The sequence below is a fragment of the Bittarella massiliensis (ex Durand et al. 2017) genome (assembly GCF_017566145.1).
GTDB lineage: Bacteria > Bacillota > Clostridia > Oscillospirales > Ruminococcaceae > Bittarella > Bittarella massiliensis_A.
In genome coordinates this window covers 112,897-168,556 of sequence record NZ_JABFCL010000003.1, presented here as the reverse complement: position 1 = coordinate 168,556, position 55,660 = coordinate 112,897, and the positions used below count along the sequence as shown (strand labels likewise).

The 55,660-nt window shown below is 64.5% G+C and carries 57 protein-coding genes (2 of these 57 running past the window's edge); 31 read left to right on the top strand and 26 right to left on the bottom strand.

Annotated elements, in window-relative coordinates; genetic code table 11:
• From HJY11_RS05155 to HJY11_RS05120, 8 genes are all read left to right on the top strand, one after another.
• A protein-coding gene (locus HJY11_RS05155) for a M20 metallopeptidase family protein (RefSeq protein ID WP_208074926.1) crosses the window boundary here: on the top strand, positions 1-144 show its 3' end. It extends 1,026 nt beyond the left edge of the window; only the last 144 of its 1,170 coding nucleotides appear in the window; its start codon lies off the left edge, out of view; the stop codon is at positions 142-144.
• A 191-nt stretch (positions 145-335) separates the two neighbouring features.
• Positions 336-1,475, top strand: a complete 1,140-nt coding sequence (gene ytvI / locus HJY11_RS05150; protein WP_208074925.1) for a sporulation integral membrane protein YtvI — start codon at positions 336-338, stop codon at positions 1,473-1,475.
• 323 nt (positions 1,476-1,798) lie between these two features.
• A complete protein-coding gene (gene aroF, locus HJY11_RS05145) occupies positions 1,799-2,815 on the top strand; it encodes a 3-deoxy-7-phosphoheptulonate synthase (RefSeq protein ID WP_208074924.1) in 1,017 nt (338 codons plus the stop codon).
• Entirely contained in the window at positions 2,812-3,675 is an 864-nt protein-coding gene (locus HJY11_RS05140; RefSeq protein ID WP_208074923.1) for a prephenate dehydrogenase, read from the top strand. The genes aroF and HJY11_RS05140 overlap by 4 nt, the downstream gene beginning before the upstream one ends.
• Positions 3,638-4,696 carry a 3-dehydroquinate synthase gene (gene aroB / locus HJY11_RS05135; RefSeq protein ID WP_208074922.1) on the top strand — a complete coding sequence of 353 codons (1,059 nt, stop codon included), beginning with the start codon at positions 3,638-3,640 and terminating at the stop codon, positions 4,694-4,696. The genes HJY11_RS05140 and aroB overlap by 38 nt, the downstream gene beginning before the upstream one ends.
• Positions 4,693-5,970 carry a 3-phosphoshikimate 1-carboxyvinyltransferase gene (aroA, locus tag HJY11_RS05130; protein ID WP_208074921.1) on the top strand — a complete coding sequence of 426 codons (1,278 nt, stop codon included), beginning with the start codon at positions 4,693-4,695 and terminating at the stop codon, positions 5,968-5,970. The genes aroB and aroA overlap by 4 nt, the downstream gene beginning before the upstream one ends.
• Positions 5,960-7,030, top strand: a complete 1,071-nt coding sequence (gene aroC, locus HJY11_RS05125) for a chorismate synthase (protein WP_208074920.1) — start codon at positions 5,960-5,962, stop codon at positions 7,028-7,030. The genes aroA and aroC overlap by 11 nt, the downstream gene beginning before the upstream one ends.
• A 28-nt stretch (positions 7,031-7,058) precedes the next feature.
• A complete protein-coding gene (locus tag HJY11_RS05120) occupies positions 7,059-7,325 on the top strand; it encodes a chorismate mutase (protein WP_208074919.1) in 267 nt (88 codons plus the stop codon).
• 146 nt (positions 7,326-7,471) lie between these two features.
• On the opposite strand, the gene HJY11_RS05115 is transcribed toward HJY11_RS05120, so the two are convergent.
• On the bottom strand, positions 7,472-7,726 hold the full coding sequence (locus tag HJY11_RS05115; protein WP_243764246.1) for a helix-turn-helix domain-containing protein: 255 nt from the start codon (positions 7,724-7,726) through the stop codon (positions 7,472-7,474).
• 130 nt (positions 7,727-7,856) lie between these two features.
• Here HJY11_RS05115 and HJY11_RS05110 point away from each other — a divergent pair, with 130 nt between their 5' ends.
• Both HJY11_RS05110 and HJY11_RS15445 read left to right on the top strand, forming a co-directional pair.
• Positions 7,857-8,222, top strand: a complete 366-nt coding sequence (locus HJY11_RS05110) for a hypothetical protein (RefSeq protein WP_208074917.1) — start codon at positions 7,857-7,859, stop codon at positions 8,220-8,222.
• Positions 8,223-8,610: 388 nt separating this feature from the next.
• Positions 8,611-8,961, top strand: a complete 351-nt coding sequence (locus tag HJY11_RS15445) for a helix-turn-helix domain-containing protein (protein WP_208074916.1) — start codon at positions 8,611-8,613, stop codon at positions 8,959-8,961.
• An 80-nt stretch (positions 8,962-9,041) separates the two neighbouring features.
• Here the strand turns inward: HJY11_RS15445 and sfsA are convergent, their stop codons facing one another.
• A complete protein-coding gene (sfsA, locus tag HJY11_RS05100) occupies positions 9,042-9,740 on the bottom strand; it encodes a DNA/RNA nuclease SfsA (RefSeq protein ID WP_208074915.1) in 699 nt (232 codons plus the stop codon).
• Positions 9,741-10,019: 279 nt separating this feature from the next.
• Between sfsA and HJY11_RS05095 the strand changes: the two genes are divergently transcribed.
• The 4 genes from HJY11_RS05095 to HJY11_RS05080 all read left to right on the top strand — a co-directional run bounded on the left by HJY11_RS05095 (position 10,020) and on the right by HJY11_RS05080 (position 15,725).
• Positions 10,020-10,718, top strand: coding sequence for a response regulator transcription factor (locus HJY11_RS05095; RefSeq protein WP_208075110.1), 699 nt, complete (start codon positions 10,020-10,022; stop codon positions 10,716-10,718).
• Entirely contained in the window at positions 10,693-12,879 is a 2,187-nt protein-coding gene (locus HJY11_RS05090) for a sensor histidine kinase (RefSeq protein ID WP_208074914.1), read from the top strand. Before HJY11_RS05095 ends, HJY11_RS05090 begins: the two co-directional genes overlap by 26 nt.
• Before the next feature lie 221 nt (positions 12,880-13,100).
• The gene (locus tag HJY11_RS05085; RefSeq protein ID WP_208074913.1) at positions 13,101-14,834 is read left to right on the top strand and encodes a proline--tRNA ligase; all 1,734 of its coding nucleotides are present in this window, start codon (positions 13,101-13,103) and stop codon (positions 14,832-14,834) included.
• A 141-nt stretch (positions 14,835-14,975) separates the two neighbouring features.
• Entirely contained in the window at positions 14,976-15,725 is a 750-nt protein-coding gene (locus tag HJY11_RS05080) for a BtpA/SgcQ family protein (protein WP_208074912.1), read from the top strand.
• Positions 15,726-15,821: 96 nt separating this feature from the next.
• Here the strand turns inward: HJY11_RS05080 and HJY11_RS05075 are convergent, their stop codons facing one another.
• The 5 genes from HJY11_RS05075 to HJY11_RS05055 form a co-directional block, all read right to left on the bottom strand.
• Entirely contained in the window at positions 15,822-16,244 is a 423-nt protein-coding gene (locus HJY11_RS05075) for a DUF2871 domain-containing protein (protein WP_208074911.1), read from the bottom strand.
• A gap of 143 nt (positions 16,245-16,387) precedes the next feature.
• Positions 16,388-17,371 (bottom strand): ornithine cyclodeaminase family protein, encoded by a 984-nt coding sequence (locus HJY11_RS05070; protein ID WP_208074910.1) that lies wholly within the window; start codon positions 17,369-17,371, stop codon positions 16,388-16,390.
• A gap of 13 nt (positions 17,372-17,384) precedes the next feature.
• Complete coding sequence (locus tag HJY11_RS05065; RefSeq protein ID WP_208074909.1) at positions 17,385-18,350, bottom strand: nucleoside hydrolase; 966 nt, start codon at positions 18,348-18,350, stop codon at positions 17,385-17,387.
• 260 nt (positions 18,351-18,610) lie between these two features.
• Positions 18,611-19,324, bottom strand: coding sequence for a M24 family metallopeptidase (locus HJY11_RS05060; RefSeq protein WP_208074908.1), 714 nt, complete (start codon positions 19,322-19,324; stop codon positions 18,611-18,613).
• Complete coding sequence (locus HJY11_RS05055) at positions 19,324-20,037, bottom strand: M24 family metallopeptidase (RefSeq protein WP_208074907.1); 714 nt, start codon at positions 20,035-20,037, stop codon at positions 19,324-19,326. Before HJY11_RS05055 ends, HJY11_RS05060 begins: the two co-directional genes overlap by 1 nt.
• Before the next feature lie 213 nt (positions 20,038-20,250).
• On the opposite strand from HJY11_RS05055, the gene HJY11_RS05050 reads away from it, so the two are divergent.
• The 3 genes from HJY11_RS05050 to HJY11_RS05040 all read left to right on the top strand — a co-directional run bounded on the left by HJY11_RS05050 (position 20,251) and on the right by HJY11_RS05040 (position 23,820).
• Positions 20,251-21,063, top strand: a complete 813-nt coding sequence (locus HJY11_RS05050; protein ID WP_208074906.1) for a BtpA/SgcQ family protein — start codon at positions 20,251-20,253, stop codon at positions 21,061-21,063.
• 115 nt (positions 21,064-21,178) lie between these two features.
• Positions 21,179-22,537 carry an MATE family efflux transporter gene (locus tag HJY11_RS05045; protein ID WP_208074905.1) on the top strand — a complete coding sequence of 453 codons (1,359 nt, stop codon included), beginning with the start codon at positions 21,179-21,181 and terminating at the stop codon, positions 22,535-22,537.
• 92 nt (positions 22,538-22,629) lie between these two features.
• Positions 22,630-23,820, top strand: a complete 1,191-nt coding sequence (locus HJY11_RS05040) for a hypothetical protein (protein ID WP_208074904.1) — start codon at positions 22,630-22,632, stop codon at positions 23,818-23,820.
• A gap of 484 nt (positions 23,821-24,304) precedes the next feature.
• Here HJY11_RS05040 and recQ read toward each other — a convergent pair whose 3' ends face one another.
• From recQ to HJY11_RS05025, 3 genes are all read right to left on the bottom strand, one after another.
• The gene (gene recQ / locus HJY11_RS05035; protein WP_208074903.1) at positions 24,305-26,116 is read right to left on the bottom strand and encodes a DNA helicase RecQ; all 1,812 of its coding nucleotides are present in this window, start codon (positions 26,114-26,116) and stop codon (positions 24,305-24,307) included.
• A gap of 157 nt (positions 26,117-26,273) precedes the next feature.
• Positions 26,274-27,731: a polysaccharide deacetylase family protein gene (locus HJY11_RS05030; protein WP_208074902.1), complete on the bottom strand. Its 1,458-nt coding sequence runs from the start codon at positions 27,729-27,731 to the stop codon at positions 26,274-26,276.
• A gap of 219 nt (positions 27,732-27,950) precedes the next feature.
• Positions 27,951-29,411, bottom strand: a complete 1,461-nt coding sequence (locus HJY11_RS05025; RefSeq protein ID WP_243764204.1) for an amidohydrolase — start codon at positions 29,409-29,411, stop codon at positions 27,951-27,953.
• Between the two features lie 149 nt (positions 29,412-29,560).
• On the opposite strand from HJY11_RS05025, the gene HJY11_RS05020 reads away from it, so the two are divergent.
• On the top strand, positions 29,561-30,481 hold the full coding sequence (locus tag HJY11_RS05020) for a LysR family transcriptional regulator (RefSeq protein ID WP_208074900.1): 921 nt from the start codon (positions 29,561-29,563) through the stop codon (positions 30,479-30,481).
• 54 nt (positions 30,482-30,535) lie between these two features.
• Here HJY11_RS05020 and HJY11_RS05015 read toward each other — a convergent pair whose 3' ends face one another.
• Both HJY11_RS05015 and HJY11_RS05010 read right to left on the bottom strand, forming a co-directional pair.
• Positions 30,536-30,742, bottom strand: a complete 207-nt coding sequence (locus tag HJY11_RS05015; RefSeq protein WP_208074899.1) for a DUF896 domain-containing protein — start codon at positions 30,740-30,742, stop codon at positions 30,536-30,538.
• Positions 30,743-30,813: 71 nt separating this feature from the next.
• Positions 30,814-32,046 (bottom strand): MFS transporter, encoded by a 1,233-nt coding sequence (locus HJY11_RS05010; protein WP_208074898.1) that lies wholly within the window; start codon positions 32,044-32,046, stop codon positions 30,814-30,816.
• Between the two features lie 129 nt (positions 32,047-32,175).
• Here HJY11_RS05010 and HJY11_RS05005 point away from each other — a divergent pair, with 129 nt between their 5' ends.
• Positions 32,176-32,913 (top strand): M48 family metallopeptidase, encoded by a 738-nt coding sequence (locus HJY11_RS05005; RefSeq protein WP_208074897.1) that lies wholly within the window; start codon positions 32,176-32,178, stop codon positions 32,911-32,913.
• A 269-nt stretch (positions 32,914-33,182) separates the two neighbouring features.
• Complete coding sequence (locus tag HJY11_RS05000; protein WP_243764203.1) at positions 33,183-34,196, top strand: hypothetical protein; 1,014 nt, start codon at positions 33,183-33,185, stop codon at positions 34,194-34,196.
• A 56-nt stretch (positions 34,197-34,252) separates the two neighbouring features.
• Here HJY11_RS05000 and HJY11_RS15640 read toward each other — a convergent pair whose 3' ends face one another.
• Entirely contained in the window at positions 34,253-35,206 is a 954-nt protein-coding gene (locus HJY11_RS15640; protein ID WP_208074896.1) for a CPBP family intramembrane glutamic endopeptidase, read from the bottom strand.
• Between the two features lie 311 nt (positions 35,207-35,517).
• Between HJY11_RS15640 and HJY11_RS04990 the strand changes: the two genes are divergently transcribed.
• Together HJY11_RS04990 and HJY11_RS04985 are read left to right on the top strand one after the other, a co-directional pair.
• A complete protein-coding gene (locus tag HJY11_RS04990) occupies positions 35,518-36,936 on the top strand; it encodes an MATE family efflux transporter (RefSeq protein ID WP_208074895.1) in 1,419 nt (472 codons plus the stop codon).
• 169 nt (positions 36,937-37,105) lie between these two features.
• Complete coding sequence (locus tag HJY11_RS04985; protein WP_208074894.1) at positions 37,106-37,906, top strand: nucleoside phosphorylase; 801 nt, start codon at positions 37,106-37,108, stop codon at positions 37,904-37,906.
• 150 nt (positions 37,907-38,056) lie between these two features.
• On the opposite strand, the gene HJY11_RS04980 is transcribed toward HJY11_RS04985, so the two are convergent.
• Both HJY11_RS04980 and HJY11_RS04975 read right to left on the bottom strand, forming a co-directional pair.
• Complete coding sequence (locus HJY11_RS04980; RefSeq protein ID WP_208074893.1) at positions 38,057-39,004, bottom strand: nucleoside hydrolase; 948 nt, start codon at positions 39,002-39,004, stop codon at positions 38,057-38,059.
• A gap of 54 nt (positions 39,005-39,058) precedes the next feature.
• Positions 39,059-39,985, bottom strand: a complete 927-nt coding sequence (locus HJY11_RS04975) for a nucleoside hydrolase (protein WP_208074892.1) — start codon at positions 39,983-39,985, stop codon at positions 39,059-39,061.
• A 107-nt stretch (positions 39,986-40,092) separates the two neighbouring features.
• Between HJY11_RS04975 and HJY11_RS04970 the strand changes: the two genes are divergently transcribed.
• On the top strand, positions 40,093-40,914 hold the full coding sequence (locus tag HJY11_RS04970; protein ID WP_208074891.1) for a MerR family transcriptional regulator: 822 nt from the start codon (positions 40,093-40,095) through the stop codon (positions 40,912-40,914).
• 84 nt (positions 40,915-40,998) lie between these two features.
• Here the strand turns inward: HJY11_RS04970 and HJY11_RS04965 are convergent, their stop codons facing one another.
• The 10 genes from HJY11_RS04965 to HJY11_RS04920 all read right to left on the bottom strand — a co-directional run bounded on the left by HJY11_RS04965 (position 40,999) and on the right by HJY11_RS04920 (position 48,887).
• Positions 40,999-41,658, bottom strand: a complete 660-nt coding sequence (locus HJY11_RS04965) for an HAD family hydrolase (protein ID WP_208074890.1) — start codon at positions 41,656-41,658, stop codon at positions 40,999-41,001.
• A 45-nt stretch (positions 41,659-41,703) separates the two neighbouring features.
• Positions 41,704-43,134 carry a glycoside hydrolase family 1 protein gene (locus HJY11_RS04960; RefSeq protein ID WP_208074889.1) on the bottom strand — a complete coding sequence of 477 codons (1,431 nt, stop codon included), beginning with the start codon at positions 43,132-43,134 and terminating at the stop codon, positions 41,704-41,706.
• Positions 43,135-43,164: 30 nt separating this feature from the next.
• A complete protein-coding gene (locus tag HJY11_RS04955) occupies positions 43,165-43,761 on the bottom strand; it encodes an AAA family ATPase (protein WP_208074888.1) in 597 nt (198 codons plus the stop codon).
• Positions 43,762-44,026: 265 nt separating this feature from the next.
• Complete coding sequence (locus HJY11_RS04950) at positions 44,027-45,469, bottom strand: alanine/glycine:cation symporter family protein (protein ID WP_208074887.1); 1,443 nt, start codon at positions 45,467-45,469, stop codon at positions 44,027-44,029.
• 34 nt (positions 45,470-45,503) lie between these two features.
• Positions 45,504-46,001, bottom strand: coding sequence for a GNAT family N-acetyltransferase (locus tag HJY11_RS04945; RefSeq protein ID WP_208074886.1), 498 nt, complete (start codon positions 45,999-46,001; stop codon positions 45,504-45,506).
• A gap of 181 nt (positions 46,002-46,182) precedes the next feature.
• Positions 46,183-46,689, bottom strand: coding sequence for a CD225/dispanin family protein (locus HJY11_RS04940; RefSeq protein WP_208074885.1), 507 nt, complete (start codon positions 46,687-46,689; stop codon positions 46,183-46,185).
• A 63-nt stretch (positions 46,690-46,752) separates the two neighbouring features.
• Positions 46,753-47,184: a zinc-ribbon domain-containing protein gene (locus HJY11_RS04935; protein WP_208074884.1), complete on the bottom strand. Its 432-nt coding sequence runs from the start codon at positions 47,182-47,184 to the stop codon at positions 46,753-46,755.
• A gap of 158 nt (positions 47,185-47,342) precedes the next feature.
• Entirely contained in the window at positions 47,343-47,930 is a 588-nt protein-coding gene (locus HJY11_RS04930; RefSeq protein WP_208074883.1) for a hypothetical protein, read from the bottom strand.
• Positions 47,923-48,132: a YwbE family protein gene (locus HJY11_RS04925; RefSeq protein WP_208074882.1), complete on the bottom strand. Its 210-nt coding sequence runs from the start codon at positions 48,130-48,132 to the stop codon at positions 47,923-47,925. The genes HJY11_RS04930 and HJY11_RS04925 overlap by 8 nt, the downstream gene beginning before the upstream one ends.
• A complete protein-coding gene (locus HJY11_RS04920; protein ID WP_208074881.1) occupies positions 48,129-48,887 on the bottom strand; it encodes an NAD-dependent protein deacylase in 759 nt (252 codons plus the stop codon). Before HJY11_RS04920 ends, HJY11_RS04925 begins: the two co-directional genes overlap by 4 nt.
• A gap of 155 nt (positions 48,888-49,042) precedes the next feature.
• Between HJY11_RS04920 and HJY11_RS04915 the strand changes: the two genes are divergently transcribed.
• Complete coding sequence (locus HJY11_RS04915; RefSeq protein WP_208074880.1) at positions 49,043-49,540, top strand: DNA-deoxyinosine glycosylase; 498 nt, start codon at positions 49,043-49,045, stop codon at positions 49,538-49,540.
• 87 nt (positions 49,541-49,627) lie between these two features.
• Here HJY11_RS04915 and HJY11_RS15105 read toward each other — a convergent pair whose 3' ends face one another.
• Positions 49,628-49,807 carry a hypothetical protein gene (locus HJY11_RS15105; protein ID WP_185915451.1) on the bottom strand — a complete coding sequence of 60 codons (180 nt, stop codon included), beginning with the start codon at positions 49,805-49,807 and terminating at the stop codon, positions 49,628-49,630.
• Between the two features lie 180 nt (positions 49,808-49,987).
• Here HJY11_RS15105 and HJY11_RS04910 point away from each other — a divergent pair, with 180 nt between their 5' ends.
• The 7 genes from HJY11_RS04910 to gpmI form a co-directional block, all read left to right on the top strand.
• The gene (locus HJY11_RS04910; protein WP_368041543.1) at positions 49,988-50,854 is read left to right on the top strand and encodes a pyridoxamine kinase; all 867 of its coding nucleotides are present in this window, start codon (positions 49,988-49,990) and stop codon (positions 50,852-50,854) included.
• Positions 50,855-50,909: 55 nt separating this feature from the next.
• A complete protein-coding gene (locus tag HJY11_RS04905) occupies positions 50,910-51,473 on the top strand; it encodes an ECF transporter S component (protein WP_208074878.1) in 564 nt (187 codons plus the stop codon).
• A 27-nt stretch (positions 51,474-51,500) separates the two neighbouring features.
• Positions 51,501-52,007 (top strand): tRNA (cytidine(34)-2'-O)-methyltransferase, encoded by a 507-nt coding sequence (locus HJY11_RS04900; protein WP_208074877.1) that lies wholly within the window; start codon positions 51,501-51,503, stop codon positions 52,005-52,007.
• Between the two features lie 40 nt (positions 52,008-52,047).
• Positions 52,048-52,917, top strand: coding sequence for a DegV family protein (locus tag HJY11_RS04895; protein WP_208074876.1), 870 nt, complete (start codon positions 52,048-52,050; stop codon positions 52,915-52,917).
• Positions 52,918-53,095: 178 nt separating this feature from the next.
• Positions 53,096-54,286, top strand: a complete 1,191-nt coding sequence (locus tag HJY11_RS04890; RefSeq protein ID WP_279571030.1) for a phosphoglycerate kinase — start codon at positions 53,096-53,098, stop codon at positions 54,284-54,286.
• A gap of 139 nt (positions 54,287-54,425) precedes the next feature.
• Positions 54,426-55,193 (top strand): triose-phosphate isomerase, encoded by a 768-nt coding sequence (gene tpiA, locus HJY11_RS04885; protein ID WP_208074875.1) that lies wholly within the window; start codon positions 54,426-54,428, stop codon positions 55,191-55,193.
• A gap of 83 nt (positions 55,194-55,276) precedes the next feature.
• Positions 55,277-55,660 carry the 5' portion of a 2,3-bisphosphoglycerate-independent phosphoglycerate mutase gene (gpmI, locus tag HJY11_RS04880; protein WP_208074874.1) on the top strand. It continues 1,131 nt past the right edge of the window, so the window shows 384 of its 1,515 coding nt (coding positions 1-384); the start codon lies at positions 55,277-55,279; its stop codon lies beyond the right edge, outside the window.

Sequence of the window (55,660 nt, the reverse complement as noted above, 5' to 3'; positions counted from 1 at the left end):
TTCTACTGTGTGGTGGGCGCCAAGAGCGACCTGCCCGGCACCTCCGGCAACCACCACAACGCCAACTTCGCCATCGACGAGGCCAGCTTGAAGGTGGGCGCCACCTTTATGGGCCAGTACGCCTACAACTTCCTGACCAAATAAGATTCCCTCCGTCGGGCTTTTTGGGCGCACTCCGTGTGCGTACATAGCTTTTGAAATCCCCGCGCGGTCTTCGGCCGCGCGGGGATTCTGTTTGCCCGCGCCGCCGCATATTCTGCCAGGGGGCCGGGCCTGCATATCCCACCAAAAACTGCCCATCCTCTTGAAAATGAGCGAAAAAAGGGGGGACAGCGGTGGAAAAGCGGCGCGCTTTTTTGGAAAACACCCTCTTTTTTGCCCTGGTGCTGGCCCTTGGCCTGCTGGGGGTGCGCTGGCTGCTGCCCCTGCTCTCCCCCCTGCTGGCGGGCTTTTTTGTGGCCTTTGTCGCCGCCCGGCCCGCCCGCTGGCTGCACCGCCGCTGGCGCCTGCCCCAGCGGGGCTGCCAGGGCGCCCTCACCGCCCTGCTCTACCTGGGGCTGGGGGCGGCCGTCTGGTATTTCGGGGCGCGGCTGGTGGTCTCGCTGGGGAGCATCTTCTCCGCCCTGCCGGGGTTTTACGCCCAGGAGATCGCCCCCCTGCTGACCCGGTTTCAGGAGTGGCTGCTGGGCTTTGTCGGGGGCTTCTCCCCCGGCGCGCCGGTCTATTGGGAGGACTTTTTTGCCCTGGCGGGGGGCTCCATCGACGCCTGCCTGCAAAAGCTCTCCGCCTGGGCCATGGGGGCGGTGACCCGGCTGGCCACGGCCCTGCCCGCGGTCTTTCTCTGGTGTTCGGTGGCGGTGATCTCGGGGCTCTTCTTCGCCGCCGACTACCGGGGCATCACCCGCTTTTTCGCCCGCTGCATCCCGCCCCAGCTGGCGCAGGTGCTCTACCTGGTGAAGGACTGCGTCCAGCGCTCGGCCCTGCAGATGGCCAAGAGCTATCTGATCTTGATGGCCGTGACCTTTGCCGAACTGGCGGCCGGGTTCTGGCTGCTGGGCATCGCCCACCCGGTCTCCATGGCGCTGCTGGTGGCCTTTGTCGACCTGCTCCCCATCCTGGGCACCGGGGCGGTGCTGGTGCCCTGGGCGGCCTTCCTGCTCCTCTCGGGGAACACCGGGCTGGGGCTGCAGATGGCCCTTCTCTACGCGGTCATCTCGATGGTGCGCAGCCTGCTGGAGCCCAAGGTGCTGGGCAACCAGGTGGGGCTGCACCCGCTGGTGGCCCTGTCCAGCGCCTACCTGGGCGGGGCGGTGCTGGGGTTTTGGGGCATCTTCCTGGGGCCGCTGGGGGCCATTGTCGCCCAGGACCTGATCGCCCACGGGGTGATCCGCCTGCCCGGCCGGGTGCGGGAGGCGCGCCGCCGCGGCCGGGCCGACCGGAAAGGCCGCGGGGAAAAACCGGCAAAAGGCGGTTGACAAATCCCCGCCGGCGGCGTATATTGGGTACAAAGGCGATACAGTCGCCCTTTAAAGGAGTAAAGTAACATGAACAATGCGGTCTCCCTCTCTTCGGTCTCCTATTACGGCTACCGCTACCTGGGCTATTTTTATGGCGCGGGCGTTTTGTCGTATGGAAAAGTGAAGAGGGGCCGCGGGTAGAGCGGGTAAAAGAAAACCACAGAGCGATTTTTTTGCCGGTACCTGGGCTTCGCACCCCAGGCGCCGGCTTTTTTTGCGCCCTTGCCGCAAAGAGGGCCGCCGCACAGGGGCGGGCTCGGCCGAGAATGGAGGAAAACAGGATGATCGTCATCTGCAAAAAGGGAACCACTCAGGAACAAATCGACCAGTTCACCCACTGGCTGCACGACCAGGGGATGGAGGTGCACCTCTCCCGGGGGACCCAGACCACCCTGCTGGGGCTGGTGGGGGACACCTCGTCCCTCGACGCCGAGCAGCTGGCCTCCCTCCCCTTTGTGGAGCGGGTGCAGCGCATCTCAGAACCCTACAAAAAGGCCAACCGAAAATTCCACCCCGAGGACACGGTGGTGGACATCAGCGGGCGCAAGCTGGGGGGCGGACACTTCTGCATGATCGCCGGCCCCTGTTCGGTGGAGAGCGCCGAGCAGATCACCGAGGTGGCCCGGGCGGTGAAGGGCGCCGGGGCCTGCGTGCTGCGGGGCGGGGCCTTCAAGCCCCGCACCTCCCCCTACGCCTTTCAGGGGCTGGGGCCGGTGGGGCTGGACCTGCTGCGCATCGCCCGCCAGAAGACCGGGATGCCCATCGTCAGCGAGGTGATGGACCGGGAGCAGCTGCCCCACTTTGCCGACGTGGACATCATCCAGGTGGGGGCCCGCAACATGCAAAACTTCACCCTGCTGCGGGCCGTGGGGGAGATGGGCAAGCCGGTGCTGCTCAAGCGGGGGCTCTCCTCCACCATCGAGGAGTTTTTGATGAGCGCCGAGTACGTGATGGCCGGCGGCTGCGAGCAGGTGATCCTCTGCGAGCGGGGCATCCGCACCTTTGAGACGGCCACCCGCAACACCCTGGACCTCTCGGCCATCCCCCTGCTCAAGCGGCTCTCCCACCTGCCGGTGGTGGTGGACCCCAGCCACGCCACCGGCATCCCCTGGATGATCGAGCCCATGTCCCGGGCAGCGGTGGCCGCCGGGGCCGACGGCCTGATCATCGAGGTGCACAACGCGCCGGAAAAGGCCCTCTGCGACGGGGCCCAGTCCCTGCGCCCGCAGGCGTTTGCCGATCTGGTGGAGGGGCTGCGGCCCTTCGTAAAGCTCTGCGGGAAGGAGTGGGCCAGATGACGGTGGGGATCGTGGGGCTGGGCCTCATCGGCGGCAGCCTGGCCAAGTGCTTTTCCCAGCATGGCCACCGGGTCCTCGCCTGCGACCGGGACGCCGAGACCATGGCCGCCGCCCTGGGCGACGGGGCGGTACAGGAAGAGTTGACCCCCGCCCACTTTGACGGGTGCGAGCTGATTTTGGTTTGCCTTTGGCCGCAAAAAACGGTAGACTATATAGAGGAAAACCGGGCCGCCTTCCCCAAGGGGGGGCTGGTGGTGGACTGCTGCGGGGTCAAGGGGGAGATCTGCCGGCAGGTCTGGCCCATCGCCCGGGAGGAGGGGTTCACCTTTGTGGGTGGCCACCCCATGGCCGGGCGGGAGCTCTCGGGCTACCGGGCCAGCCAGGCCGACCTCTTCCACCGGGCCAGCATGATCCTGACCCCCGCGCCCGGGTGCGACGGGGCGGTGGTCGAGGGGCTGCGGACCCTCTTTCTGTCCCTGCACTTTCGGCAGGTGGTCCTCTCCACCCCCGAGGAGCACGACCGCATCATCGCCCTGACCTCGCAGCTGTGCCACATCGTCAGCAACTGCTTTGTCAAAAGCCCCACCGCCGGGGACTTCGGCGGCTTTTCGGCGGGCAGCTTTAAGGATCTGACCCGGGTGGCCAAACTCAACGAGGCCATGTGGACCGACCTGTTCTCCCAAAACCGGGCGGCCCTGCTGGCCGAACTGGACATCTTCAGCGACAACCTCGCCCGGTACCGGGCGGCCCTTGCCCAGGGGGACGACAGCGCCCTGGAGCGGCTGCTGCGGGAGGGGCGCGAAATAAAGGAGGGCCTGACCCTTGGAAATCATACCAGTCAAAACCGGGAGAGCCTATGAGGTGACGGTGGGGCGCGGCTGTGCCGGCGCCTTTTACGACCAGCTGGCCGCAAGCCACCGGGGCAGGCGGGCCGCCATCGTCACCGACGAGAGGGTGGACGGCCTCTACGGCGAATCGGTGCGCCGGGCGCTGGAGGGGCGGGGCATCCCCTGCTGCAAGTTCGCCTTCCCCGGGGGGGAGGCCCACAAGCGGATGGAGACCGCCCTGGAAATCTGCGAATTTCTCCACCGGGAGGGGATCACCCGCAGCGACTTTCTGGTGGCGTTGGGGGGCGGCATCCCCGGGGACGTGACCGGCTTCTGCGCCGCCGTCTACCTGCGGGGGGTGGAGTACGTGCAGATCCCCACCACCCTGCTGGCCCAGATCGACTCCTCGGTGGGGGGAAAAACCGCCGTCAACATCGACGGGGGGAAAAACCTGGTGGGCTGTTTCTGGCAGCCCTCGGCGGTGCTCTGCGACACCGCCTTTCTCGACACCCTGCCGGAGGAGACCTTTGCCGACGGGGTGGGGGAGGCCATCAAGTACGGCGCCATCCGCGACGCGCAGCTCTTCGAGCAGATGCGGGGGGACTTTCGCCGCAACCTGCTGCCCATCGTCGCCCGCTGCATCGCCATCAAGGCGGCGGTGGTGGAGGCCGACGAGCGGGACACCGGGGAGCGGATGGTCCTCAACTTCGGCCACACCCTGGGCCACGCCATCGAAAAGCACTCGGGCTTTGCCGTCACCCACGGCAAGGCGGTGGCCATCGGGATGCAGATGATGGCCGACGCCTGCGCCCAAAACGGCCTCTGCGCCCCCGGCGTGCCGGCCGCCCTCCGCGACTGTTTGGAGCGAAACGGCCTGGCCTGGCGCTATGACGCCCCCCTGGAGGAGCTGCTGGCCATCGCCGCTGGGGACAAAAAGCGGGACGGGGGGAGCATCTCCCCGGTGCTCATCCGCGCCGTCGGCCGCTGTGAGCCGGTGTCGATGGAGTGGGGCGCTTTCGCCCAGTTCATGGCCGCCGGGGGGAGCCGGGCGTGAGGGCGGGGGTCGCCGCCCGGGCCCTGCGGGGGACCATCGCCGCGCCCCCCTCCAAGTCGATGGCCCACCGGCTGCTCCTCTGCGCGGCCCTGGCCGAGGGGGAGACGGTGCTGCGAAACGTCCCCTCCTCCAAAGACGTGCAGGCCACCCTGCGGGGGATCTCTGCCCTGGGGGCCCGTGTGCGGCGGATGGACGGGGGGGCCTACTCCATCCTGGGCATCCCCACCGGGACGCGGCCCCGGCAGGCCGCCATTGACTGCGGGGAGAGCGGGTCCACCCTCCGCTTTTTGGTGCCGATGGCCGCCGCCCTGGGGGTGGAGACCACCTTTTCGGGGGCCGGACAGCTGCCCCGCCGCCCCCTCTCCCCCATCCTCCCCTGCCTTGCGGCGGGCGGGGCCGCCTTCCACTACGAAAACACCCTCCCCTTCACCCTGGGCGGGCAGCTGAAGCCGGGCCGGTACGAGATCGCCGGGGACGTGTCCAGCCAGTTTGTCACCGGGCTGCTCTTCGCCCTGGCCGCCCTGGGGGGGGACAGCGAGATCCTCCTCACCACCCCGCTGCACTCCGGCCCCTATGTGGAGATGACCCTGCAGGCCATGGCCGCCTTCGGGGTGAGGGCCCGGCGCACCCCCCTGGGCTGGTTCATCCCCGGGGGACAGCGGTTTGTCCCCTGCGACACCGCGGTGGAGGGGGACTATTCGGGCGCGGCCTTCTTCCTCTGCGCCGGGGCCATTGCCGGCGACGTGACGGTGGAGGGACTCTCCCCCCTCTCGCTGCAGGGGGACCGGGCGGTCTGCGACGTGTTGGAGCGCTGGGGCGCGGCCGTGACCCGGGGCAGGGATTTTGTGCGGGTGCAGTCGGCCCCCCTCACCGGCGGCCCGGTGGCGGGGGAGGACATCCCCGACATCCTGCCCATCCTGGCGGTGACCGCCGCCGCCGCCCAGGGGGAGACCGCCTTTACCGGCGCTGCCCGCCTGACCATTAAAGAGTGCGACCGCCTTGCCGCCACCGCCGAACTCATCGGCGGCCTGGGGGGGCGCTGCCGGGGCGAGGGGGACCTGCTCACGGTGCAGGGCCAACCCCTGGCCGAGGGGCGGCGGCCCGGCGGGGCGGCGGCCACCCATCGCGACCACCGCATGGCCATGAGCGCGGCGATCGCCGCCCTCTGGTGCGAGGGGCCGGTGGAGTTGGACTGCGCCGAGTGCGTGGAGAAGTCGTACCCTGACTTCTTCCGCGATTACGAGATGTTGGGGGGAAGGGTTCATGTCTTCTAGTTTTGGCAGCCGGTTCCGGGTGACCCTCTTTGGGGAGAGCCATGGCCCGGCCATCGGCGCGGTGATCGAGGGGGTGACCCCCGGGTTGCGGCTGGAGGAGGAGTACATCCGCGCCTACTGCGCCCGGCGGCTGGCGCGGGGGGCCTACTCCACCGCCCGCCATGAACCCGACCTGCCCCGCGTCGTCAGCGGGGCGGTGGACGGGGTGGCCTGCGGCACCCCCCTGACGGTGGTGATCGAAAACACCTCCACCCGATCGGGCGACTACGGCCCCCAGTCGCGCATTGCCCGGCCGGGGCACGCCGACTACACCGGCCACCTGCGCTACGACGGCTTTAACGACGTGCGGGGGGGCGGCCACTTTTCGGGGCGGCTGACGGCCCCCCTGGTCTACGCCGGGGCGGTGGCCAGCCTGATGCTGCGCCGGCAGGGCGTCGCCATCGGCGCCCACGCGGCGGAGATCGCCGGGGTAACGGACACCCCCTTTGACCCGGTGTCGGTGGGGCCCCGGGAATTTGACGCCCTGCACGGCCGCGACTTCCCGGTGCTCGACCCCGCCGCCGGCGAGGGGATGCAGGCGGCCATCGCCGCCGCCCGGGCCGACTGCGACTCGGTGGGCGGGGTGGTGGAGTGCGCCGTCACCGGGCTGCCCGCCGGGGTGGGCGACCCCTTCTTTGACACCCTGGAGAGCCGGTTGGCCTACCTGCTCTTCGCCATCCCCGCGGTGAAAGGGGTGGAGTTTGGGGCCGGGTTCTCCGCCGCCCGCATGCGGGGGAGCGAGAGCAACGACCCCTTTGTCAGCGAGGGGGGGCGAATTCGCACCAGCCGCAACGCCGCCGGGGGGATTCAGGGGGGCATCTCCAACGGGATGCCGATTCTCTTTCGGGCGGCCTTCAAGCCCACCCCCTCCATCGCCAAGCCGCAGCAGACGGTCAACTTTGTCACCGGGGAAGCCCTCACCGCCGAGATCCGCGGGCGGCACGACCCCTGCATCGTCCCCCGGGCCGCCGTCTGTGTGGAGGCGGCCGCCGCTATCGCCCTGGCAGATCTGCTGGGCTAAACCGAGACCAATCAGGGAGGAACACGCCGTGGAACTGGACAACCTGCGGGAGGAAATCGACCAAATCGACCGGGAGCTGCTCTCCCTCTTCTGCCGCCGGATGGCGGTGGTGGCCCGGGTGGGGCAGTACAAAAAGGAGCGGGGGCTGCCGGTGCTCAACCAGGGGCGGGAGGACGACATCCTCGCCCGCGCCCGGGCCCAGGTGCCGCCGGAGATGGGGGACGCGGCCTGCGAACTGCTGTCCACCGCCATCCGCTTGAGCCGGGCCTACCAGGAGGAGATCTTGCGGGGCTAGCCCTTCACCGCCCGTCCAGCAGTTGGCCGGGCGGGATGTGCAGGGTGTCCGCCATTTTGTAGAGTACTCTGCCTATCCGTTTTTCCACCCCCATTTAACCAACAAAACAAGCGCGCTGAAGTCTATTTGAATTCAGCGCGCTTATTTCACTCTATTTCGCCTTCTTCTCCTGGCCCTATCCCTGCGAAAAACTCATCAAATCCGACGCAGTAAATCTTTTGCAGGGCGACTAAATCTGTCACCTTGATATTTCTTTCGCCCAACTCTATTTTCGAATAAGCGCTTCTGTCCAGACGGCTCCCCAACAGGTTCATCCTCCCCACCAACTTTTCTTGGGATAAATTTGCCTGTTTGCGCAATCTCTTCAGATTGTCAGACAAACTAACATTCTGAATGATCATATTTTTCAAGCTTTTCCCCTCTCACCTATTGTGACTAATCAGTCGCAAACTTTTTCTTGATGATATAGGGGATTCAATGGTATAATTGAGACTCATAAGTCGCAATCCGAAAATTTAGGGGGGATTTTTAATGAATCGAGCAGAGGATGCTAGAAGGATTCTTGATTTTTTAGAAAACAGCGCTTACGAACTAGAAAAATTGGATAATTTTTTGCGATTGGGAGATGGGGAGACCTTTCGAGAAGTTCGGTATTTTCGAGAGACCCTTAGTGACAGCGAACTGCTTCTCCCCCTCTTGCTGATGTTCTCCCGCGACATTGTTGTTAGGCGGACGGCAAACAGAATATTTCTACAACTCTTTATGAAGGAATTGGACAGAGAGGATTGTCAAGTGCTGGAGGAACAAATTTTACTCACCGTGTTTCAGGAACAGGAGAGCTGGAAAAACTTCCAATATTATTTTGAGACAGCCCGAGAGAAAGACCTTATTTTATAGACAGGGATACTTCCATTGTGCGCATTGGAACGCCTCCTCGCCGCCCTGTGGAGACGCCGCGCCCCGCTCTCGCTGCGGCGGAATATTCCAAACGCCGACGGTGCATCTGTCGCTGTCTTTCCCCCCGGCCTTTACACCGGCGCTCCCCTGTGCTATGGTGCCTATTGTAAAGAGGGGACAACATGGCGACCAAACGAACCCCGCTACGTGATCTCGGTGGACGAAGAGGCGTTTCGAGAAATAGAGGCCTTTCGCTTTGAGCGGAGCTTTCCACCCGCTTGCAGGCCACGGCGGGGTTGATTCGCCTGGGGCTGGAGGTCGTCAAGGAAGTAAAGGCGGCCCAAACGGCCCCCAAGTCGGGCAAAAGAGCAGTAGAGGAGAAAACGCTGTGAACGATCGCATTCGCCAGTTGCGCAGGACCCTGGGGATGAACCAGGAGAAATTTGCCGCGGCCATCGGCTTGCGGCAGGGCACCGTTAGCCATCTGGAGAAAAAGGGGACGACGGTCACCGAGCAGAACGTCAAGGCCATCTGCGCGCAGTTTGGCGCCAGTGAGGGCTGGTTGCGCACGGGGCACGGCGAGATGTTTTTGCCGGGCCAGCGGCAGGAAAGGGAACTCCTTGCCGCGTTTGGGCAACTCGCCCCCCCGCTGCAAAACTATCTCGTCCAATCCGCCAGAGAGCTGCTAAAGGCACAGCTTGAGATGGCCGGCGATGGGGCGGAGACCCCCATCAAATGATCTTTTTAGGGATTTAAAAAAGGAGCGCCGGCGGCCACATTGGGCCGCCGGCGCTCCGATTCTCTTTGCCCTCTAGGCTCTCACAGCCGCACCTCCACCGGGCGGCCCAGCGCAAGGCTGTCCTCCGCCACCCGGCAATCGTAGCAGAGGGGGATGACCCCGGCCGCCGCGGCCCGGCGGAGGGCCTGGCCGAACTGGGGGTGGGTGCGGTCGTTGGGGGAGAGGAAGCGGGCCGGGGAGAGCTGGGCCACAAAGAGGAGAAAGGCGTCCCACCCCTGGGCGCGGGCCCGCTCCAACTCCTCGATGTGCTTGACCCCCCGCTGGGTGGGCGCGTCGGGGAAGTAGAGGCCGCCCCCCTCCTCGAGGGTGACCCCCTTGACCTCCACCAGGGCGCGGCGGCCGCCCTTTTGCAGGTAGAAGTCGATGCGGGAGGCGCCAAAGGGGTATTCGGCCCGCACCAGGTCGGGGGACTGGTAGCCGGGCAGGGCTAAGGCCCCCGAGAGGAGGGCCTCCTTCACCACGGCGTTGGGGGCCTGGGAGTCGATGTTGACAAGCATCTCCCCCTTGTAGACCGCGACCAGGGAGAACTGGGTCTTCTGCCCTTCGGCCCGGCCCCGCCGGTCCTGCAAGACGACCCGGGCCCCGGGCAGCAGCAACTCCCCACAGCGGCCGGTGTTCTTCACGTGGCAGCGCACCCGCTCCCCCGCCAGGTCGCACCAGGCCACAAAGCGGTTGGGCCGCTCCAAAAAGACGGCGCGGCAGACGCTCTCATAGCGCATTTTTCCATCCCCTCTTTCCTGCATTTTCCGCCGGGTGGCAGACTGTGTCTATTGTAGCACAAACAGCGGCGGGCCGCCGGGCCAAAGGGGGAAAAAGCGAAAGAAAATCGTCACTTTTTTGGCGGGGCTCCGGTAAGAAACAGGGTTTACACTACTCCTAAACGCAGGGGGTGTGGTATACTAGTAAAGGCGACTGCGCCGCAAAATCCGCCGCGGTCGTCCCCAAACTGAGAAACACGCCCCCGGGCGGAGGAGGACAATATGGCAGCGGCAAACAGCATGCAGAATCTGAATGTTCTGGTGGTGGACGACGACCGGGAGATCGTCAACGTCATCGAAATTTACCTGAAAAACGAGGGGCTGAAGGTCCTCAAGGCCTACGATGGCATTCAGGCCATTCAGCAGTTGCGGGAAAACGAGATCCACCTGATTTTGATGGACATCATGATGCCCAAACTGGACGGCATTCAGACCACCCTCAAAATCAGGGAGCAAAACCAGATCCCCATCATCCTGGTTTCGGCCAAGGGGGAGGACACCGACAAGATCATCGGCCTGAACCTGGGGGCCGACGACTACATCGTCAAGCCCTTCAACCCCCTGGAACTGGTGGCCCGGGTCAAGAGCCAGCTGCGGCGGTACGTGACCTTCTCGGGCTCGTTTGGCGAGCGGGACGACGTGCTCCAGTGCGACGGGCTGGTCATCAACAACACCACCAAAGAGGTGCTGGTGGACGGCGAGCCGGTGCGGCTGACCCCCATCGAGTACAAGATCCTTCACCTGTTGATGCAAAACCAGGGGCGGGTCTTCTCCATCGACGAAATCTACGAGAAGGTGTGGAACGAGCCCAGCTTCAACGCCGAAAACACGGTGGCAGTGCACATCCGCCGCATCCGCGAGAAAATTGAGTTCGACCCGAAAAAACCCAAGTATTTAAAGGTGGTGTGGGGACTTGGATACAAGATCGAAAAACTCTGACGCGCGGGGCCGCAGCCTGGCCCTAGCCGCCTTTTTGCTGTTCTTCGCCGCGGTCATCAGCCTGACGCTGGCGGGCTTTTCCCTGCTGCAGTACGCCCACTACCACACCGGGGACGGAAGCGACAACTTCTACCAAACCAGGGATTTCACCTACTCCATCAACAGCGTCATCAACCTCTGCAACGAGGGGCTGGGCAGCACCTCCCCCGCCGCAGCGACAGAGGGGCTGGTGGAGGAGCCCTCCAGCCAGATCACCTTCGGCAGCAGTTCCAACTACCTGGATTCCCTCGCCTACGGGATGCAAGTCTACGCCCAAAACGTCAAGAATGAGGCGGTTTACACCAACACCTCCTACCCCGACCGGGACGCCTTTCTCGCCTCCTGCCAGCAAAACCAGTACGACTTCTGGCTCATCTACGACCAGGGGACCACCACCGCCTACTACCGCCCCGAGGGGGAGACCGGGAACCAGCCGCCCCAGCAGGTGGAGTACGCCGGCTACTACGGCGAGAGCTATCCCTTTTACTACAACCCCGCCACCGACGGGGACGGGGTCGTCCTCATCGCCATTCCCGACATCCGCACCTATTCCAACTCGGGTCTCTTGGCCGCGGTGGACTACACCAACTGGCACGACAGCTTGACCCTCTTTCGGGCCATGCCCCTGTGGATCAGCCTCTCCCTCATCGGCCTGGGGCTCTCGCTGGTGCTCCACCGCTCCCTGCGCCGCTTCGGCGAGGGGGTGGCCCGCCGCCTCCGCCGCATCCCCTATGAGTTCAAGTACGTGCTGGGCATCCTCCTGGCCGTTGCTGCCGCCGGCAGCCTGCTGGACGGCTACACCGTCTCCTACTCCTCCATCCTCACCGACGGCACCCCCTGGGTCATGTCCATCCTCTTTTGGCTGTCGGTGCTGGCGCTCTACTGGGATCTCAAGTACACCGGTTTTAAGACCTTCCGGGTCAACATCCCCTCGGTCATCTTCTCCCTGGTGCGGCGCTACAACCTGCAATTCCCCTTTCAGCAAAAAATCCGCCGCCAGTTTTTGACCAGCCTGCTGGTGGCCATCTTCCTGGGGATTCTGGCCTTCCTCTCGGCGGCACTGGCGCTGATGAGTTCGTCCGGCTTCTTCGTCCTGGTGGGGATGGGGTTGGCGGTGCTGGCCGTGGCCCTGGTGGGCAAACTGATCTTCGACTACTTCAAGATCATCCGCCAGCTGGGCCAGGTCATCGACTACGTGGGCGCCATCTCCCGGGGAGAGCTGGACCAGACCATCTCCCTGGACCCGGAGGACGACCTCTACCCCCTCTTTCACGCGGTGCGGGACATGCAGGAGAACGTGAAGGGGGCCATTGAGACCCGCATCCACAGCGAGAAGATGAAGGTTGACCTGATCACCAACGTCTCCCACGACCTCAAGACCCCCCTCACCTCCATCATCAGCTACACCCAGCTGCTGCGCCAGCAGGCCCTCTCCCCGCCCGAGGCGAACGACTACGTGGCCATCATCGACCAGAAGTCCCAGCGGCTCAAGAGCCTGGTACAGGACATCTTCGACCTCTCCAAGGCCACCAGCGGCAACCTGGAACTGCAGCTGGCCCCCCTGGACATCTGCCAGCTGCTGGAACAGGCGGTGGGCGAACTGGAAGAGGTGGTGGAGCGCAGCGGGATCGAGCTGATCCCCGGGCGCAGCGAGCGGCCCCTCTACGTGCTCACCGACGGGGTCAAGCTCTACCGGGTCTTTGAAAACCTGATCGTCAACATCACCAAGTACTCCCTTCCCGGCTCCCGGGCCTACATCGACATTGTGGACAGCGAACGGACGGTGTCGGTCATCTTCAAAAACATCTCCAGCTACCAGATGAACTTTGCCGGGGAACAGATGAAGGAGCGGTTTGTGCGGGGAGACCTCTCCCGCACCACCGAGGGCAGCGGCCTGGGACTGGCCATTGCCGACACCTTTGTCGACCGGCTGGGGGGCAAGCTCACCATCCTGGTGGACGGCGACCTCTTCAAGGCCATTGTCACCTTCCCCCAGATCCCCGCCCCCAAAACCGAGCGGGAGCTGGCCGAACAGATGGAGGCCGCCGAAAAGGCCCCCGAACCGCCCGCCGTCCCCGATTCCGGCGCGGGGGGACCCGCCCCCGAACCGGCAGATTCCTGACAGCTGCAAAAGGCCGCCCCGCCGCGGAGAAGGCGAGGCGGCCTTTTCTTTGGGCGCCGGGCGCAAAAGCCGCCCCCAAAGGGCTTGGCGGCGGCATTTTAGGGTTTGACAGGGGCCTTGGGAAGATGCTACACTTACTGTATCTGTGAGACTGAAAAAGGGCGGCCCGGCCGCCCCCTCTTTGGCCGGGCCGGAGAGGGCTAGAAAGGATCGTGCGAAAAATGAAAATGAGTGCACTCATCGGCGAGCGCTACAAGGAGTGGCCCTCGGAGGCGCAGCTCAAGAGCCACGGGCTGCTGATCCGGGGCGGCTACATCCGCCAGGTCGGCGCGGGCATCTACTCCCTGCTGACCCCCGCCAAGCGGGTGGCCGCCAAAATTGAGAAGATCATCCGCCAGGAGATGGACCGCATCGACGGGCAGGAGGTCCTCTTCCCGGTGGTGCTGCCCCGGGAGCTGTGGGACGAGTCGGGCCGCTACGAGAGCGTGGGCAAAGAGCTTTTGCGCTTTACCGACCGCACCGGCCACGGGATGCTCTTGGGCATGACCCACGAGGAGGCGGCTGTCCACCTGGCCCGCACCGAGGGGAAGAGCTACCTGAAATACCCCTTCATGATCTACCAGATACAGACCAAGTTCCGCGACGAGGCCCGGCCCCGGGGCGGGTTGATCCGGGTGCGGGAGTTCACCATGAAGGACGCCTACTCCTTCCACACCAGCTGGGAGGATTTGGAGAAGTACTACTACCGCTGCCACGAGGCCTATGAGCGCATCTACAAGCGGGCCGGGCTGGGGCATGTGGTCTCGGTCAAGTCCGACAGCGGGATGATGGGCGGCGCCATCGCCCACGAGTTCATGTTCCTCTGCGACGACGGCGAGGACACCATTGCCATCTGCCCCGAGTGCGGCTACCGCGCCAACATGGAGGTGGCCACCGGGGTGTTGGCCCCGGTGGAGGACCTGGGCGAGTGCCGGGAGCCCGAGCGGGTTCCCACCCCCGGCACCAAGGACATCGAGAGCCTGTGCGACTTTTTGGGCATCCCCCAAAACCGGCTGGTGAAGGCGGTGGTCTTCACCCGGGAGGACACCGGCAAGGCGGTGGTGGTCTTTGTGCGGGGCGACTTAGAGGTCAACGAGGCCAAGGTCCGCCGGCTGCTGGGCACCAACATCGCCCCCCGGGTGGACGAGGACGGCAGCGATCCCATCACCTACGGCTACATCGGGCCCCAGGGGCTTGACGAGGGGATCGAGGTCTGGTTCGACCTCTCCCTCAAGGGGATGTACAACGTGGTCTGCGGCGGCAACGAGGTGGACGTCCACGTGAAAAACTGCGACCTGCGCGTCTACCCCGACGAGCGGTTTGCCGACTTGAGCAAGGTCACCGAGGAGATGGTCTGCCCCCAGTGCGGCAAGGCCCACATCACCCTCAAAAACGGCATTGAGGTGGGCAACATCTTCCAGCTGGGCGACAAGTACACCAAGTCCATGGGGATGACCTATGCCGACAAAGACGGCCAGCTCAAGACCCCCATCATGGGCTGCTACGGCATCGGCGTGGGGCGGTTGCTGGCCAGCGTCATCGAGGACGGGGCCGACGACTACGGCCCGGTCTGGCCCATCTCCATCGCCCCCTGGCAGGTGCACATCAACGCCATCAAGCGGGCCGACGAGGCGGTGAAGGGGCAGGCCGACGCCCTCTACGGCCAGCTGTGCGACGCCGGGTTCGAGGTGCTCTACGACGACCGCGACCTCTCGGCCGGGGTGCAGTTTGCCGACGCCGACTTGCTGGGGGTGCCCATCCGGGTGGTGGTGAGCCCCCGCAACCTGAAGCAGGGGGTGGTGGAGCTCAAGACCCGGGACAAGTCGATCGCCGAGACGGTGCCGGTGGCCGAGGCCGCCGGCCGGGTCAAGGAGATCGCCGCCATGCTGCAAAAGCGGTTGGACGACCAGCTGTAAGGGCCGCCCGACAAAACCCATACAATAGCAGTCCCCCCGCCCGGCGCGCCGGGGCAGGGGGACGGATGCGCGGAAAAGCGGCGGCCGGGGAGATTGCCCCGCCGCCGCTTCTCTGCCCAACGGACAGAGGAGGCAGTCGCCATGCCAAAAAACAGCCGATTTCTCTCCCTCTTCGCGGCGGAAAAGCCGATCTTGGGGATGCTTCACCTCAAGGGGGACACCCCGGAAGAGACAGTGGAGCGGGCCATGGGGGAGCTGGACACCCTGCTGGAAAACGGGGTGGACGGGGTGATTGTGGAGGACTACTACGGCACCGCCGACGAGGTGGAGCAGGTCCTCGCCCGCATTGCCGCCGAGCGCCCCCGGACCGTGCGGGGGGTCAACGTCCTCCACGACCTGGACCGGGCCTTTGCCCTCGCCGGGGCGTACGGGGCCCAGTTCATCCAGTGGGACTCGGTGGCCGGACACCTTGCCCCCCAGGACGAACCCGCTTTCGCCCAGCACCTGGCCGCCCTGCGGGCGGACAGCAGCGCCTGCCTGCTGGGTGGGGTGCGCTTTAAGTACCAGCCCTATCTCTCCGGCCGGCCGCTGGAGGAGGACATGGAGCTGGCCCTGAAGCGCTGCGACGCCATTGTAGTGACCGGGGCGGGCACCGGACTGGACACCGGGCTGGAAAAAATCCGGACGTTCGGGCGGCTGATCGCCGGGCGGGCACCCCTGATCGTGGGGGCCGGGCTGACCGCCGAGACCGCCGCCACACAGCTGGCCCTGGCCGACGGGGCAATTGTGGGCAGCTATTTCAAAGAGGGCCACAATGCAGAAAATGAGCTCTGCCCCGCCCATGTGGCCGACTTTATGGCGGCTGTTCGGCAGGCGCGAGTCACCCGATAATATACCAAAAGTATAATACCGCAAAAAAATAACAGAGCAGGTGCGAGTTGGGCGTTTTTCCCATTCGCACCTGTTCTGTTTTTCTGTCAAATTCTCCTAGCAGTGGCGCTGGGCAGCCGCCCGGCGGAGGAGGAGAAAGAGGAGGACGAGGGAGACGCCGGTGAGGATGTGCCCGAGGCCGGCAATCCCCGAAAGGGCGGCGTCGGCCCCGCGGGAGAGGGAGAGGGCCAGCACCTGAACGGTGCCGCGGACGGCCATCATCACGGCGGTGAGGGCAACCCCCGCGTTATAGAGAATGTAAAACCGCCCGAAGCCGGGCGCGCGGGTGAGGGAGAGGGGCGCATCCAGGGCCGAAAGTAACAGGAAGATCACCATTCCCAGCAAAAACAGGTGGGTGTGGAGTTTGCCCAGGGCGGTGACGCCGGTGAACTGGTTGAACTTGGTAAACTCGCGAAAGTAAACCCCGCCCGCCAGGGCGGCCACCGCGTAGAAAAAGGCGGTATTGATACATTTTTTCACAAATATTCCCCCTTGCAAAGGCTGCCAGGCCGGCGGCGCGGCAAAAAAATAGTCCTGCACAGACAGGCTGTCTCTGTACAGGACTATTCTAAACTCATTTTATCCAGTTTGTCAAATGCGGCCCCTTTTCAGGGGCAAAGGGGTCACCAGCGGGCGAGGGTGCCCAAATTCTGCTCCTCGGCCAGGCGGTAGACCAGGGCGGCTGCCGCCAGGTCCTCGACGGCGATCCCCACCGACTCAAAGAGGGTGATTTCCCCCTCGGCCCGGCGGCCGGGGAGCTCGCCGGAGAGGACGCGGCCGATCTCACCCGCCGCGTCCTCCGGGCTCCAGGCCCCCTCTTTCATGGGGATGGCCAGGTCGCCGGTGTCCCGCAGGGCGGCCTCGGTCCAGTCCAAAAAGACCCGGGAGCGGCAGACGGCAGCGGTGTCCACCTCGCGGACATGGGGGGCGCAGGCGCCGACGGCGTTGATGTGAGCGCCCGGCTTCAGCCACTCCCCCAGAAGAACCGGCTGGGCCGACTGGGTGACGGTGCAGACAATGTCGGCGGGGATCACCGCCTCCTTTGCCGTCCGGCAGGGGACAGCCTTGACGCCGAAGGCCTTTTCGGCCCAGGCGCAGCAGCTCTCGGTGGCGGCGGGGACAATGTCCCAGACATAAACTGTCTGAATGGGGCGAACGCTGCAGACGGCCTCGATGTGCAGCCGCCCCAGCCGCCCGGCCCCGAGGATGGCCAGGGCGGACGCATCGGCGCGGGCCAGGGCCTTGGTGGCGGCGGCGCTGGTGGCGGCGGTGCGCACCCCGGTGACCCCCTCGCCGTCGACAACGGCCAAAAGGGCGCCGGTGTTCCCATCAAAGAGGGGGATGATCCCCTGGCTGGTGCCGTTCTCCTTGGCCTTTTGCCCGGGAAATACGATGACCTTGCTCCCCACCAGGGACTGGGCGGTGAGGGCCGAGCCCATGATGGCGAACAGGTTGCCCTCGGGCTGGGGGATCATCTGCCGCTGCAGGTTGACCGACTGGCCGGCGGAGACCTCCATCAAGGTGCGCTCCATCTCGGCGATGCAGTCTTTCATCCCCAGCAGCCGGGCGACCGTCTCCCGGTCGATGAGGCGGGTGTTGGCGCTCATCACGACCCCTCCCCTAGCGGCTCTTGCTCTGCTCGAGGCAGTCCTTGAGCCAGTCCATAAAGCAGTTCATATCCACCTCTTCGGCGACCCAGCAGTTGGGGGCGCTGCGGGTCAGGCGGTGATCCTTTTGCACATAGGTGTGGCCAAAGGTGTACTCGCCGGCGCACTCCACGTCCACGTAGTAGTCGTGGCCGGAGACCACCCCGGGCAGGACGGCGGCGGCCAGGGCCAGGGCGTCGTGCATCAGGGTGTCCTCGCCGCCAAACTCGTCCCGGCGCATCCGCATAAAGTCGAGGATGTCGGCCACCAAAACGGCGTCTTTGGTGCCCATCTGGCGGATGATCTCGCAATCCTCGTCGGGGACGGCGGCCTTTTCGGTCACGTCGAGGCCGACCATCACCAGGGGGATGCCGGAGCGCAGGACGATGCGGGCCGCCTCGGGGTCGCAGAGGATGTTGAACTCCGCCACGGCAGTGGTGTTGCCGCCGTAGGCCGCGCCGCCCATGAAGGAGATCTTCTTGATGAGCCCCTCCTTGAGCTGGGGGTAGACCATCAGGGCGTGGGCGATGTTGGTCAGGGGGCCGATGGCCACGATCTCCAGCTCGCCGCCACAGGCCTGGGCCTCCTCCCAGATGGTCTCGACGGCGTTTTTCTCGTAAAAGGGCTCGCCGCACGCGGGCAACACCACGTCGCCCATGCCGGTCTGTCCGTGGGTGGGCAGGCCGCCGGCCTCGTCGGCGTCCATCAGGCGGATTTTCTTCAGGTCCCGCAGGATGGGCTGGGGGGCGCCCTTGGCCACCTTTACCGGGAAGCCCAACATCCGCGCCAGGTTGAGGGAGTTGGGGGCGGTGTAGCAGAGGTCCACGTTGCCGGAGACGGTGGTGATGGCCCGCAGGTCGATGTCCGGGCTGTTGAGGGCGGCCACCAGGGCGATGGCGTCGTCGGTTCCGGTGTCGCAGTCGATGATGATCTTGTGCATGGGATGTCCTCCTAATTATACAAATTGTTTATTTGATTAAAATACTTCAAATTGTTTATTCCGTGTGCGCGCTTTTCCCCGCTGCCGTGGATTCAAACCCGCCAACGGCGGGGTTGACAACTTCACGGGATGGGGACCCGCCCCGTTTTCCCCGTTCGGACAATAGGCGTTTGGGACACGCGGTTTTTCCTCGCTGCCGTAGACGCAAACCCGCCAACAGCGGGTTTGACAACTTCATGGGATGGGGACCCATGAAGTTGTTACATCTCCCGCAGCCGCCCATCGACAAAGTAGTAGATGTTCTCCCGCTTGACCCCGAAGGAACCGCCTTCTTTGCAGATGTGGGGCTCAAAGGTGAAACACTCGCATCCTGCATCCTTAAGGGGGGTGGTATTCCCCTTTTCGATGTAGATGCGCTCCTGCTGGAGGATGTTGATGGAGTGTCCCAGGTTGCCCGAGTAGTCGAGGTTTTTGCACCCCAGCCCGTCGATGAGGGCATTGGCCGAGAAGTAGAGCTCCTCAAAGGTCATGTCGGGGCGGGCCACCTCCAGCAAAAAGCTGTGGAGCTTGAACTCCGCCTCGATGGCCGCTTTGTAGGCGGGGGTCTGCAACTCGCCAAGCTCCCTGACCACCCGCCCATCTTCCAGGAAGATGGTGCGAGCAAAGTCCCCCCAGCAGACACCCAGGGTGGGGGCTAGGTCAACGGTGATCACGTCGGTCTCCTGCACCCGGGTGTCGCCGGAGCGGTACTCCCGCCCCCCCTGGGAGATCAGGGTGCGCGCACCCACGTGCACCAGCGCCCCCACCCCGTGGTACCAGAAGGAGGTGGAGCCGTTTTGGATGAGGAGGATCTCAGCCTGGCGCTTGATCTGATCCTCGGTCATGCCGGGAGCGACATACTGCTCCAGATCCTCCATGGTGCGGCGGGCGATGTTCTGCGCCTCGGTGTAGCACTTGAGCTGTTGGATATTCATTAAAGCACCTCCAATTTTCCGCCTTTGCCAAAGGCGTACATATCCTCTCGCTTAAAGCCGTAGCGGCCGGTGGGCCGCCGGATGTGGGGCTCAAAGGTAAAGGCCTCACAGGCGGAGAGGGGTTGATGGCAGTTCTCGTCGATGAAACGGCGATTCTTGGCGTCCAGCTCCACCGAGTGGCCCAGGTTGCGGGAGAAGTCGAGGTTTTCAAAGCCCAGACCCCGCAGCTCCTCGCTCATGCGCCAATAGAGCTCGGCAAAGGTCATGTCGGGGCGGGCGATGCGGCGCAGGGCCCGGTGCAGGGCGATCTCAGCCTCCAGCCCCTCGCGAAAGGCGGGGATGGTCAGCTCCCCCGGCTCGGTGATGGGACGCCCCTCCTCCAAAAAGACGGTGCGGGCATAGTCCCCCCAGTAAAAGCTGCGGGAAGGGGCCAGGTCCATCACCACGCAGTCGTTGGGCTGCACCGCCAGGTCGGTGACCCGGTAGGTGCGGGTGCTGCCCGAGAGGGTGGTGCGGGGACCCACGTGGACGGTGGCGCCGATGCCGTAGCGCCAAAACGAGTCCGAACCGTACTGGATGAGAAGCATCTCGACCCGGCGCTTGATCTCCCGCTCGGTCATGCCGGGGCAAATCTGACGGGCGACCCCGGCAAAGGCCCTTTTGGCGATCTGCTGTGCCTCCCGGTTACAGCGCAGGCGATCCACTGTGGACATAGAAAGACCCCTTTCACAATGTTCCTTTTCCCCGCCCTTGGCGGAGCGCCGAACTCTTCGGCAGGCAACGACTTCTGCCCTTATAGTAGTACATTTTACCCCCTCGCCGCAATAGCGGGAAATGGGCATTGCGGCAAATCTCCAAAAATGCTAGAATGAAGGCAGCTTTCTTGGCAATATTTCTCGACCGATCGAGATAAAGGGGTGTTTGGTTTGACAAAAACGGAATTCGCCCAGATGATGGGCTGTGAAAAAACGGTGATCGGAATGGTGCACCTGCTGCCCCTGCCCGGCTCGCCCCGCTACGGCGGCAGTATGCGCGCCGTCTTTGAAGCGGCCCTGCGGGACCTAAAAGCCCTGGAGGGCGCCGGGGTAAAGGCGGCCATCATCGAAAACTTCGGCGATGTGCCCTACGGCACCGAAAACGAGTTCATCACCCTGGCCTGCATGACCTCGGTGGCCGCCCAACTGCGGGAGCGCACCGCCATGAAACTGGGCATCAACGTGCAGTACAACTGCGCGGTGGAGGAGTGGGGGATGGCCTATGCCTCCGGCGCCAACTTCATTCGGGTCGAGGCCTTTGTGGAGACCCGGGTGGGCACCCACGGCATCACCTATCCGGCCGCCCCGGCCCTGCTGCGCGAGAAGGGGCGCTACCCCGCCCCCACCCTGCTGTTTTGCGACGTGAACACCAAGCACACCGAACCCCTGGTGCCAGTCCCCATTGCCGACAGCATCCACGAGGCCATTGAAGAGGGGGCCGATGCCCTGATCGTCACCGGGGTGGTGACCGGCCAGAACCCCACCCTGGAACAGGTGCAGGAATTCGCTGCGGCCGCCGGCGACACCCCGGTGCTTTTGGGCAGCGGAGTCAACGAGAAAAACGCCGCCGAGTTCTTTGCCGTGGCGGACGGGGCCATCATCGGCTCCAGTTTTAAAGAGGATGGGAACGTCTGGAATCCGGTGGACCCCCAGCGGGTGCAGTCGTTCATGCAGACCCTCACCGAGGCGGGCTACCGGGTATAGGGGCCCAAGAAAAAAGCGACAAACGACCGAACGGGCGGCGCTGTGCCCTGGGAGACCGGGGAGCGGCGCCCCTTTTGCGGCCCGGGGCCCTGCGCGGCCGAGAGGGAGGGACCAAATGAGCAGTGTGACCGATATGACCAGGGGGAGACCTCTACAGCTGATCTTGCGCTTTACCCTGCCCCTGTTTGTGGGGAATTTGTTTCAGCAGCTATACAACGTGGTGGATTCCATCGTGGTGGGGCGCTTTGTCAGCAAAGATGCCCTGGCGGCGGTGGGGGCCTCCTTTTCGCTAATGAACTTCATCACCGCCATCCTCATCGGCATCTGCATGGGGTGCGGGGTGGTCTTTTCGCAGTACTTCGGGGCGGGGGACATCCCCCGGCTCAAGCGGGCGGTGAGCACCGCCCTCCTCTTTGCCGGGGGGCTGACGGCGGTACTCACCGCCCTCTCCCTGGCCTTTGCCGGGCCGCTGCTGCGGCTGATTCAAATTCCCGAGGAGATTTTTGCCCTGACCCGGGGCTACATCCTCATCATCTTCGGGGGGCTGCCCTTTGTCTTTCTCTACAACGCGGGGGCCTTTTTGCTGCGCTCGCTGGGCAACTCCAAGGTCCCGCTGTACTTCCTCATCCTCTCCACCGCCCTGAACATCGCCCTGGACCTTCTCTTTGTGGTGGGCTTTGGCATGGGGGTACAGGGGGCGGCCCTGGCGACGGTGGCGGCGCAGGCGGTCTCCTCGGTGTGCTGCATCCTCTACTGTCTCAAGAAGCTGACCCTGCTGCGCTACGCCAAGGGGGAATTCTGCTTTGACCGGGCCATCTTCGGCAAGATCGCCTCTTACGGGGTGCTGACCTCGGTGCAGCAGTCCATCATGAACCTGGGCATCCTGGCGGTACAGGGGATCGTCAACACCTTCGGCACCAACGTGATCGCCGCCTTTACGGTGGCGGTGAAGATCGAGGCCTTCGCCTACCTGCCGGTGCAGGATTTCGGCAACGCCTTCTCCACCTACGTGGCCCAGAACAAGGGCGGCGGGCGGATGGACCGCATCCGTCAGGGCGCCCGGGTCTGCATCGGCACCATCCTCTGCGCCTGTTTTGTGATCTCGCTGGCGGTGGTGGTCTTCGCCCGGCCGCTGATGGGCATCTTCCTCGCCCCGGAAGAGGGGGCGGTCATCGCCACTGGAGTAAGCTATCTGCGGGTGGTGGCCCCCTTTTACGCCCTCATCGGCTTTCTCTTCATGCACTACGGCTTCTACCGCGGGCTGGGCGACCTGCCCATGTCCATCCTGTTGACGGTGATCTCCCTGGGGCTGCGGGTGGCCCTGGCCGCCGCCCTCTCGGTCCCCTTTGGCCCCATGGGTATCTGGTGGTCGATCCCCATTGGCTGGCTCTGCGCCGATTTGGTGGGCTTTGCCAAGATGGGCCGCTCCCTGCGGGGACCTGCCGGGGAAGATTTGCCCAAAAAGGCGGGGTAAACCCTGTGTACTCCACCCCTTGTGCTGGGGGTAGGGGAGCGGGTAATATAAAAGTGTATGAGCGATCAAACACAATTATTTGGAGGTGCGCAATGAAAATCGGTGTGTACGACCTGCAGACCGCCAACCTGAACGCTGACCGCCCAGGCCGGGACAGCGACCCCTTTTTCAACGAGTTGGAAAAGGCTCTGGGCCAACCCCTGGTCCACTGCCAGCCGGAGGAGCTGGCCGACTGCGACCTGCCCCTGGTCTTTATCGGCGGGGGCGGCAGCGAGGGGTTCTTCCTGCAGCAGCTGTCCAAACTGGAGGGGCCGATCTTCCTGCTGACCACCGGGGGAAACAACTCCCTGGCGGCTTCGCTGGAAATTCTCTCCTACCTGCAGCGCCACGGCCGCAGCGGTGAGATCCTGCACGGCAGCTGCGAAAAGGTGGCTGCCCGCATCCTGCTGCTGGCCCGGGTATTCGGGGCGCGGCGCTCCCTGCGGGGGGCCAAACTGGGCGCGGTGGGCGCTCCCAGCGACTGGCTGATCGCCAGCGGGGTCAATCCCCAGTCGGTCAAGCAGGTGTCGGGGTTGGAGCTGGTGGACATCTCGATGAAGGAATTCATGGAGGAGATCGACCGGCACGAGTACGCCCCCAACGCCTTCACCGAGGAGGCCCTGGCCAAGAAGTACAGCCCGGCAGACACCGAGAAGTCCCTTTGGATCTACGGCTCCCTCAAGCGGCTGTGCGAGAAGTACGGCCTGCTGGGGGTGACGGTGCGCTGCTTTGACCTGCTGCCCACCGTCAAGGGCACCAGCTGCCTGGCCCTGGCCATCCTCAACGCCGAGGGGATCTACGCCGGCTGCGAGGGGGACATGACCTCGCTGATTGCCATGGCGGTGATGGGACAGCTCACCGGCAAGCCGGTGTTCATGTGCAACCCCTCCCGGCTGGACGTGGAGGAGAGCGAGATCGTGTTGGCCCACTGCACCCTGCCCATGCAGATGCCCCAGAGCTACACCTTTACCACCCACTTCGAGTCGGGGCTGGGGGTGGCGCTGGACGGGCAGATCGCCCCGGGGCCCTGCACCGTCTTCAAGTGCGCGGGGGACTTTAGCCGCCACTTTGCCGCTGCCGGCACCATTGTGGAGAACCTGCAGGACCCGACCCTCTGCCGGACCCAAATTCGAGTGCGGCTGCCCGGCGGGGTGGACTACTTCACCCGGGAACCCATCGGCAACCACCACCTGGTCTGCCTGGGGGATGAAACCGAAGCCATTGAGGAGTTCTTCCGCTGGTAAAAGCCACCCAAAAGAGAAGATTTTAAAAGGAGCCCTGCACAAGCAGGGCTCCTTTTTGCACGGCGGTCGAGAAGGCCCTCCCCCGACAACCCGGCTGCACCCCCACTCTCCACCTATCGGGAACCCAGACCGGACACTCCTAAGGTGCTCCCTGCACAGCTCCAAAGGCCTTTTCCTGTCCCTTTCGAGAGATAAAAAAGGGAGCCGACGCCTCTTCCCCGGCCGATATCTGCGGCCGTGTTTCCCTGCCGCTCCCCCTTTTCGCCGCTGATGGGGTGCCCCCTATACAGAGTTTGCAGAAAACACTTTTTGTAATGATATGCAAAAACAATACAATTTGTATACTTCAAAATGACAGCCTCTGCCGTGCAGCAGCCACTCTGCCGAGCAGGCGGTCCAGTCTGGTGCAGCCGGTGCGCTCCATTGGCAGGGCGCGAGACAACGGCGCTATATACTTTTAGTATTTTTATATAAAGATATACACTCACTCCCCCTCTTCCCGGAAGGCGGCGATGGCCTCCAGAAAGAGTTCGCCGTACCGCTCCAACTTGGCCTCGCCCACGCCGGGCACCTCCAACAGCTGGGCGGGGGTGGTGGGCTGAAGGGCGCTGATCTGCTTGAGGGTGGCGTCGGTAAAGACCACATAGGCGGGAACGCTCTGCCGCCGGGCGATCTGGGCCCGCAGGGCCCGCAGCTTTTGAAAGAGGGCGGGGTCGTAAAAGTCGTCGGCCGCGGCCCGGCGCTCCACCCGCTTTTGGCGGACGATCACCGGCTCCCCCTCTTCCAGCACCGCTCTCGCCCCTTCCCCCAGCCGCAGCAGGGGGTATTGCCCCTCGGTGGTCTGGAGGATATTCTGCTCGCAGAGGGCGGAGATATAGCCCTTGATCTTGACCCCCGAAAGGTGGGATAGGCTGCCGAACAGGGGATTTTCATCCAGGGAAAAGCGCTGGATGCGGGCGGTCTCGCTCCCCTTTAACAACTCGCCGATGACCCCGGCCCCAAAGCGGCCGCGAACGCTGCGCACCGCCTGCAAAATGAGGGAGGCCGCCTCGCTGATGTCCTCTTCGGTGTAGTCCCCCAGGCAGGAGGAGCAGTTGCCGCAGCGGTCGGGGGCGTGCTCGCCAAAGTAGCGCAGAATATACTGGCGCAGACAGCCGGTGGCGGTGCAGTAGCCCTGCATCTGGCGGAGCTTGTCGTACTCCCTTGCCCGCAGCTGCTGGACCTGCTGGGGGGTGAGGTCGGTGTCGGGGTTTTCAAAGCTCTGGTCGATAAAGAAGAGGGCGGTGCGCACGTCCTGCCCGCTGTAAAGGAGGATGCACTCGGCCGGGCTGCCGTCCCGCCCGGTGCGGCCCGCCTCCTGATAGTAGCTCTCCATATTCTTGGGCATGTTGTAGTGCAGCACGTAGGAGACATTTGACTTGTCGATCCCCATGCCAAAGGCGTTGGTGGCCACCATCACCCGGCTGCGGTCGTAGAGGAAGTCCTCCTGGTTCTGGCGGCGCTCCTCGTCGGAAAGGCCGGCGTGGTAACGGGTGGCGTCCACCCCGGCGGCCACCAGGGACTGGCAGACCTGTTCCACCGCCTTGCGGGTGGAACAGTAGACAATGCCGCTCTTCTCCGCATTCTGGCGGACGTACCGGCGGACATAATCCATCTTGGACTTGGGGGTCTCCACCCCGAAGTAGAGGTTTTGCCGGTCAAAACCGGTGGTGATGCAGAGGGGGTCTTGCAGCCCCAAAATCTTCAGCACGTCCCCCCGGACGGCGGCGGTGGCGGTGGCGGTGAAGGCCGCCAGCACCGGGCGGCGGGGCAGGGCCTCGAGAAAGGCGGGAATTTGCAGGTAGCTGGGGCGAAAGTCGTGTCCCCACTGGGAGACGCAGTGCGCCTCATCCACCGCCACCAGGGAGATGTTGGCCCCCTGCGCAAAGGAGAGAAACCCCTCGGTCCCCAGCCGCTCGGGGGCCACGTAGATGATTTTGTAGACCCCGTCTTTGCAGTTTTGAAGGGCCTTGCGGTACTGGGGGAAGGTGAGGGAGCTGTTGAGATAGGCCGCCCGCACCCCCATCTGCAAAAGGGCCCCCACCTGGTCCTTCATCAGGGAGATGAGGGGGGAGATGACCAGGGCGACGCCCTCCATGGCCAGGGCGGGCACCTGGTAGCAGATGGACTTTCCCGCCCCGGTGGGCATGATGGCCAGGGCGTCCCGCCCCTTTAGGATGGCGGAGACCACCTCTCCCTGCCCAGGGCGAAAGGAGGGGTAGCCGTAATATTTTCTGAGGATGTCGTTGGGGTTCATGGGGGCTCCTTCTCGAAATGCAGATTGTCCCGTTCCCCCGGTGTCCAGTCGGGCAAAAGGGGCAAAGACTCTTTTTAGAGTAGTACAAAAGGCGGCAAAAAACAATCCCTTTCGACCCGCTGCGCGGCGGGGTCGAAAGGGGTTGGCGCAAAATCCGTCAGCGGACGGTGCGGGCGCTAAAGTAGACCTTGCCCGCCTCAAAAGGGATGCCCTTGGCCCGGTAGAGCTCCTCCACCGTGACCAGCTGGTAGTCTTTGGCCAGTTCGGCAATCAGGGTGTCACAGGCGTCGGCGGTGGTGGGGTGGATGTCGTGCATGAGGACGATGTCCCCGTCGCGGACGTTCTGGCGCACCGCCCGGATCACCGCGTCGGCATTGCGGCTCTTCCAGTCCAGGGTGTCCACCGACCACATGACGAGGGGGTGGGGCGTCTTCTCGCGGGTGGCGTCGTCGTATGCGCCGTAGGGCGGGCGCAGGGCCTTCGGCTGGCCGGGCAAAACTGCGCCGATGGCTTCGTCAGCCCCCTGCACCTGCTGGGCAAACTCCCCCTCGTCGCACTTGGGCAGGGACTTGTGGCTGTAAGTGTGGCTGGCCACCATGTGCCCCTCGGCGTACTCGCGGGCCAGGGTGTCGGGGTAGCTGCCGGCCCGGTTGCCCAGCACAAAGAAGGTGGCGCGGCCCCCCACCTCCCCCAGCCGGTCGAGGATGCGGCCGGTCACGTCGGGGCGGGGGCCGTCGTCAAAGGTGAGGGCGATCATCGGCTTGTCGGGGTCCACGTAGCGGCCGGTCTTCACCCGCTCCACCAGGGCGGAAGTCCCCATGGGGGAGAGGGAGCCGGAGAGGAACTTGGCGCTCTCCCGCCCAGTGAGCTCGTCCTGGTCCCAGGCGAGGTAGGGTTTGAGCTGGTCATAGGACAGCTCGACCACCGGAACGCCGTAGGCGCCGGGGAGGAGGGTATAGCGGGGGAAGTAGAGGCGAACGCCTTGCGCGGTGAGGGCAAAGCGGCTGAAAACTTCCTCCTGGGCAAAGCCCTCCGCCAGAAAGGCGGCGTCCTCCGCCCCCTCGCGGTACTCCTCGCTGGCGCGCAAAAAGTCGCCGACCAGCTGCTCCAGGGCCGGGCGGTAATCCCCCTGGAAAAAGTCTTTCTCCCCCAACCGGCGGCCGTCGCGGCTGTCAAAGACCAGGGTCTCCACCCCGGTGAAGGGGTGGGCCATATGGGGTTCGCTGATCTCTGTGTGAAAGACCACCGAAATCACCGGCCCCGCCCGGTAGCTCTCATAGTCCACCGTGAGGATGGCCCGCTCCTGGGGCGAGGAGGCGCGGTAGTCGGCGAGATCGCTCAAAAAGGCGTCGATAAAGGAGCCGACCGTCTCGGCGATGGCGCCGTCGGCGGCCTCGTTGTCCAAGTAGGGATAGTGGACGCTGTAAGCGGTATTTTCCTGATAGTCGATCCGGGAGCGGACCTTCCCCGCCTGCCGGGTCTCCTCCCCGACGGCAAAGGGGCCCGAAGCCAGCTGTTCGTCGGAGGAGGAGCGGGGGGAAAGGGCAAAGGCCAACGTGTTTAGAGAGAGGACGAGGGCAGCCAGGAGAAGGGAGATGACACTTAGGCCGATCACCCGTTTTGCCCCGCGATGTTGTCTTTTTTTCACCGATTTTCCACTCACTCTTCTGTGCCGCCTCTCGTTCAAATTGGAGCGTTTTTTTGCTCTTAGAGCCCCATTGTAGCATTCCCCCGATTGGCCCCACAAGTGCGTTTTGCAGATTGTAATAGTTTGTAAACTCTTGTCATTTTTTCTTCATTTATCCACCAGAAAAAGGAATTGAACCGAAAAAAATCAGCTTTCGGACTGGGCGCCCCGGACGGCGATGGGCCGCGCCTCCGGCGGGATGGGAAGGTACTGCCGGCCCGCCAGCTGGGCGCGGTGCTCCTCCCCCGCGGCGCGCAGAAGGTCGGGGCGCTGCAACAGGTCGATGGCAGAGGCGGCCAGCACCTTGGCGGCGTAGAGGGTCCCCTTGTGGGCGACGCCGCTCTTCCCCTGGGCGGTGCGCTGCCAGGAGTGACCCGGCGTGCCGGCGGCCATGGTGGCGGCCATGATCTGGGCGGTGGGGCAGATCCAGCTCACGTCCCCCACGTCGGTGGAGGAGGAGAGGAAGGCCTCGCCCCCCACCGCCGGGACCACAAAGCTGTGAATGGGCTCCGCCCGATGGGCCTCGGCCAGGGCTTTCCCCGCGGGGCCCAGCTGCCCGGCCACGGCCGCCAGGGTGCCGCCGCTTTCGGGCAGGGTGTCCCGATAGGCAGCGGCAAGGGCCAACTCCTCCTCGCTGTACAGGGGCAGGGGGATGGCCGCCAGGTTCTCCCCCATCACCCCGGCCAGGGTGTGGTTGGGGATCAGCTCGCTGCAGGCCTTGACAAACTGGCACTCCACCTGGGTGCCGGTCATCAGGGCCGCGCCCCGGGCCACGTCGTCCACCCGGGCGCGGATCTCCTCCACCTGGCTGCGCCGGGGGGCGCGGATGAGGTAGAGCGCCTCGGCATAGGCCTGCACCACGTTGGGGGAGTATCCGCCGGTATCGGTGACGGCGTAGTGGACGCGGGCCTCTGGGAGGATGTGTTCGCGCAAAAACTGAACGCCGGTGTTGAGGAGGGTGACGGCGTCAAGGGCGCTGCGCCCCAGGTGGGGGGCGCTGGCGGCGTGGGAGCTGCGGCCGGTGAAGCGGTAGAGCACCTCGCAGTTGGCCAGGCAGCGGGCGGGGGTGGCGGCGTTGAGTTCCCCCGGGTGCCAGCAGAGGGCGCAGTCCAGGTTATCAAAGGCGCCGTCCCGCGCCATGAAGGCCTTGCCCGCCCCCGCCTCCTCCCCCGGACAGCCGAAGTAGACGACCCGGCCGGGCGCGCCGGTGGCGGCGAGGTACTCCTTCACCGCCAGAGCCGCCCCGAGGGAGCCCACCCCCAACAGGTTGTGCCCGCAGCCGTGGCCGGGGCCGCCGGGGACAAGGGGCTCGGGTACAAGGGCCCCGGCCCGCTGGCTCATTCCCGAGAGGGCGTCGTACTCGCCCAGAATGCCGATGGCCGGCCCGCCCGTCCCAAAGGTGGCGGAGAAGGCGGTCTCCATCCCCCCCAGCCCCCAGGTGAGGGCGAAGCCGGCCTCCTCCAGCACCGCGGCCAGGGTGCGGGCGGCAAAATGCTCTTCAAACGAGGTCTCGGGCCGGTCCCAGATGGCGTCGCCAAGGGCGGCCAACTGGGGGGCGCGGGTGTCGAGGGCATCCAGGGCCCACTGCTTTTGCTGTGCCAAATTCATCTCTCTCTTCCTTTCTGCCCAGTCCATTCCCCTGGAGGGGAAAGTGTGGTAGGATGGGCGTAGGAAAAGTATAGCATCGCCGCGGCTGGGCGGGGCATACGGATTTTTTATCCCCCCATTGGGGGCGGGCCGATAGAGGAGGGGGTTCCGTGAACACACAGCAGCTCGCCATTGCGGCGGCAGTGGCCAAAAATCGCTCCATCTCCAAGGCGGCGCGGGAACTCTACCTCTCACAGCCCCACGTCAGCCAGCAGCTTCGCGCGCTGGAAGAGGAGGTGGGCTTTGCCGTCTTTGCCCGCAGCAACCGGGGCATCGCCGTGACCGCCCGGGGGGAGGAGCTGCTGCGCCGGGGGCAGGTGATTTTGGAGGAAGCGGCGGCCATCGCCGCCCTGGCCAGCGGGGAGGAGCCCTGCCGGCTGTCGGTGCTGGCCCCGGCCAGCCTGCGCGTCGAGCGGGCCTTCGCCCGCCTGTGCGAGGAGTGCCGGGAGCGGCGGCCCCTCTTTTTGCAGCTGAAGCGGGGCGGCTGGAGCGAGGCGGTGGAGCAGCTGGGCCGGGGCGCTGTGGACATGGCGGCGGTCCTCTGCCCCCCTGGGGACGACACCGGGGAACAGGCCGCCCTGCTGGAGCGGCGGCGGATCGCCCGCACCCCCCTGGGAAGACAGCCCTTTGCCCTGGCGGTCGCCCGGGAGCACCCCCTGGCAGAAGGCCCGCTGACCCCCGAACGGCTGCTGGAACACCCCTGCATCCTCTACGGCGGTCTGGGCCAGTTGGAGGGGTACTTCCCCGCCGACTACCGCCGCTGCCTGACGGCCGCCCGCCGCATCGAGGTGGAGGACCGGGAGGTGCGGCTGCAGCTGGCCGCCGGGCAGGTGGGCTACCTGGTGGGGATCCCTCTGCACCCCAGCCAGCTGGAAGGGCACCGCCTGGTGAGCCGAGAACTGCCGGGAGCCGGCTGTGAGATGGCCCTGCTCTGCCGGCGGGAGCGGGCGCAGGACCCGGTGGCCCGGCGCTTTGCCCAGTTGTTGCGGGCGGAGATGGGCGTCCAGGCCGCGGGTGACAAACGCGGATGATAAACGGGAGGGGGCGCTGCCACAAGACAGCGCCCCCTCCCGGGTGTTGCGGTTTTATTTCCCCTTCTTTTTTAAAGGGGTCTGGTTCCCCTGGGCGTCCACCAGGACGACCTGGTCGAGCTGGCGGCGCAGATTTTCGCGGCAGTAAGCCAGGTACTCCTGGCGCAGGGCCTGGCGCTCGGCGCTCTCTTCCTCGGTGAGGGGGCGCTCCTTGGCCAGGTGGGCCAACTCGTTGATCCGCTCGATTTTTTCTCTCTCCATCTTGGGACGGGCTCCTTTCCCGGCCCGGGACGGGCCTGTACTGGTCATTGTAGCGCCTGCGGCCCTCATTTTCAAGCCCCGGCGGGGCCCTCGCCAGGGGAGGAGGCCGCCGGCTTTTGGCGGAGACTGAAGCCCACCAGGCAGAGCCCCGCCGCCGCCAGGGCGGTGTAGACGACAAACATGACCCGCAGGCTGGCGTAGGCCAGGAAGAGACTGGCCAGGGCGTTGCCTACAATGCCGCAGACGGCCACCTGCACCGCCGCCGAGAGGGCAATGGCCGAGGAGCGCAGCCGCTGAGGGGTGACCGAGGCGGTGTAGCGGATGAGGGCGGGGTTGTAGAGCCCCAGAGCGGCCGCCTCCAACAGCTGCATGTAGATGGCCATCTGCAGGGAGCCCGCCAGGGCGAAGGAGAGACTGCGCCCCACCACCAACACACAGGCGAAGAAGAGCACCTTTTTGTTGGAAAACCGCTTTTCCAGCTTGGGGTAGAGGAGCATGAAGGGAAAGACCCCCACCGACATCATGGTGACGGCCATCCCCTGGTCGCCGGCCGTTCCCCCGAACTGGCTGATGAGCATGGGCAGGTAGGTGACCACCGCCCGGTTGCCGATGTTGAGCAGGAGCAGCCCTCCCATCAACAGGGCGAAGGCCCGGTTTTTGAGAAGGGCCTTGCCCGCCTGCCAAAAGGTGTAGTGCCCCTCCCCCTCCTCCTGCCGCTGGCCGGCGCGGTTTTTGCAGGGCACCGAGGCAAAGAGACCGGCGGCCACCAGGGCAGGGGCCATAAAGGCCGCGTGCAGCCAGAAGATGGTCCCCTCCCCCCAGGCGGAGATGGCCCTGCCCACCAAAAAGCCGGCCACCGCGCAGGTAAAGGCCCCGGTCCCCCGGGCCACGCTGTACACGATGCGGGCGTTTTTTTCGGCCGCCTGGGTGGTCCAGGAGTCCAGCAGGGTCACCAGGGACTGGTCGAAAAAGGCCAGCGCCAGTACCGCCGCGGCCGCCAGGGGAAACGACGAGGCGGCCAGCGGCACCAAAAACCCCACTGGGATGGCCCCGCCCATGAGGGCGAGGACGATCCACTTGATGGGGATCTTGCTGTCGGCCAGGTAGCCCAGGAGGGGCTGTGCCACCAGGCTGACCGCCGCCATCAGCGAGTAGATGATCCCCACCTGGGCATCGGTGATGGAGCGGCTTTTCAGAAAGACCGCCATAAAGGAAAAGGAGGCGGTGTAGGCCATGTAGTAAAAACCGTAGGCCGCGCCGATCGCCCAGGGCCCGCCCCTCCCCTGCTGCCGCTGCTCGTTCACCTGTACCGCCCCTTTCCCGCCGGTTTCTCTGATTCCATATTGTGTCAAACCGGCTTTTGCTATACAATAGACCCAGTCTGTTTTTGCCGCGGCCCGCAGGGGCCGCCCAATGGAAAGGGGGTGCCGCCGATGGAGCGCAGCCTGGAGACCGAGAGCGGGCTCCTCCGCTACCGCTGTGAATGCAAGCGGGTCAAAAACATCAACGTGCGCATCGGCCGGGAGGGGCAGGTGCTGGTCTCCTATCCGGCGGGCTGCCCCCTGTCGGCGGTGGAGGCGTTTCTGCGCCAGAAAGCCCGCTGGATCGCCCGCGCCCAGGAGCGGATGGCCCGCCGCGCTGCCCAGGCCCAGCAGCCCCGGCACGTGCAGACCGGCGAGCGGGTGGAGTTGCTGGGCAGGCCTTACACCCTGCGCATCTGCCAGGCCCTGCCCCCGGTGGCGAGCGAGCCCGACGGGCCGGGCCTCGCCTGGGAGGGCATCCTCTTCTTAAAGGTGGAGGAGCCCGAGCGGGAGGAGAGCCGCAAGGCCGCTTTCGCCCGCTTTGTGGACTGTTGCAGCGCCCGGGTCTTTGCCGATGCCAACGACCAGGTCGCCCCCCTCTTCGCCCCTCTGGGGGTGCCCCGGGCCGAGGTGCGGGGGCGGCGGATGACCGCCCGCTGGGGCACCTGTCACACCCAAAAGGGGCGAATCACCCTCAATAAATTCCTTCTCCACCTGCCCCGCCAATGCCTCTGCGGGGTGTTGGTGCACGAGTACGCCCACTTTCTCTACCCCGACCACGGGGAGCGGTTTTGGGCCCTGGTGCGCCACCTCGACCCCCAAAATCCCCAGACCGAGGCGCTGCTGCGGGGCTACTCTCCCCACTTCTAGAGGCGTTTCTGTCTGTAAAAACGTTTGCACAATTTGCACAAAACCCCCGCTTCCGCCCCGGCCAAAGCGCTGAAAATGGGGGAGAGCGGTTGTTTTGAAAAAAAAGACGTGTTACCATGCAGGTGACACAGTGCGACTGCGCGCTGCCCATCTGGCCCCTTGCCGGGCAATTTTGCGGGCGCCGCCGCGCGGTGCAAAGGGGATTGACCGGCGCCAGAGGCGCCTTTTTTTGCGTCTGCCGCACCCACTTTGAAACGGAGGGTATTCCTATGCCTGAACAAACTTACGATATGCTCGAGCACACCCTGACGCGTGCCGGCATCCCCGGCCCCAAGGCCCTGCAAGCCCTGCGCCACTACGTGGTGGCGGGAGAGGTGGACCGCGCCTGCGACGTGGCCTTTGACATGTACCGCACCAGCGAGGACTGGGAGGGCCGCATCTGGGACGAGCTGATGCAGATCGCCCTGCAAGAGGTGGGGCTGGCCGACCCCTACGCGGTGGAGCAGGTGCACAGCCTGCGCAAGATCAAGGAGACCACCGAAGTCTACAACCCCGCCGGCGGCGGGATGCACTGCCTCTGCTTTGTGCAGGCCATCCGCTACCTCTGCGCCTGCGGGCGGGACGACTCGCTGGAGACGGTGGCGAAGGAGATCCGCGACGCCCTGGACGGGGGCGCACAGCCGGTGATCCCCGACTTCTGCTACGACCACCACACCCGCCTGGGGGTGGAGTGGGGCCACACCCCGCTGGACTTTCTCGAGCCGGACGGCGGCTCCAAGGTGGTGCCCGCCCTGGAGGGGGTGGCCGAGCCCTACATCGCCCGGCTGCGGGAGATCCTGACCCCCGAATACGGCCACGGCGAAAAATTCAAGGTCCCCGGCTACATCGCCTGGGAGCACTTTAACGCCCGCAGTGGGGTCTCTGCCGACCTGATCCTGGCTGCCTTTCAAAAGTGCATCCGCCGGGCCATGGAGCGCGAGGCCCTGATGGTGGCCTGCGACGGCTTCCTCTCCGGGCGGGACTTTGAAACCTACTTCTTCAACCGGATGGTCATCATGTCCATCGAGGACATCGGCATGGGCGACCCCAACTGCCACCGGCTGATGGCCGCCTACCGGGACAGCCGCAACTACTTCCCCGACGATCCGGACACCCGGCTGCTCTACCTGCTCCAGGGGGTGCGCTACCTCTGCTCCTGCAAGAAAGAGCGGGCCACCGAGCTGATCAAGGGGATCATGGTCAAGGAATTTGCCGCCGGCAAGGTGCCGGAGATGCCGGAATAGAGAGAAGATCGACAAAAAGGGAGACGCCTGACAGGCGTCTCCCTTTTTCTTTCTGTTCACGGCAGGGTGGAGAGGAGGAAGCCCAGCAGGTAGTACCCCAGGGCCAGCCAGATCGCCGGGCTGCGCAGAAGGGCGGGCCACCGCCACTCCCGCGGGACGGCGGGGTCGTTTTGGGGGGGAGCGGCCTCCCGGCAGAAGAGCCTGCCGCCGTAGAGGACTGCCGCCACCGCCGCCGCCCCGGCCGTGACCAGCAGGTAGAGGAGGGCCCAGCCACCCTTCAGCAGGGGGAGGGCCAGGGCCACGGCGTTGTTGAGCAGGTGGAGGACGGCGGTGTAGAGGGGGGAGCCTGTCTGGTCGGCCAGGTATCCCAGATAGAGCCCGATGACAAAGGCAGGCAGCCCCTGGGGCAGGTTGCCGTGGGCCAGGGCGAAGAGGAGGGCGGAGACGACAATGGCAAAGCGGCGGCCACAGGGGGCCAGGGCCCGCAGCAGCACCCCGCGAAAGGCGTACTCCTCCACCAGGGGGGCCGCCGCCACCGCCGTCAACAGCAAAAAGAGGGCGGGCGCGCCCCCAGAGAGGGAAAAGTCGGGACTGACGGGGGCCAGCCCCCACCCCCGAAGGAGCCCCGACAGGGTCTCTGCTGCGGCAGTGGCGAGGGTGTTGAGCCCCAGGAGCACCAGACAGCGCCCCGCCAACCGCCGCCACGCCCCCCTAGGCAGCTGGGGCGTGCGCCAGATGGGGGCCAGCCCCAGCTGCCGGCGCAGCCACCAGAAGGGCAGCGCGCCCGAAAGGAGGGCCGAGAGCAGCCCGGCCGCCCCCTGCCAGGCGGGACTGGGGTCGCCAGGGGCAGCGTTTCCCCCCAGAAGGGAGGTGATCTCCCAGCCGAGGAGGGAGAGAAAACCCAGTGCCAGGGGGAGGAGGGCATAGCCCAGCAGCGCCGCCCCCACCAACTGGTAGCGGCGGCGGGCTTCCTCCCCCGGTGGCCGGGCGCGCACCGCCCTTCTCCCCACAGCGCTCTCCCCTCTCCTTCCCCTTCAATGCGGGGGATTTTTTGTACAGTTAAACAAGATCATTGTACCAGTTTTTGGCGAAAGCACAAGTCTGGAGTTTTGCCGTTGACATGGTTTGTCCAACTTGGTATCATAAGGGAGAACGCAAAAACAACGCAATTTCCGCCCGTAGGGGCGGCGCGATCGCAGACGGTATGGTGGCGGGCATCTGGCGCAGCTGCGCCCGGGCGCCCGCCCTCTTTTTGCCAACCGCCCCTTTGGGGAGGGGCGGTCTGCGCGCCGACCGGCGGAAAATAGGAGGAGGATGTGAAATGGCAGAAGTGATCGCCCGGCCCAAAAAACGGCATACCGATATGACCAAGGGGCCGATTGCCAAAACCCTGTTTTTCTTTACTCTGCCCATGTTTCTGGGCAACCTGTTTCAGCAGCTGTACAACATGGTCGACTCCATTGTGGTGGGGAACTTTGTGGGCCCCAGCGCCCTGGGGGCCGTGGGCTGCACCTTCCCCATCGTCTTTGTGGCCATCGCGGTGGCCAGCGGCCTGGGGATGGGCTGCTCGGTGGTCACCAGCCAGTATCTGGGCGCCAAGGACTACGGCTCGGTGCGGATGTCGGTGACCACCTCGCTGATTTTCAACCTGGCAGTCTCCATCGCCCTCTCGATTCTGGGGATGGCCGCCTCAGGGACGGTGCTCAAGTGGATGCGCACCTCCCCCGAGACCATCGACATGGCCACCGAGTATCTGTTCATCTACTTTCTCGGCCTGACCTTCATGTTCATGTACAACACCATCGCCGGCACCTTTCGGGCGCTGGGAGACTCCAAGACCCCGCTGTACTACCTGATCCTCTCCTCCTTCCTGAACATCGGGCTGGACCTGCTCTTTGTCGTCCAGTTCGGAATGGGGGTCGCCGGGGTGGCCTGGGCCACCATGATCGCCCAGGGCATCTGCGCGGTCTTCTCCTTTATCCACCTGATGAAACGGCTGGGGCAGTTTGAAAAGCGGGCGGACCACCGGGTCTTTAGCACCGAGATGCTGCGCACCATTGTGCGGCTGGCCATCCCCTCGATGCTGCAGCAACTCTCGGTCTCCATCAGCTCGGTCCTCTGCCAGACGGTGATCAACGGCTTTGGGCCGATGCTGGTGAGCGGCTACACCGCCGCCAACAAGATCGAGTCCATCGCCGGCATGCCCATCATGAACCTGGGGATGGCCGTCTCCACCTTTGTGGCGCAAAACATCGGCGCCGGGAAGATGGAGCGGGTGAAAAAGGGCTTTAAGAGCGCCTTGATGATGGTGCTGATCTTCGCCGCCGCCTCCTGTGTGCTGCTGCTCCTCTTTGGCCCCAACCTGGTGGGCATCTTCGTCAACCGCGAGGTGGAAGGGGCCGCCGAGGTCATCCGCTGGGGCACCTACCACCTGGTGCACATGGCCTTTATCCTCTTTATTCAGGGGCTGATGTTCACCGGCGAGGGGATGCTCAAGGGCGCTGGAGACATGAATCTGCTGGTCTTCTGCACCCTCACGGGGATGGTGCTGCGCACCATCTGCGTCTTCGCCCTGGCCCCTAAGGTGGGCTTTGCCGCCATCTGGTTCTCCATCGGCCTGGGTTCCCTCACCGAGGTGATCATCGCTTTCTGGCGGTATTCCCAGGGCGGCTGGAAGGAGAAAGCCATTGTTTCCGACAGCGGGGAAGAGTCCCCCGAAGAGGCGGGGGCCGAGGCCTAGAGGGGCGGGTAGATTCTCCCTACAAAAACAAAAAGTCTCTTTTTTCGTCTTTACAAATGGCCCTTCTCCGGCTATGATGGAGGTGGAGAAAACGCTTGCGAAGATGGCGTCTCACTCTGTAAAACGGGCGGGCGACCGCCTGGAATAAAACGTCTAGGAGGAAGATTCAATGTCTCTTCAATACCACCTGAAAATCAAAGAGGGAGATGTGGCCCCCTACGTGCTGCTGCCCGGCGACCCCAAGCGGGTGCCCATCGTCGCCAGCTACTGGGATGAGGCCCACTTCGTGGCCGACAACCGGGAGCACGTGACCTACACCGGCGTCTACAAAGGCGTTCCCATCTCCTGCACCAGCACCGGTATGGGCTGCCCCTCCACCGCCATCGCCATGGAAGAGCTGGCCCGCTGCGGGGTGAAAAACTTCATCCGCATCGGCACCTGCGGCACCTTCCAGGACTATGTGAAGAAGGGCGACATGCAGATTTTTGACTCGGCCTGCCGCTACGACGGAACTTCCTACCACTACGCCCCCGGCCCCTTCCCCGCCGTGGCCGACCACGACACCGTCGAGGCTGCCGTCCAGGCCGCCAAGGAGTTGGGCCTGCCCTACCACGTGGGCACCACCCGCACCCAGGACACCTTCTACGCCAACTACCCCAAGCCGGGCAGCGCCTTCGGCGGCTTCTGGCAGTCCCGCTGGGAGAACTTCTACCCCGACCTGAAGAGACTCAACGTCATGGGCGGCGAGATGGAGACCAGCATCGTGCTGGTTCTCACCCGCATCTGGGGGCTGCGCGGCGGCGCCATGGCCGTGACCCTGGACAACATCATCGACTCGCAGGAGGATGAGGGCGAGTACGAGCCCGAGCAGGCCCTCGACCACAGCGAGGACAACATCAAGACCCTGTCCCTGATGGGCTGCGAGACCATCAAAAAGCTCTACGAGATGGACCAGGCTGCCGGCAAGTAAGCCGCAGCCAGACTGCCACCTGCAAAGGGGGGCGCGACAGAGATCGTCGCGCCCCCTTTTTGTCCCTTTGTCGGCCAAGGCGAGAGGGGGCGGAGCCCATGGGCTCCGCCCCCTCTGGTACGGAAGAGGTGATCATATATTTGAAGGGCGCTAGAAAGCGCCTTCAAAGCTCCTTTGCACCAGCTGGACAAAGAGGTCGCGGTCGGCCCGCAGCCCCACCTGGACGTTGGCCGCCCGACCGGTGGCGCCCTCCCAGTCGACCACCGTCTGGCCCCGGTGCTCGCCGGGGGTCAGACAGATGTCCACATAGTAGGGGCTGGTGTGCAGCAGTTCGGGGTAGGCCAGACAGCCCACCGCCAGGGCGTCGTGGACGACGCAGTTCTCGCCAAAGCGGGCGTTGGAGGCGGCGTACCACTCCAGCCCGTCGCAGAGGACCTGGGAGAGGGGATCCCGATGGGTTTTGCGCAGCTGCGCCCGCTCCCCGTCGGTGAGGTAGCAGTCTTTGGTGCAATCCAGCCCGCACATAATGATGGGGGCCCCGCAGGCAAAGACGGTGGCGGCCGCCTCGGGATCGTTGTAGATGTTGACCTCCGAATAGGGGGTGACGTTGCCCCCTCTGGCCGCGCCCCCCATGAGGGAGATCACCCGGATCTTGGGGATCAGGTCGGGGCGGGCGGTGACCAGGCGGGCCAGGTTGGTGAGGGGACCCACCGGCACCAGGGCCACCGGCTCCTCGCTTTTTTCCAGCAAGCCGGCCAAAAAGGCCACCGGATCGTCGCTGTCGGGAGCCGTGGCAAGGGATTGTGGGGGAACAGCGCTCCCCATCCCCTCTTTGCCGTGGAAGATGTGCTCGCTGTCCTCAGGTTCGGGGTGATCGGGCTGGCAGAGGGGGGCGGCAGCCCCCTTGCAGACCGGCACATCCAGGGCCAGCAGCTCCTTGAGCCAGAGGGTGTTGCGCAGGGTGTAGTGCAGAGGGCGGTTGCCGAAAGTGGCCACCAGCCCCAGCAACTCGATGGATTGGCAGCGGGCAGCCAGGGTGATGGCGACGGCGTCGTCCACCCCGGTGTCCACGTCCAGAATAACGGGAATTGGGTTCATCTTTTCACATTCCTTTCCAGCGGCGACCCGCCGCAAAACAGGGGTTTGCCCGATTTAGAGATCCCCCTTGACCGCATCTGAGACCAGCCGCCAAAAGCGCTGGGTGTCGGCGGCAACCCCCACCTGTACGTTGGCGGGACGGCCCAGCCGGTTCTCCCAGTCAACCACCGTTTGGCCCCGGTGCTCGCCGGGGGTCAGGCAGATGTCCACATAGTGTTCCTCTGTCCGAAGGACCCCCTCGTCGATGAGACAGGCCACGGCTAGGGGATCGTGAAGCAGTTCGTCGATGGAGAGATAGAAAGCCCCGCTGTCGCAGAGGACCTGGGCCAGCTCCCCCTCACTCTCGCCCCGCAGCTGCTCGATCATGGCGGCAGTGACCACACAGTCCCGGGTACAGTCGAGGCCGCACATGACGATGGGGGCCCCGCAGCCAAAGACGGTGGCAGCCGCCTCCGGGTCGCTGGAGATATTGGCCTCGACAAAGGGGGTGACGTTACCTCCCCGTCCCGCGCCCCCCATGAGGGAGATCACCCGAATTTTGGGAATCAGGTCGGGGCGGGCCACCACGAAGCGGGCCACATCGGTGAGGGGCCCCACCGGGATGAGGGCCACCGGCTCCTGGCTTCTCTCCAAGATGCCGGCCAAAAAGGCCACCGCGTCCTCGCTGGCGGGGGAGACGGCGAGGGTTTCGGGGGCCACCACCGGGCCCAGTCCCCGGTCGCCGTGGCAGTTGACGACCCCCTCCTCCGGCACCCAGTCGGGCTCGCAGAAGGCGTGGGCCGACCCCTTGCAGACCGGCGCCTGCACCCCCAACAGCTGGACCAGCCAGAGGGTGTTTTGCAGGGTGTTTTCCAGCTTGCTGTTGCCAAACGAGGCCACCAGTCCCAGCAGTTCGATCTGCGGGCTGCGGGCTGCCAAGGCGATGGCAAAGGCGTCGTCCACCCCGGTGTCCACCAGCAAAACGGCGGGAATTGATTTCATCGAGCATCCTCCTTTTTCTTTTCCTGAATGTATGATAAACTATATAGGAACTATACAGTCAACCGGCTTTTGAGATGTTTTTTGCACAAAGAAAAGAGGGAAAATTTATGGAAAAGAGCAGGCGATCCCTCTTTACCATCAGCCAGTTCGCCCAGATGTGCGGGGTCTCCCGGCAGACCCTGATCTACTACGACAGGGAGGGCATCTTCTCCCCCCAGGTGGTGGGCGAAAACGGCTACCGCTACTATTCCCACCTGCAGTACGACGAATTGGAGGCCATCCTCACCATGCGGGACCTGGGGGCCCCCCTGCCGGAGATCCGCAGCCGCCTGCTGGAGGGGGAAGAGGGCGGTCTCCTCCCCCTGCTGGAAGAGGAGGAGGGGCACCTGAGCCGGGAGATCGCGCGGCTGGAGTACCTGCGGGAATCGGTGCGGCGCAAGCGGCAGCTGGCCCTCCTGGCCCAGAGCCACCCGCCCTTCTCCCCTTGGGTGGAAGGGCGGGGGCCGCGCTATTTCCTGCTGGAGCCCTTTGCCGCCCCCATCACCCCGGCCAGCTACTCGCAGACCGCCGCCGCCCTCTCTCGCTACTGCCGGACCCACCAGTACGGGCAGGGCAACTCGTCGGGGGCTGGTGTCTCGCGGGAGCGGCTGGCGGCGGGGGACTATTTCAGCGCCAGCTACTACGCCATGGAACACCCCGCCCCCACCGGCGACGAGAAGGAGCACCTGGAACCGGCGGGCCGCTGGGCCATCGTCCACCACCAGGGGTATTACGACTCGGCCTGGGAGAGTTACGGCCTGCTGCTGTCCTATATCGCCCGTGAGGGGCTGCGAATCGCCAGCGGCAGCTACGAGTCGCGGCTGCTGTCGGCGGATTCGACCAGAAACCCCGAGCGCTATCTGACCCGCATCGAAATCCGGGTGGAGTGAAACCATTCTGCCAGCAAAAAGGGGGGAGCCGGCGGCCAAATGGCCGCCGGCTCCCCCCCTTTTTTGTTTTTTGACAGGGAGTCGCTATTTCCCCAAACTGTCCACCAGGGCGGGCAGCTGGGCGAGGGTGGAGATGACCGGCGCCCCCGAGGTCCGCAGCGCTTCGGGGCTCTGGTGACCGCCCTCCACCAAAATGCAGTCGCAGCCCAGGGCGCGGGCCACCTCCAGGTCGTGGAGGGTGTCCCCCACAGCCACCAGCTGGTGGGGCGAAAACCCGCTCTGGGCCAGCCACCCCTCCGCCAGGTGGCGCTTGCCGTGGGCCAGGTCGTGCTCCACCCCCAGGATGGCCGAAAAGCGGGGGGCAATGGAGCGGGAAAAGGGGGCCATCTGATGGGCCAAGCTCCGCCGTCCAGAGGCGGAGATCAACACCTGGCAGAGACCCCGCTCCTCCAGGGCGGCCAGGTTCTCTTCCGCCCCTGGGCAGAGGGCGCAGGCGGGGCAGGCAGCCTCATAGCGGCGGGTGTAGTCGGCCGCCACCGCTTCGTAGGGCTCTTGGGAAAAGTCAAACCCCAGCCGCCGGTAGTAGTCCCGCACCGGGAAGCCAAAAACCTGCAGGTAGGCCTCCCGGCTGGGGATGCGGGGGAGGCCCCGCTCGTCCAGTAGCTCGTTTTCCACCTGGATGCAGAGGCCCAGGTCGTCAAAGAGGGTGCCGTTCCAGTCCCAGATGACACAGCGCTTTGGCACAGCCGTCTCCCCCCCTCTCGGCCCCGCCATCAGGGGCAGGGCCATCTAGTCCAGATCGGCGCCGTTTGAGGCGATGACCTTTTGGTACCAGTAGTAGCTGTCCTTCTTGATGCGCTCACAGCTGCCGCCCTCCTCGTCCCGGTCCACATAGACAAAGCCGTAGCGCTTTTTGTAGCCATTGGAGGTGGAGAGCAGGTCCATAAACGACCAGGGATTGTAAGCCAGCACCTCGACGCCGTAGTGCATGGCCCGCTGGATGGCCTGGATGTGGGCGCGCAGGTAGTCGATGCGGTAGCTGTCGTGCACCTTCTTGTCGGCGGTGAGGGTGTCGTAGGCGCCCATTCCATTTTCGGTGATCATCAACGGCTTGCCGTAGCGGGCGTAGATGTCGCGGAGGATGAACTCCAGGCCGACGGGATCGATGGCCCAGTCCCAATCGGTGGTGTCGCAAGCCGGGTTGCGGACGATCTGGAAGAAGTCGGGCTCGGTCTCATAGGACTCGATCTCCCCCTTCTTGCCGGTCCAGTTGACCCCCTGCTCGGTGCGCTCGGTGGCGTCGCCGGCACTGCGGGCGCAGTCGCTGGAATAGTAGTTGAAGGCCAGGAAGTCGGAGTATCCCTCCTTGAAGAGGTCCAGGTCCCCCTCCTCGATCACCGGGGCCATGTTGTGCTCTTGCAGGTAGATCATGGAGGCCTTGCTGTACTCGCCTTTGAAGTAGACATCCAGGTAGAAGAGGGTGCGGAAATCCACCGCGTTGAGCATCCCCAGCGCATCCTCGGGCTTGGAGGTCAGGGCGTAGATGGGGGCGGTGTTGATGGCTGCGCCCACCATGCCGCCAGGCACCAGCTCGTGCACCAACTTACAGGCGGTGGCATGGGCCAGGTTGAGGTGGTGGTTGATCTGGTAGCGAATCTGGGGGTTGTCCAGGTACTTCTCGGGGATCAGGCACTTCTGGGTCCAGAACTGAACGATGATGCTCTGCTCGTTGATGGTGGTCCAGTACTTGACCTTGTCCTTAAACTCGTTGATGATGAAGCGGGCGTAGTGGGCAAAGTCCTTCACGCTCTCCCTGTCAATCCAGCCGTCGTACTTCTCCACCAGGGCCAGGGGCATATCGTAGTGGTAGAGGGTGGGGATGGGGGTGATGCCGTTTGCCAGCAGCTCGTCGATGAGGTCGTGGTAAAACTGCACCCCTTTGGGGTTGGGCTCCCCATTTCCCTGGGGGAAGACCCGCGACCAGGAGATGGAGAAGCGGTAGGAGGTCATCCCCAGCTCCTTCATCAGGGCCACGTCTTCTTTAAAGCGGTGGTAGTGGTCGCTGGCCAGAGAGGCGTCGGCCACGCCGGGCCGGCGGTTGATGACGTCCTGCTGGGAGAGGGCCTTTCCGTCCTCCTCGGCGGCGCCCTCCACCTGGTAGGCGCTGGTGGAGGCCCCCCACATAAAGTCTTTGGGGAAGGGTCGGTAGTTGATTGCCATTGGTCTGGTTCCTCCTTTTTTTCTGTGCGGTTATTGCAGGCAGGCCCGCAGCTCTGCCAGCACGGACGGAAAGTCAACTTTGGAAAAGTCGGTGGTGTCCACCGTGACCACCGGGCCCAGGTGGAACTTCTCCACCTCCCAGCTCTTCACCATGGCCTCAAACTCGCCCCAGTCCTCCAGGATGGTGGCGGGATCGCTCTCGCCGGGGCGGAGGGGGTAGTGGTCGTCGATGGCGTGGGCCGGGTGGCGGTCGGGAGCGTGGTTGCGGGCGCAGAGCCGGTCAAAGATGACCCGCAGGTCGCCGGTGAGGTAGAGGGTGACGCAGCGGCAGCCAAACTCGCCGGCCAACCTCTCCACATCGGGGAGATCGCAGGCCTTGAAGTTGCTCTCGATCATGGCATCGCCGCCGGCTTTCAGGCAGCGGCGGGCGTCGTAGTAGAGAATTTCGGTGCTGGCGCGGTCCAGCTGCTCTTTGCCCTGGGGGGACTGAAAGCCCACCACGTCAAAGAGGATCTCCTTCATCTTGTCCTTGCAAAAGAGGGGGACGCCCAACTCCTTTTGCAGGTACTCGGAAAGGGTGGTCTTGCCGGTTCCGGGCAGCCCGGCAACAATGTAGAGGGTGCTCATTTCTGCCTATTTCCTCCTGTCCTTTTTCCGATGGGGTCTTGCCGGTTCTATGATAGCACGGAAAAACACCAGGGCGCAATCGGCCTTTGCAAAAAAGGGAGGGCGATCGCCCAATCAGCGCGTTCTGCCCAAAAAAAAGGGGGGCTTTTCGTCCTACTTCACAGGGGGTAGCCGGCGACCCGGCGCTTTTGCCGGAAAGGGGGTGCAATGGGAAAGGGGCCGCTCGCGGTGAGCAGCCCCCTCTCTTTTCTGTTGGCAAAACGAGTTACTGCCGGGAACCATCCTCCCAGCAGTCGGCGCCGGTGATGCCAATTTGGGCGGGGCAGAAGACGGGGTCTTTGCCCTCCCTTTTCTGGCGGGTGTAGTCCCTCTCGGCCAGGGAGACAGTCTTTGACAGGGCAAAGAGGGTGGCGATGTTGACGATGGCCATCAGCCCCATGAGGACGTCGGCCAGGTCCCAAACGGTGGCGAAGTCGGCCTGCGCGCCGAAGAAGACGGCGGCCACCACCACCCAGCGAAAGACGGTGAGGAGGCGTTTGTTGTCCCGGATGAAGAGGAGGTTCCCCTCTGCATAGCAGTAGTTGCCCACGATGGAGCTAAAGGCAAAGGCCAGCACCGAAAAAGCGATGAAGCCGACGCCCCACTGGCCCACCTGGCTGCCCACCGCCGCCTGCACAAAGGGGAGGGCGTTGAGGCTCTCCGACCCCTGCACCCCGGAGAAGAGGAGGATGAAGGCGGTGGTGGTACAGATGAGCAGGGTGTCGATAAAGACGCTCAAAACCTGCACCGTACCCTGTTTGACCGGGTGAGAGACCTGGGCAGTGGCGGCGGCGTTGGGGGCGCTGCCCATCCCCGCCTCGTTGGAGAAAAGGCCCCGCTTGATGCCGATCACGATGGCCGAGCCGGCAAACCCGCCGGCAATGGCCCGCAGGTCAAAGGCCTGGGAGAGGATGAGGGAGAGGACTTGAGGCAGCTTTTGAATGTTCAGGCCGATGATGACAAAGCCCAGGGCCATGTAGATGACGGCCATCGCCGGGACGATGACAGAGGTGATAAAGCCGATGCGCTGGGTGCCGCCGAAGATGACCAGAGCGGTTCCCGCCGCCAGTACCAAACCGATGATGGCCGGGGCATAGGGGGCCAGAGAGGGCCAAAAATAGGGGGTGAAAGCCGAGGTGATGGTGTAGGATTGCAGCCCGTTGAAGCCAAAGGCAAAGCAGGCGATGAGGAGGACGGCAAACAAGACCCCCAGCCAGCGCTTGCCCAGAGCCTTTTGGATGTAGTAGGCCGGGCCGCCCCGGTACTCGCCGGGCCGCCCCACCTTGTAAATCTGGGCGAGGGTGCTCTCGGCAAAGGCGGAGGCGGCCCCCACCAGGGCCATGGCCCACATCCAGAAGACGGCCCCCGCGCCCCCCAGGGCGATGGCGGTGGCCACCCCGGCGATGTTGCCGGTGCCAACCCGGGAGGCGGTGGAGATCATCAGCGCCTGAAAGGAGGAGACCGTCCCCTTTTCCCTGCGCTCGGCCATGGAGCGGACGGCGTCGGGCAGCAGCCGAAACTGGGCAAAGCGGGTGCGAAAGGTGAAGTAGAGCCCGGCGATGACCAGCAAAAAGATGAGGATAAAGCTGTACAAAAAGTCGTTGGCAGCCCCCAGAAAACTGCGAAAGGCCTGGGAGATCGCGTCAAAGAAGGCAAAGACGGCGCTCATAGAAAACTCCTTTGCAAGATGGTTTGGAGGGGATTTAGAGGGCGAGTTGGTAGATGCAGAGGCCCTCCCCCTCCATGTCGGGGAAGCGGAGGGTATCGGTGTGGGAGAAGCCGTTTTTTTCGAGCACCCGGCGGGAGCCCCGGTTCTCGGCCACCACGTGGCCCACCAGGGTGATCCCCGGCAGCTCTCTTCTGGCCAGGCGAAGGATCTCGCCCAGCACCTCGCTGGAATAGCCCTGGTTCCAGCAGTCCTTGGCGGTGAAGGTGCTCATGTCCCAGCGGACGGGGTCGCCCTCGCTGGGGCGGACGGCATAGACCCCCACAAACCGCCCATCCGCTTTTCGCTCGATGGCAAAGGCCCAGCCGCCTGAGGCGAGGTAGTCCCGAATGAGCTGGACCGCCTCACCCCGCTCCCGCTGCTGCGAAAAGCGCATGAAGCGGGCCACTTCAGCGTCGCTGGTCAAAGAGAACACCGCGTCGGCATCCGACTCGGCCAGGGGGCGCAGCCGCAGCCGCGCAGTCTCTCCTGTCACTGCAAACACTCCCTTTCTGCCCGGCAACACAGACTGCCGGGCCAAAGCAGATACCGTGTTAGTATACCCGAAAGCGCGCCGTTTTGGCAACCGCCTATCCCGCCGGGGGCGAACAGGCGCAAAAATGCCGCGGCGGAAACCCGCCGCGGCACCTGCCGAGGGGCCCAAAAGCCCCGGGTGTTTAGTAGTAGTAATAGCTGCCGCTGACCGCAGCGCCGATAACGGCCACATAGAAGATGATCGTGACGATAATCACCACCGCGCCCACGATGGCGCCGATGATGGAGAACATCTTCGACTTCTTGGCCGCGTCCTGCGCGCCGGCCAGATCGCCCATGGCGGCCAGCTTGTCGATCTTCGAGGCGAAGACGATGCCGGGGATGCCCAGGGGCAGGCAGCAGAAGATGGTCACAATGATGGACCACACCAGATAGGCGGTGCCGCTGACCGGGGGAACGTTGGCGTAGACCGGGGAGGCCTGGGGCTGGGGCGCGCCATAGCTGTAGCTCGCGTCCTGCTGGGGGGCGCCGTAATTATAGGCGGCCTGCTGGGGCTCGGGCTGGGGCGCGCTCTGGTAGGGCTGCTGGGGGGCGCTGTCGCCCTCGGGGGCCTGGGGCACCGGTTCGCCGCAGACAGCGCAGAACTTGGCGCCGCTCTCCAGCTCACTGCCGCATTTGTTACATTTCATCTGCATTTTCTCCTTTCAAAAGCCACCGCCCCGTTGGCGGCGGGTGTCTGACAGTCAATCCCCCTACAAGGCCCCGTCGGTGAGCCAGGAGGGGAGAACGTCCAGGTGGTAGAGGATAAAGCCGATCTTGATGGCAATGGCCAACAGCGAGATGATGATTCCCGCCACGGCCAGGCCTCTGGTGCGGTTGCCCCGGTACCCCAGGCAGCTGGTGAGCAGCCCCATGGGACAGAGCACCACCCAGAAGGTGAACAGCCCCGCAATGGAGCTGATGAATCCAACAATGGTACAGATGTCCTTCCAGGTGTACTCCCGCCGGGGGGCCGGCAGGTAGGGGGCATACATCGAGTAGACCGGCGGCTGATAGGGCGCCGCCATCGCCTCGCTCTGGCACGCCGCCTGCGATGCGGGCTGCTCCCCGGTGAGGGAGGCGCCGCAGGCCTTGCAGAAGGCACTGTTTTCGGCGTTGTCAACGCCGCAGTTCGGGCAAGTCAAAAAACCGACCTCCTTTTCCCCAAAGCGGAAACAATCGCCATGAAACCCGCTTTAGAATACCCCTATTATACACAAAGAGGGACCCTTTCGCAACCATATTCCCACTTTCGACAAACCTTTGTCAGAAATTTGACAGACCCTTTTCCAAGACGGCAAGATCAGACCGCCCGCAGCTCGTAAAAGACCAGTTGGGCCGGGCCGACAGGGCGCTTTTGCAGGTCGCTCTTGCGGGCGTAGCTCCACTCCAGATAGAGGGCGCTGGCCTGGGTCAGCTCCCCCCGAAAGCGGCGGCGGGCCCGCAGGGCGCAGCCGGCCAGCTCGTCGAGTTCGGCGGGGGAGAGAAAGCCCTCGTCCCCCATCACCTCCACGTCCTCGTCGGTGATGACCACCGTCTCGTCGTGCTCCCCGCCGGTGGCCAGGTTCCAGAGGTCGCCCCGCACCGCCTCGATGACGGTGCGAAAGGGGGAGAGTTCGATCACCCCGCTCTTCTCCGCCACAAAATAGGGGTAGTAGACCACCAGCCCGCCAGGGCCCAGCTCCCTCAAGAGGTCCAGGGCAAAGGCCGCCGCCTCGGCGGCAGGGGCCCCCACCAGCCGGGGCAAGTTCTGGTCGTCCCCCCGCTCGACGGCGCTGCGCACCGTCCAGAGGATGCCCTCCTCCAAGCGGGTGTCGGGGGAAAAGGTCTGCCAGGGCACGGCGGGCAGCCCGCCCTGGCGCAACCTGTAAAAGCCCTGCAGCTTATTCATCGCTCTCCTCCAAAATCGCCTGCACCCGGCCCACCTGGTCGCCCTCCCGCAGCATCACCTTGATGCCGTGGGGGTGGGTGGCGCTGCCCGTCAATATCCGCTTGACGTGTCCTCTGGTGAGACGGCCGGTGCGCTGATCTCTTTTGAGGACGATGTCCACCAAGGCCCCGACGTGGATGTCGGCCCGGCGCTGCCCGCTCACAGGGCCGCCTCCCCGCCCAGGGGGCGGGCGGCCTCGGTGAGGATCGGCCCGATGGAACCCCGCAAAAGCAGGTCGGCCCGCCCGTCCTGGGGGGTGGGGCTCCTGTTGATGAGCACCAGCCGGTGGCCCCGGTAGTACTGCAGCAGCCCCGCCGCCGGGTAGACCGCCAGGGAGGTGCCCCCCACCATCAGCATCTCGCAGCGGGAGATGGCGTCCACCGCTCCCTGCAATGTCTCCCCGTCCAACGACTCGCCGTAGAGGACCACCTCCGGCTTGATGAGACCCCCACAGCGGCAGCGGGGCAGGCCGTCCCCACCCAGCTCCTCCGGTCCGCAGAGGGCCCCGCAGGAGAGACAGCGGTTTTGGTGGATGGTGCCGTGCAGCTCGTACACCCGGCGGCTGCCAGCCTTTTGGTGCAGCCCGTCGATGTTCTGGGTGATCACCGCCCGCAGCTTTCCCCGCCGCTCCAACTGGGCCAGCGCCAGGTGTGCCGGGCCGGGCTGGGCGTCGGTGACCAACATCTTCTCCCGGTAAAAGCGGTAGAACTCCTCCGGGTGGGCGGCGAAGAACCCGGCGCTGAGGATGGTCTCGGGGGGCCAGTCGTAGTGCTGGCGGTAGAGGCCGTCCTCGCTGCGGAAATCGGGGATGCCGCTCTCGGTCGAGACCCCAGCACCCCCAAAAAAGACGATGTTGTCACAGCTGTCGATCCAGCGGCGCAGCTGCTCGACACCCTCTCGGTCGCTGTGTTCGCTCATCTGATCCCCTCCCATGGCGTTTTTCCCATTATACCCCGGCGGGGCGGTTTGCACAATCGCCCTTCGCCGATTGCGCGGGGAGAGAAAGGGGGGTATACTACTTTTATGTGAGGGAGGGGGCGAATAGACAGCCCCTGCAGAGGGAGGGCTTATTTGTGGGACAGTTGGTGGAGCACACCTTTTTGCCAGTCTGGTCGCCCGAGAGCGAGGTGTTGATTCTGGGGACCATCCCCTCGCCCAAATCGAGGGAAAACGGCTTTTACTACGGCCACCCCCAAAACCGCTTTTGGCGGGTGGTGGCCGGGGTGCTGGGGGAGCCCGTCCCCGAGGGAAACCGGGCAAAGGAGCAGTTTTGCCTGCGCCGGCACATCGCCCTCTGGGACGTGCTGGCCGCCTGCGAGATCGAGGGGGCGGCGGACGCCACCATCCGCCGCCCCCAGGCCAACGACATCGCCGGGCTGCTCCAAAAGACCCGGGTGCGCGCCGTCTTCACCACCGGGGCCAAGGCGCACGCCCTCTACCAGCGCCACTGCCTGCCCCAGACCGGGGTGGAGGACATCCCCCTCCCTTCCACCAGTCCCGCCAACGCCCGTTTCAGCCTGGAGCGGCTGATCGCCGCCTACCGCCCCCTGGGTGAGGCGCTGGGGGGCTGACCGGCACAGGCCATGTACTTTAACAAAGAGAGAGGGCCGGGCGACATGTCGCCCGGTCCTCTCTCTTGCCCGTCTCCCGGGGGGGAGTTACCGCATCATGGTGGAGATTTCCCCCACCACGTTGCCCATGGTCTTCATGGCGCGGCCCGCCGTTTTTTTCAGCTGCCGCTTGTTGGTGTGCATCAGTTCGGTGCCAACGGTGGCTGCCACGGCGCCCAGCGCCATGCCGATGGCCACGTTGCGGGCGGTGTGTCCGCTGTGTTTCATAAAAAATGCCTCCCCACGTTCCTTCATTTGTACCTGCGGCCCCGCGCCGGCCGAGCCGGCCGAGGTCGAGATACAACTAGTATTGCCCACCCCTTTTGTGATATACTGGCTGTGTATGAAAGAGTCTCGCCGCCCGCCAAGGGCAGGAAATTTTTGGAATGCAAAGAAAGGAGGCGCCCTGTGGAACATCTGGTTTCCCCGCCCAAGCGGGTGCTGGCCATTCACGATCTGTCGGGGTTTGGGCGCTGCTCCCTGACCGCCATTACCCCGGTGCTCTCGGTGATGGGGGTACAGGTCTGCCCGGTGCCGACCGCCATCCTCTCGACCCACACAGGGGGGCTGGGGGACCCGGTCATCACCGACCTGACCGACTCCCTGCTGCCGGCCCTGCGCCACTATCAGTCCCTGGGGCTGGACTTCGACTGCATCTACTCGGGCTTTCTGGGGGACAGCCGCCAGATCGAGTGCTGCAAAGCCTTTTTTGAGGCCTACCCCAAGGCGCTCAAGGTGGTGGATCCGGTGATGGGGGATCACCAAAAGCCCTACCGCACCTGCACCCCGCCGCTGCGGGCCAAGATGAAGACTTTGGCCCGGGCAGGGGACGTGATCACCCCCAACGCCACCGAGGCGGCCATGCTGCTGGGAATGGACTTCACCCGGCCGATCCGCTTCACCCCTTTAAGCGCCAAAAAGTGGCTGCGCACCCTCTGCGCCCAAGGGGCAGGCCGGGCGGTGATCACCAGCGCCGAGATGGACGGCGGCCGCTACAACCTGCTCTTTGACGGGGAGACCTTTGTCCGCATCCGCGGGCGGTATACTTCCGGCTCCTATCCGGGCACCGGCGACCTCTTCACCGCCGTGCTCACCGGCGGGCTGCTGGCGGGGCAGCGCTTGGCCGAGGCCGCCCAACGGGCCACCCAATTTGTAGAAGAGGCCATCTCCCTCACCGTCGCGGCGGGCACCGATCCCCGGCACGGGGTGCTGGTGGAAGCCGCCCTCCCCAAACTGCTGGAACCGCTGGGCCCCTCCCGGGCCGAACCCTTTTAGCACTCCCGGCCGCGGGGCGGTCAAATCTATCTCTGCACGAAAAGAAGGAGTAAAAATGAAGCGCAAGAGTTCAATTTACACCGTGACCCTGGTGGGGCTGATGGGGGCCATGTGCTTTGTGGCCACCTTTTTGCACATCGACATCCCCACCCCGCTGGGCAAGACCATGATCCACCTGGGCAACGTGATGTGCCTGCTGTCGGGGATGATCCTCGGCCCCCTGAAGGGCGGCCTCTCGGCCGGCCTGGGCTCGGCGGTCTACGACCTGTTCGACCCGGCCTACATCGCCGAATCGCCCATCACCTTTTTGATGAAATTCGCCATGGCCGCCACCTGCGGCGCCATCGCCAAACGGGGCGGCAGGGGCAGCCGCGCCGCTGGGGCTGTTGTCGGTGCCGGGCTGTACGTGGTTCTCTACACCGCCAAAAACATCCTCATGGGAACCCTGCTCCAGGGCAAGATGCTCGACTCGGTGCTGGTGGCTGCGGGGACCAAGGCCCTCACCTCGGGGGTCAACGCGATCATTGCGGTGGTGGTCTCGCTGCTGCTCTACTCGCTGCTGGAGCCCATTCTCAAAAAAGCCGGCATCTTTGAGCGGTTGGGAAAGACGGGCAACTGATTTCCCCAAAAGGAGGGAGGGTCAGCTATGGCTGAACTGAACATTGTACTGGTGGAACCGCAGATCCCACAAAACACCGGGAACATTGCCCGCACCTGCGCGGCGACCAACGCCCGGCTCCACCTGGTGGGGCCGCTGGGCTTTCAAATTGACGACAAAAAACTCAAGCGGGCGGGACTGGACTACTGGCACCTACTGGACATCCGCCACTACGACAGCTGGGCGGATTTTGCCGCCCAGAACGAAGGCCCTTTTTACTATTTCACCACCAAAGGGCAGACCGTTCACAGCGATGTTTCCTATCCAGACGGCTGCTACCTGGTCTTTGGCCGGGAGGACGCCGGCCTACCCGAAGAGCTTCTCTTCGCCCATCCCGACAGCTGCGTCCGGCTGCCGATGCTGGCGGCGGCGCGAAGCCTGAACCTGTCCAACACGGTGGCCATCGGGGTGTACGAGGTTTTGCGCCAGTGGGGCTATCCCACCCTGCACTCGCAGGGAAAACTGACCCGCTACAACTGGGAGGACGCCCGCTAGGCCCCCCGCCACAAGAACTGATTGCGAAAGGTTGTGCCAAATGGAAAAGCTGCTGATCCTCACCGACACCGCTTGCGACATCCCCCAGGAGACCGCCGAGGAGCTGGGCATCCGCGTCCTCCCCATCCCCCTGGAGGTGGACGGGATGGGATATTTGGAGGGGGTGGATTTTACCAAGGAAGAATTCTACGACGTGCTCAACCGCTGCGTCAAGATCCCCACCACCAGCCACATCACCGCCCACCAGTTTTTAGAGGAGTACGAGCGGGCCGCCCAGGAGGGGTATACCCACGTGATCCACGTGACCATCAACTCCAAGGGATCGAACATGTACCAGGCGGCCCTGCAGGCCAAGGGGATGTTTGGGGAAGAGCCCGACGCGCCGCAGATGAAGATCAAGGTCATCGACTCCAAGACCTATTCCCTGGGCTACGGTTTCCCGGTGACCGAGGCGGCACGGATGGTGCAAAAGGGGGTGGGCTACGCTGCGGTGCGCGACTACCTGCTGGACTGGTTTGACACCGCCGAGGTCTACTTTTCGGTCTACACCCTCCAATTTGCCAAAAAGTCGGGGCGCATCAGCTGCGCGGCCGCCTTTGTGGGCGAATTGCTGGGGCTGCGGCCCATCCTCCAGATTTCCCAGGGGGAGATGAACATCGTGGAGAAGGTGCGGGGGGACGCCAACGTCATCCCCGGCCTCTGCCGCTGGGCTGAGAAGCGGATGGCCGAGCGCAGCCCCTTTGTGGTGATCAGCGGGGAGTTGGACGCCCCCGGAGACGAATTGACCGAGCAGTTGGAGAGAAAATTCCGATACAGCTGCTCCGGCCGCTACAAGGCTGGGGCCAGCATCGCCATCAACGCGGGGCCCAAGGTGGTGGGGGTGCTGGTCAAGGGCGCCAAAAAGCGGTGAGTCCAGCCCCGCGAAATTCCCGAAAAAAAGCCCCTCTTTCGAGGGGAAAACCGCCTTGAAAAGCCCACTGATATCGTGTAAAATAAAAAAGGGCTAGCCCGTCTCAGCGGGCGGTTCCGCGTCTCTGTTTGTTTTTTTATTCACAATAAAAAAGAAATAACGAAAGGGTGGCAAACACATGACCTCTCTGAACAAAAAGACCATTGAAGACATCGATGTAGCCGGCAAGAAGGTTCTCGCCCGCTGCGACTTCAACGTTCCCCTGAAAGACGGTGTCATCACCAACGACAAGCGGATCGTCGCCGCGCTCCCCACCATCAAATACCTGGTGGACCAGGGCGCCAAGGTGATCCTCTGCTCCCATCTGGGCCGTCCCAAAGAGGGCTGGGAGCCCGAGTTCTCCCTGGCCCCGGTGGCTGCCCGCCTCAGCGAGCTGCTGGGCAAAGAGGTCAAGATGGCCAAAGACGTCATCGGCGACGACGCCAAGAAACTGGCTTCTGAGTTGAAAGACGGCGACGTGATGCTGCTTGAAAACGTGCGCTACCACAAAGAGGAGAAGAAAAACGACCCCGCCTTCGCCAAAGAGCTGGCTTCTCTGGCCGACGTCTACGTCAACGACGCCTTTGGCGCGGCCCACCGGGCCCACGCCTCCACCGCCGGTGTGGCCGAGTACCTGCCCGCCGTCTGCGGCTACCTGATCCAGAAGGAGATCAACTTCATGGGCGGCGCTCTGGAGAACCCCAAGCGCCCGCTGGTCGCCATTCTGGGCGGCGCCAAGGTCTCCGACAAGATCGGCGTCATCAACAACCTCCTCGAAAAGGTCGACACCCTGATCGTGGGCGGCGGCATGGCCTACACCTTCTTTAAGGCCAAGGGCTTCACCATCGGCAACTCCCTCTGTGAGGACGACAAGGTCGAACTGGCCAAAGAGATGATGGCCAAAGCCGAGGCCAAGGGCGTCAACTTCTTGCTGCCCGTTGACAACCAGGTGGGCGACCACTTTGCCGAGGACTGCGCCAAGAAGCTGGTGGATTCCGACAACATCCCCGACGGCTGGATGGGCATGGACATCGGCCCCAAGAGCATCGCCCTCTTCTGCGACGCTGTGAAGGGTGCCGGCACCGTGATTTGGAACGGGCCCATGGGCGTGTTTGAGTTTGCCCCATTCGCCGACGGCACCCTGGAGATCGCCAAGGCCGTGGCCGACAGCGGCGCCATCTCCATCATTGGCGGCGGCGACTCGGTGGCGGCTGTCACCAAGTTGGGCTTTGCCGACAAGATGAGCCACATCTCCACCGGCGGCGGCGCCTCCCTCGAATTCCTGGAGGGCAAAGAGCTGCCGGGCATCGCCTGCCTCAACGACAAGTAAATTGACAATGTCCCGCCGCCCGCAGCGGCGGGAGAGCACCGCGGCCAAACCGGCCGGCTTGTGCTGTGTAGCGAGATGGCACGAGGGGTTTCCTTCGTGCCATTTTCACAGAAAAAATCGCCAGAAAGGAATGTGCTGTATGAATAGGAACCTGCGCACCCCGGTCATCGCCGGGAATTGGAAGATGAACAAAAACCGCGCCGAGGCCAAAGCCCTGTTGGAGGAGCTCTGTCCCCTGGTAAAAGACGCCGACTGCGGCGTGGTTGTCTGCGTGCCCTTCACCGATCTGGAGACCGCCTTGGCCGCCACTGCCGGCACCAACATCAAGGTGGGCGCCCAGAACTGCCACTTTGAGAAATCCGGCGCCTTCACCGGCGAGATCGCCGCGGACATGCTCGCCGAGATGGGGGTCGAGTACGTGGTACTGGGCCACAGCGAGCGCCGCCAGTACTTTGCCGAGACCGACGAAACGGTCAACCTGCGCACCAAGGCCGCCCTGGCCGCCGGGCTGAAACCCATTGTCTGCGTGGGCGAACTGCTGGCCCAAAGGGAGCAGGGCATCACCGCCGAGGTGGTGGCGCTGCAGACCAAGGTCGCCCTGCAGGGGATCGGCGCCGAGGGCTTGCGGTCCATCATCATCGCCTACGAGCCGGTCTGGGCCATCGGCACCGGCAAGACCGCCACCGCCGAGCAGGCCGGCGAGGTCTGCGCCGTCATCCGCGCCACTGTGGCTGGGCTCTACGGCGAAGAGGCCGCCAGCCACCTGGTGGTGCAGTACGGCGGCTCGATGAACGCCGGCAATGCCGCGGAACTGTTGGCCCAGCCCGACGTGGACGGCGGCCTGATCGGCGGCGCCTCCCTGAAGGCCGACGCCTTCAGCCAAATCGTAGAGGCCGCCAGCAAATAACCCCTCCACAGACAGAGAAACAAAGAGCGGATTGCGGCCGCGCCGTCGGCGCGGCCGCAATCCATTGAAAAAGGAGCGCAACTATGAAAAAACCTCTGGCCCTCATTATCATGGACGGCTTTGGCATCAACGGCAGCGATTACGGCAATGCCATCAAAGCCGCCAAGACCCCCAACCTGGACAAAATTTTCTCCTCCTACCCCACCACCGAAATCGGCGCCTCCGGCATGGACGTGGGCCTGCCGGACGGGCAGATGGGCAACAGCGAGGTAGGGCACACCAACATCGGCGCCGGTCGGATCGTCTACCAGGAGCTGACCCGGATCACCAAGTCCATCGCCGACGGCGACTTCTTTGAAAATGAGGCCCTGGTGGGCGCCATGGACAACTGCCTGCAAAACGGCAGCGCCCTGCACGTGATGGGGCTGCTCTCGGACGGCGGGGTCCACAGCCACAACGAACACCTC

What these genes read in the sequence shown, in the direction of transcription:
- aroF (WP_208074924.1), top strand. Translation starts at nt 1,799, where the DNA reads ATGATCGTCATCTGCAAAAAGGGAACCACTCAGGAACAAATCGACCAG.
- HJY11_RS05140 (WP_208074923.1), top strand. Translation starts at nt 2,812, where the DNA reads ATGACGGTGGGGATCGTGGGGCTGGGCCTCATCGGCGGCAGCCTGGCC.
- aroC (WP_208074920.1), top strand. Translation starts at nt 5,960, where the DNA reads ATGTCTTCTAGTTTTGGCAGCCGGTTCCGGGTGACCCTCTTTGGGGAG.
- HJY11_RS05115 (WP_243764246.1), bottom strand. Translation starts at nt 7,726, where the DNA reads ATGATCATTCAGAATGTTAGTTTGTCTGACAATCTGAAGAGATTGCGC.
- HJY11_RS05110 (WP_208074917.1), top strand. Translation starts at nt 7,857, where the DNA reads ATGAATCGAGCAGAGGATGCTAGAAGGATTCTTGATTTTTTAGAAAAC.
- sfsA (WP_208074915.1), bottom strand. Translation starts at nt 9,740, where the DNA reads ATGCGCTATGAGAGCGTCTGCCGCGCCGTCTTTTTGGAGCGGCCCAAC.
- HJY11_RS05095 (WP_208075110.1), top strand. Translation starts at nt 10,020, where the DNA reads ATGCAGAATCTGAATGTTCTGGTGGTGGACGACGACCGGGAGATCGTC.
- HJY11_RS05085 (WP_208074913.1), top strand. Translation starts at nt 13,101, where the DNA reads ATGAAAATGAGTGCACTCATCGGCGAGCGCTACAAGGAGTGGCCCTCG.
- HJY11_RS05080 (WP_208074912.1), top strand. Translation starts at nt 14,976, where the DNA reads ATGCCAAAAAACAGCCGATTTCTCTCCCTCTTCGCGGCGGAAAAGCCG.
- HJY11_RS05070 (WP_208074910.1), bottom strand. Translation starts at nt 17,371, where the DNA reads ATGAGCGCCAACACCCGCCTCATCGACCGGGAGACGGTCGCCCGGCTG.
- HJY11_RS05065 (WP_208074909.1), bottom strand. Translation starts at nt 18,350, where the DNA reads ATGCACAAGATCATCATCGACTGCGACACCGGAACCGACGACGCCATC.
- HJY11_RS05060 (WP_208074908.1), bottom strand. Translation starts at nt 19,324, where the DNA reads ATGAATATCCAACAGCTCAAGTGCTACACCGAGGCGCAGAACATCGCC.
- HJY11_RS05055 (WP_208074907.1), bottom strand. Translation starts at nt 20,037, where the DNA reads ATGTCCACAGTGGATCGCCTGCGCTGTAACCGGGAGGCACAGCAGATC.
- HJY11_RS05045 (WP_208074905.1), top strand. Translation starts at nt 21,179, where the DNA reads ATGAGCAGTGTGACCGATATGACCAGGGGGAGACCTCTACAGCTGATC.
- HJY11_RS05040 (WP_208074904.1), top strand. Translation starts at nt 22,630, where the DNA reads ATGAAAATCGGTGTGTACGACCTGCAGACCGCCAACCTGAACGCTGAC.
- recQ (WP_208074903.1), bottom strand. Translation starts at nt 26,116, where the DNA reads ATGAACCCCAACGACATCCTCAGAAAATATTACGGCTACCCCTCCTTT.
- HJY11_RS05025 (WP_243764204.1), bottom strand. Translation starts at nt 29,411, where the DNA reads ATGAATTTGGCACAGCAAAAGCAGTGGGCCCTGGATGCCCTCGACACC.
- HJY11_RS05015 (WP_208074899.1), bottom strand. Translation starts at nt 30,742, where the DNA reads ATGGAGAGAGAAAAAATCGAGCGGATCAACGAGTTGGCCCACCTGGCC.
- HJY11_RS05005 (WP_208074897.1), top strand. Translation starts at nt 32,176, where the DNA reads ATGGAGCGCAGCCTGGAGACCGAGAGCGGGCTCCTCCGCTACCGCTGT.
- HJY11_RS05000 (WP_243764203.1), top strand. Translation starts at nt 33,183, where the DNA reads ATGCCTGAACAAACTTACGATATGCTCGAGCACACCCTGACGCGTGCC.
- HJY11_RS04990 (WP_208074895.1), top strand. Translation starts at nt 35,518, where the DNA reads ATGGCAGAAGTGATCGCCCGGCCCAAAAAACGGCATACCGATATGACC.
- HJY11_RS04985 (WP_208074894.1), top strand. Translation starts at nt 37,106, where the DNA reads ATGTCTCTTCAATACCACCTGAAAATCAAAGAGGGAGATGTGGCCCCC.
- HJY11_RS04980 (WP_208074893.1), bottom strand. Translation starts at nt 39,004, where the DNA reads ATGAACCCAATTCCCGTTATTCTGGACGTGGACACCGGGGTGGACGAC.
- HJY11_RS04975 (WP_208074892.1), bottom strand. Translation starts at nt 39,985, where the DNA reads ATGAAATCAATTCCCGCCGTTTTGCTGGTGGACACCGGGGTGGACGAC.
- HJY11_RS04970 (WP_208074891.1), top strand. Translation starts at nt 40,093, where the DNA reads ATGGAAAAGAGCAGGCGATCCCTCTTTACCATCAGCCAGTTCGCCCAG.
- HJY11_RS04960 (WP_208074889.1), bottom strand. Translation starts at nt 43,134, where the DNA reads ATGGCAATCAACTACCGACCCTTCCCCAAAGACTTTATGTGGGGGGCC.
- HJY11_RS04955 (WP_208074888.1), bottom strand. Translation starts at nt 43,761, where the DNA reads ATGAGCACCCTCTACATTGTTGCCGGGCTGCCCGGAACCGGCAAGACC.
- HJY11_RS04950 (WP_208074887.1), bottom strand. Translation starts at nt 45,469, where the DNA reads ATGAGCGCCGTCTTTGCCTTCTTTGACGCGATCTCCCAGGCCTTTCGC.
- HJY11_RS04940 (WP_208074885.1), bottom strand. Translation starts at nt 46,689, where the DNA reads ATGAAATGTAACAAATGCGGCAGTGAGCTGGAGAGCGGCGCCAAGTTC.
- HJY11_RS04930 (WP_208074883.1), bottom strand. Translation starts at nt 47,930, where the DNA reads ATGAATAAGCTGCAGGGCTTTTACAGGTTGCGCCAGGGCGGGCTGCCC.
- HJY11_RS04920 (WP_208074881.1), bottom strand. Translation starts at nt 48,887, where the DNA reads ATGAGCGAACACAGCGACCGAGAGGGTGTCGAGCAGCTGCGCCGCTGG.
- HJY11_RS15105 (WP_185915451.1), bottom strand. Translation starts at nt 49,807, where the DNA reads ATGAAACACAGCGGACACACCGCCCGCAACGTGGCCATCGGCATGGCG.
- HJY11_RS04905 (WP_208074878.1), top strand. Translation starts at nt 50,910, where the DNA reads ATGAAGCGCAAGAGTTCAATTTACACCGTGACCCTGGTGGGGCTGATG.
- HJY11_RS04900 (WP_208074877.1), top strand. Translation starts at nt 51,501, where the DNA reads ATGGCTGAACTGAACATTGTACTGGTGGAACCGCAGATCCCACAAAAC.
- HJY11_RS04895 (WP_208074876.1), top strand. Translation starts at nt 52,048, where the DNA reads ATGGAAAAGCTGCTGATCCTCACCGACACCGCTTGCGACATCCCCCAG.
- HJY11_RS04890 (WP_279571030.1), top strand. Translation starts at nt 53,096, where the DNA reads ATGACCTCTCTGAACAAAAAGACCATTGAAGACATCGATGTAGCCGGC.
- tpiA (WP_208074875.1), top strand. Translation starts at nt 54,426, where the DNA reads ATGAATAGGAACCTGCGCACCCCGGTCATCGCCGGGAATTGGAAGATG.